Consider the following 57,671-nt stretch of genomic DNA (forward strand, 5'->3'; position numbering starts at 1 on the left):
TAATGAACTTCGCTCGATTTCTAAGCGGGTGCAAATGTAATACTATTTTTGATTCTGAAAAGAATTTTATAAAATAAATTTAAAAAAAATTCTGCCGAAATTATATCCCAAAATCAATAAAATAAACCTAAACTTGCGGGGCGCAAAAATACAACCTTTTTTTAAATAATAAACAAAAAAATATAACGAAAATTAAAAATGATTTAAAGAACTGTAAATGTAAAATTTATACAAAATAAGCATCAATATAATTAAGACTAAAACTATAATATTTCTAAAATTTAAATTAAAAACTGGTATTTAATTTTTCAATTTAACCGACACAATAAAAAATTGTAAGCTATTAGGTTTATAAAAATTATAAATGCCTGATAAATATCAGTATACATCAAAATTAAAACCACCACGATGAAAAAAAGAACAATTACTTCAATGTGAATTCATATTATAGTTTATACGAGCAATTCTCATTTTAAAACACTAAAGCTAAATTTATAGTAATTCTCACAAAAAATTTAGTTTGTCAAACAAAAGATTGAATACTATTTATTTAAGCCAAGTGAACTCAAAACACTTAGATTTAACTCAATTCTAGTCAATTTTAAACTAAGGGACATTTTTTAAAAAAACTTATACATAACAAAACAAAAAGTAACTTATTAAACAAAATAAATTTTAGAAGGCAGGTATTAATTGAAAAATATTAGGTTTCTTTTATTTTAAATACAATTCAAATGACTCTGTTTTTTTATACTTATAATCATTAACAATCTTAAATTGTCGGGCATAGTTAATAAAAACAAAACTCTATACATACAAAAATAAAAGAGAATATGGGAACTGATTCAACGTAAAAAGAAGAATAATAAAGTGACTGATTTTTAGAAGAATAGGCAATCAATAAAAATAAAAAAAAACTAAATACAATTGAGAAAATCATATTAGATTCAAAAAAATAAAAAGATAAAATTGTTATAAATATTAATAAAATTCCAGCCAAAATTTTTGCATTAAGGATTCCTAAGATTTGAGGTAAGGTTTGTAATTTGACTAAATCGTATTTCAAATCTCTAATTTCGAAAGGTATCATTAATACAACGACCATCAAAAATTGTTGTAAGAACATATATATATAATCTAACTCAAAGTTTACTTGATACTCAATTATAGGTAAAAAAACACATGTTATAGACCACACCATAGCGATAATATAAATTTTCACTAATGGTAGATTCCGAAGGTTTTTAGCTTTAGAAAAAACTGGAAATGCGTAAATAAAATTTATTATTGATAGAGATATTAAAAGCATAATACTCATTAATCGAAGCTGCACAAGAAAATAAATTGTAAACACAAATGAAATTGCAGAAAAAATCTGAATAGCTCTTAATTGTTTTGTTAAGCTACGATGATGTAATTTAGCTATTCCTGCATATTTCACAAAATTGTAACCAGATATTGTTGCAAAAAAAACACAAAAAATTAAATTTAAATTGACTGTTAATCCTATCTCATAAATCCGCAATAGCATAAATGAAACCACAGCAAGTGCGACATGAAGGCTAGAATGTATATAAAACCGAAATATAAGTTTTACTAATTTCATATCGCAAAACTAGTCCTTTTAAAAAAGTAGTTAACAAATGGTTGAAAAACTTCTTTTTAGAAAGTAATTATTTAACAAAAGTTTCCTTCACAAAAAGTTATTTTTGCACAAACACTAAGCTAAAATTCATGAACACAAACTTATTTGCTTCACGTCATATTGGCGTTAGACCAGATGAGCTTCGAGAAATGCTTGATTCAATAGATGCTGAATCTATAGGTCAGTTAATTTTTGAAACCATTCCAAACGATATTCAGTTAGACCGAGAATTAAACTTACCTCCCGCCCTTAACGAATATGAGTTTGCAAATCATATTCAATTATTAGCGCAAAAAAACAAAATTTACAAATCTTATATAGGTCTTGGCTATCATGAAGCTATCGTGCCTGCTGTTATACAACGCAATGTATTAGAGAACCCAGGTTGGTATACGGCATACACTCCATATCAGGCAGAAATTGCCCAAGGACGATTAGAAGCTTTGCTTAACTTCCAAACCATGATAAGCGACCTTACGCAAATGGAGTTAGCTAATGCTTCTTTGTTAGATGAAGCCACAGCTGCAGCAGAAGCGATGAGTTTACTTTTTGCCGTACGGAGTAAAGCAAAGAAAAAAGCAAAAGCCAACAAATTTTTTGTTTCAAACGAAGTTTTGCCACAAACTTTAGCTCTACTACAAACTCGCTCCACTCCTATTGATATAGAAATTGTAATAGGAAACCATGAAGAGTTCGATTTCTCAGAAGGTTTTTTTGGCGCTCTTGTTCAATATCCAGGAAAGACAGGAAAAGTTTTTGACTATGAAAATTTCACAAAAAAAGCAATTGAAAATGAAATAAAAGTTGCTGTTGGTGCGGACATAATGAGTTTGGTAAAACTAGAAGCTCCTGGTAATTGGGGAGTAGATGTTGTTTATGGTACAACCCAACGTTTCGGAATACCGCTAGGTTATGGTGGTCCACATGCTGCTTATTTTGCAACTAAAGAAGATTACAAAAGAAATATTCCTGGTAGAATTATTGGCGTAACACGCGATTTAGATGGAAACCGTTCTTTACGAATGGCATTACAAACTAGAGAACAGCATATAAAGCGTGACCGTGCTACATCCAACATTTGTACAGCACAAGTTTTGCTTGCTGTAATGTCAAGCTTTTATGGGGTTTTTCATGGTCCTAAAGGTTTACAAAACATCGCAAATCAAATTCACCAAAAAGCAGTTAGTCTCGCTAATGAGCTTGAAAAACTGGGTGTTTACCAAGAAAATGAATTATACTTTGATACAATTTCTTTAAAAACAGATGCAACTAAAATCGAAAAAATAGCTTTACAAAAAGAAGTTAATTTTTATTATCCAGACCAAGAAACAGTTTCAATTTCTATTAATGAAACTACATCTATCGAAGATATTAATAAGATTATATCAATTTTTGCTGAAGCGCTTACTATTGAAAATAAGAAGCTTGAGAGCTTACTTCCTGGTATAATTGAAACTACCAACCTTAGCAGAAAAACTGAATTTTTAAACCATGAAGTTTTTAATTCTTTCCATTCTGAAACTGCTTTAATGCGTTACATTAAAAAGTTAGAACGTAAGGATTTAGCATTAAATCATTCTATGATTTCGCTTGGATCCTGTACAATGAAACTTAACGCTGCCTCAGAAATGTTGCCTCTAAGCAACCCTCAATGGGGAAATATTCACCCCTATGTCCCAGTAAATCAAGCAGCTGGATATCACGAAATGTTAAGCGAATTAGAAGATTATCTTACTGAAATTACTGGTTTTTCTGCAACCTCTCTTCAACCAAACTCTGGAGCTCAAGGCGAATATGCAGGCTTAATGGTTATAAAAGCATATCATGAAGCCAATGGTAATACCCATCGAAATATTTGTTTAGTTCCTTCTTCGGCTCACGGTACTAATCCTGCAAGTGCTGTTATGGCTGGAATGAAAGTAGTAGTTGTAAAAGCAACCGACAAAGGGAATATTGATGTTGATGATTTACGTTCTAAAGCTGAAAAGTATAGCGATAATCTTGCAGCTTTAATGGTAACCTATCCATCAACTCATGGTGTTTTTGAATCTTCTATTAAAGAAATTACTAACTTAATACACCAACACGGAGGTCAAGTTTATATGGATGGAGCTAACATGAATGCGCAAGTTGGCTTAACTAGTCCTGGTAAAATTGGCGCTGATGTTTGTCACCTTAATTTACATAAAACTTTTGCAATTCCACATGGTGGTGGTGGACCTGGTGTTGGTCCCATTTGTGTAGCTGAGCAATTGGTTCCTTTTTTACCATCAAATCCATTAATTAAAACAGGTGGAGAAAATGCAATATCGGCTATTTCGGCTGCTCCTTGGGGTTCTGCATTAGTATGTTTAATTTCATATGCATACATTAGAATGCTAGGAGCTGAAGGATTAAAATCTTCTACAGAATATGCTATTTTAAATGCAAATTACATTAAAGCTAGATTAGCAAATTATTATCCAACTCTATACTCTGGAGAACGTGGTCGTGCAGCTCACGAAATGATAATAGACTGTCGGGATTTCAAAAAAAATGGAATTGAAGTAAAAGATATTGCAAAACGATTAATCGACTATGGCTTTCATGCACCTACTGTTTCATTTCCAGTTGCTGGCACTATGATGATTGAACCTACTGAAAGTGAAGGAAAGGCTGAACTAGACCGTTTTTGCGATGCTATGATAGCAATTCGAGAAGAAATTAAGGAATGCACTAAAGATCAGTCTGAAAATTTATTAACCAATGCTCCACATACTCAAGCTATGTTAACTAAAGATGAATGGAGTTTTCCTTACAGCAGAAAACAAGCTGCTTATCCATTAGCCTTTGTAGAAGAAAACAAGTTCTGGCCAAGTACAAGAAGAGTTGATGAAGCCTATGGAGATCGAAATTTAATGTGTACATGTGCACCGATAGAAGACTATATAACAGAGTAGAAATTAAACTTTTCCTGTAATAAACAGCACTATTACAGAAATCGCGATCAATATAAGTATTTCGAGAAGCCCATATTTTAAATACAAAATATGGGCTTCTTTATCTATTAATCTCATTATCCAAATTTAACATATTAAACTTCTGCTTTACATTTAATTCTAGATTTCACATTAATTTTGTAAATTGCGAAAGAATACGATTGAATGAAGACTACACCAATACCAGCAGAAGAAGTTAACCGACTTAAAGCATTGCGCAATCTAAAAATACTAGATACAGCGCCAGAAAAACAATTCGACGAAGTCTCAGAATTAGCTTCTTTAATTTGTGAAACTCCTGTAGCTCTAATTTCATTACTCGACAAAAATAGACAGTGGTTCAAATCTTGTATTGGTTTTTCTACAAATGAAACAGAAAGAGAAATTTCGTTTTGTAATTATACCATTAAAAGTGATCAAGAAATATTCGAAATTTCAGACGCACGTATCGATTCACGCTTTAAAAACAATCCGCTTACATTTGGAGAAAAACCTATTATATTTTATGCAGGGGTTGCCCTTCGAGATGATAATGGTTTTGCACTAGGAACGCTATGTGTTATAGATCATAAACCAAAAACTTTAAACAATAAACAACGAAAAGCTTTAGCTTACTTAGGAAATCAAGTAGTACAATTATTTAATATTCGTTTAAAAAATAACATTTTAAGAGAATCTCAAAAATTACTTAAAGAAAAAAATAACCAACTAAAAAACTTTGCTGGAGTCGTTTCGCACGACATGAAAATGCCTTTAGCAAATATGATTGTAACCATCGATATTTTAAAATCTAAGTATGGAAAAAAAATTGATGAAGCAGGAATAGAATACTTGCGAAACTTAAAACGGTCTGCTTTTAAGCTGAGTGACTATATTAGTAATATTCTAACACATTACGAATCTGATTCTATTACCGATGGAAACCAAATTGAAGTGTTCGAAATTAATACTCTAATTGAAGACATCGTTGAAATGTTAGATGTAACTGAAGATTATGAGTTGCACTATCCTAAAAATGTTAAACTCTCTACTAACCGAGTAGCTTTAGAACAAATTTTACTAAATCTAATTGGTAACTGCTTTAAATACAACGATAAAGAAAAAATTATTATTAGTGTAGAGTGTTACGAAGATGATGGTTATTACAATTTTGTTGTAACCGACAATGGCATTGGCATACCAAAAGAAAAACAGGCTAGTATTTTTAATTTATTTACAACAGCTGCTGACAAAGATAGGCGTGGTAGTAAAGGAAATGGTATCGGCCTTTCCACGGTTAAAAAAATTATTAGAAACCTTGGTGGAGATATTAAAGTCGAATCTAAAGTTGGAATTAAAACAAGTTTTAAATTTTTTATTGAAAAAGAATAATCATTCCTTTGTAATCTACATTTGTAATTTATATGATACAGTTTAAACACCCAGAATATCTGTATTTACTTTTCTTATTGTTGATTCCTATTTTAATTCATTTATTTCAACTCAGAAAATTCACAAAAGTAAATTTTACCAATGTTGCCATCTTAAAAATACTAGAACTCCAATCTAGAAAAAGCAAGAATTTAAAAAAATACATTATTTTAACTTTGCGAATGTTAGCGCTTTCTGCTCTGATTTTAGCTTTTACTCAACCCTATATTCCAGCATCTAAAGAAGCTCTTAACACTCCAAATTATAGCATTTACTTAGATAATTCATTTAGCATGCAAATGCCGAGTAGTAAAGGAAATTTACTTAAACAAGCTCAACAAGAATTGGCTGAAATTATTCCAGAAGATGCTAATATTCATTTTTTTACTAATAATGCTTCTTTTAAAGATTTAAATAGCAATACATTTAAAAATGAATTGTTAAAAACTACTTTCTCGCATCAACAATTAAAACTAGATAATGCAATTAAAAAGGCAGAAATAGATCATAACAATGCTTCAGGTAAACAAAAAATTATTGCAGTATCCGATTTTCAATTAGAAGACGAAGTAGATTACAATAGCTTAATTGAAAAAGAACATGTTTCATTATTACAAATTAAACCTCAACCCAAAATTAATTTTAGCATTGTTAATCTTAAATTAAACGATGAAAGAAACTTATTAGAAATAGAGCTTTCAGCTTCAGAAAATAATAAAGAAGCTTTACAGGTATCTGTATGGAATCAAGAGCAATTACTAGCAAAACAGTTGGTAGAATTTCAAAACACCGCTTCACAAAATATTGAAATTTCTTTGGCTAAGGAACAAATTAATGCAGGGCATGTTGAAATTGAAGATGATGCCCTGCAATACGATAACCGGTTTTATTTTAGTATAAATGCTGCAAAAAAAATAAACGTGCTTAGTATTTATGAAGAAGACGCTTCGTTTTTGAAACGTATATTTCGTAATAATGAATTTAAATTGAATTCGTATTCAATTCAAAATTTAGACTATTCACAAATTGAAAAAGCAAATTTTATTGTTCTCAACGGTCTAAAACACATACCACAACAACTGCAAAAATCACTTCGAGAATTTAGTAATAAAAATCAGTCTTTTGTGGTAATTCCTAATGAAGATGCCAATGTTTCAAATTACAATTCTTTCTTAACATCTTTTAACTTAGGAAGCATAAGCATCAAAAAAACAAATCAGCAAAAAATTACAGGTATCTATTTTGAACATCCTTTGCTTAAAAATGTGTTTACTTCAACAATTAGCAACTTCGAATATCCTTTAACTCGAAGTCATTTTAGTATTCAAACAAAAGCTAAACCTATTATAAGCTATGCTAATCAAGAAGCTTTTTTGGCTAGCTCTGGAAAGAATTATTTATTTGCTTCTAGCTTTAGTACAGAAAACTCAAACTTTGTAAATTCTCCGCTTATTGTACCATTATTGTATAATATGGCAAGAGAAAGTGTTTTAAAGCCTTCCATTTACGATTTTACAAATACAAAAAACTCTTATCAGATTAATGCATCAATTGGCAAAGATGAAGTGTTAAAATTAGTAAAACAAGAAGATGTATTTATTCCGCAACAGCAAAAATATAATCAAAATATAAAATTAACTACGGCCGAACTCAATTTACAAGCTGGCACTTACCAAGTAAAAAATAAAGATTCGGTATACCAATACCTTAGTTTTAATTACCCCCGAACAGAAAGTAATTTAAACTATTTAAATTCAAATAAGCTAAAACAACAATCAAATTTAAATAGTATATCTGGCTTTTTTGAAAATGAAATAGCACTCCAGGAAGTTAATCATTATTGGAAAATCTTAGTTATTTTTGCTTTGTTATTTTTAATTTTAGAAATGTTATCACTTCGGTACCTTAAATAATTATACATGAAAACTCTTATAAAATCTGTAAAAATAATAGATGAAACCAGCCCGTATCATTTAAAGATTAAAGACATTTTTATTGAAAATGGAAAAATTTTACAAATCGAAGATCAATTAAGTACAGATGCTACTAAGATAATTAATGCAGCCGATTTACATATTTCTCCAGCTTGGTTTGATGCAGGTGTTTCATTTGGTGAACCTGGTTTTGAAGAGCGAGAAAATATTGCTAACGGTTTAAAAGTAGCCGAAAAAAGTGGATTTAGCGATATAGCTATTACAGCAAGTAATTCGCCCTGCACAGACTCTAAAAGTGTTTTCGAAAGTTTAAAGGAAAAATCTAGTAAAAGCAAAACTAAAATACATCCTACAGCAACACTTACAAAAGCGTTAAATGGAAAAGATTTAGCCGAATTGTACGACTTATTCCAGGCTGGAGCAAGGGTGTTTTCTGATGATTTACAACCCATTAGAAATCCTAATTTACTCAAGCTTGCTCTTCAGTATACCCAAAGTTTTGGTGGTTGTGTTGCATCTTTTCCATTAGAAAATAAAATTGCTAATAATGCTCAAGTTCACGAAAGTATGAATAGCACAAAATTAGGATTAAAAGGCATGCCTAGCTTAGCTGAAACACTTCAAATAAATAGAGATTTAGCTATACTAGCCTATACAGGTGGAAAGCTACATATTCCATTAGTAAGCACCGCACAAGGAATTGAATTGATTAAAGCGGCAAAAAAGAAAGGTTTACAAGTTTCGTGTAGCGTTGCTGTGCATCATTTATATTTTGATGATGAAAAAATATTAAATTTTGATGCTGACTTTAAAGTTTTTCCACCATTACGAAGTAAAGACGATGTAAAGGCATTGCAAAAAGCTGTAAAAGATGGAGTTGTAGATTTTGTAACGAGCGATCATAGACCGATAAACCAGGAATTAAAAGAAGTAGATTTTGTACTTGCTGCTCATGGAAGTATTGGTTTAGAAAGTGCATTTGGCGCATTAAACAAAATTTTAGGTGTAGAATTAAGTGTTAAAATGCTCACAAACGGAAGAAAAGTTTATGGCTTACCCGAACACAAAATCGATGTAAATACTAAAGGAAAATTTACGCTATTTACCAGCCAAGATCAGTATAAATTCACCTTAAATCATATTTTATCGAAATCTAAAAATTCAATCTTCTTAAATGAAGATTTAAATGGAAAAGTAATCGATTTAATTTAACTTACCTATAAAACAAATGAGCAAACCGCTAAATAAACAAGAAAGAAAAGGAAAAGTTGCTGCGATTGTTGGCTATCTAACAATTTTTGGAAGCATTTTAGCCTTATTTTTAAATAGCGAAGAGAACAAAACCAAATTTGGTAGTTTCCATGTGCGGCAAGGTTTAGGTCTAAACTTAGTATTTATTTTATTTGGAGTAATTTTAAATGGTGTTTTTGAATACTTAAGTGAAACACAAAACCTAATGGTTGCTTCTGCATTTTATTTAGCCTACTTTATACTATGGGTTTATGGTTTTGTAGCCGCTGTTTCTGGACAACAAAAAAGAGTACCTATTCTTGGCAATCTATTTCAAACAACATTTAAATCGCTAACTTAAAATGACGACAAAAAACTTAAGCCTAACACATAATGTAAGACCATCTAGCTTAACCAATAATGCTCCACTCCTACTATTACTTCATGGATATGGTAGCGATGAAAATGACTTGTTTTCGTTTGCTTCAGAATTACCTAAAGAGTACATCATTATATCAGCAAAAGCTCCTTACGCACTTCAGCCATATGGAAACGCTTGGTATGCTATTAATTTTGATACTGCTGGCGATAAGTTTTCAGATACCGAACAAGCAATTACATCTCGAGAGCTAATTATGAAATTTGTAAACGAATTAATTAAAGCTTATCCTATAGATGAAAATAATATAAATTTATTAGGCTTTAGCCAAGGTGCAATATTAAGCTTTGCATGCGCACTATCCTACCCTGAAAAATTCAACAGAATAATTGGTTTAAGTGGTTACATCGATAAAAATATGCTGCTTGCCGGGTACGAGCAAAACGATTTTTCGAAACTTAAAATTTATAATTCACATGGAAGTGTAGATCAGGTTATTCCTGTAGAATGGGCACGAAATAATAAACCAATACTCCAAAGTTTAGAGATTGATTTTATGTATGAAGAATTCCCCGTAGGACATGGAGTTGCACCACAAAATTTTACAAGTTTTAAAAATTGGCTTACCGATTAAATTTACTCTGATGCATCTAATTTGTTATCTATTTTTACAAAAGCTTAGATGGTAGATAATTTCAAAAAAAACTTAAGTTTATTTTACTTCAACATGAATATGGTCATCATGCCTTACTGTACCACAACCATGATAAATTAGCTTTTCATTATTTAAACCTAAACGTGTTTTTAAATGGGGTTCGATAAAAATAGTTTGCACAAAATCTTCTGCTAAAAAGTCATTTAAGAAATTTCGATTTATAATTTCATCAAATTTAAGTTTAGGATTAACAGTTCCTAAAGTAATAAACTTAGTAAAATCATATTGACTGTAACCCGTATTCAAACATTCATTAATTTGGTTAACTTCTCCCTTTAACGGACTTTCAAAAATGCCATATCCACTAAAAGATGGCTTTGCATTGGTTAATTGATTATTTTCTTGGTAAATAAATGAAATATCTATTTTTTTTCCATCATTATGATAGCGGTGTGGTAATAAAGGAAATCCGTCTAAAAATGGAAAATTAGCATCCAAATATACCAATTGAATTCCTGGATTATTCTCAGATAAGTCCTTACCCATATTTTGTAATACTTGATGAAGCTCTTTTGTAACGTAATTACGATTGCTCCAACTATAGAATGAAGAATGTGGTTGTACAAATGCAGTAGACTTAATTTTAACTCTTCCAAATAAAGAAGCTAATTTGGGGACTAAAACATAAGTAGCCACTACATATAAACTTAAAAAAATTAAACTTCTAAACAAGAACGCCTTAGTTTTAAGCTTTGTAGTTACGGCTAGCGTAATTAAATAAATTATTCCCCCTATTTGTGTAATTACAGTTAACAGCAAAAAAAGAGCAATTTTACTTACAAATACAAGAGACTTTACTTTAGAACTCTTTTGTATATGAGTTTGTTGTCTTGTTAATCTTAAACTCCTCATGCGTTGCAAAATAAAAAACATAAATTATAGAAGCTATTATTAAACAAATGTAGCATTAATCGCATAATTATTTAATGAATTCCAAAATATTATCAATGGGCCTGCCTATTACGGCTTTATCACCCTTCACTACAATTGGACGCTCTATAAGCTTAGGATTAGTATGCATGGCATATATAATTTCTGAATCTGATAAATCTTTAGCTTTATAACTTTCTTTCCAAATCTTTTCATTTTTGCGAATTAAATCTATAGGATGTATGTTTAGCATTTGAATCAACTTTTCTAATTCATTAATACTAGGCACATTTTCTAAATATTTGATCACTTCAAAATCAATATTTCGCTCTTCTAGAAGCTGTAAACCTTCTCTAGATTTTTTGCACCTTGGATTATGATAAATTTTTGTTTTCATAAGTTTTCAATGTTAATCATTTTCATTTTTTTGTCCCATCATCATTAAGTAAGCTTTTAAAAAGGCATTGATATCTCCATTCATTACAGCATCTACATTTCCTGTTTCGTGGGTGGTACGCACATCTTTAACTAATTTATAAGGATGCATAACATAATTGCGTATTTGAGAGCCCCATTCTATACTTTTTTTGTTAGCTTCAATCTCTTTTCGAGCAGCTTGCTGTTTTTCTAATTCAATTTGATATAATTGTGACTTAAGCATTTTGATGGCTTTTTCTCTATTTTCTAATTGCGATCGTGTTTCGGAATTATGAATAACAATTCCAGATGGTTCGTGAGATAGAATAACTTTAGTTTCTACTTTATTCACATTTTGACCTCCTGCCCCACTCGAACGAGCAAAATCCCAACTTATATCTGCTGGATTAATATCAATTTCAATCGAATCGTCTGCTAAAGGATAAACATAAACCGACGCAAATGAAGTATGCCTTTTTGCATTACTATCAAATGGAGAAATACGAACCAAACGATGTACCCCATTTTCACCCTTCAACCAACCAAACGCAAATTCGCCATCAATTTCTAAGGTTACTGTTTTTACTCCAGCTACATCTCCTGCTTGGTGGTTTAGTTCTTTAATTTTAAATTTTCTTTTCTCGGCCCACATCATATACATTCGCATCAACATTTCTGCCCAATCGCAACTTTCGGTTCCACCAGCACCCGCAGTAATTTGAAGCACAGCAGAAAGCTGATCGCCTTCATCCGATAACATATTTTTAAATTCTAAGTCTTCAATTGCTTGCATGGCTTTCTCATAGCGTGCCATAACATCGGCTTCTTCAGCTTCATCTTCTTTAAAAAACTCAAACAAAACTTCTAAATCTTCAGTTAAGCTAGAAGCTTCTTCATAATCTTTAACCCATTGTTTTTCTGCATTAATCTTTTGCATTAACAATTGGGCTTCCTGTGGTTTATCCCAAAAATCAGGCGCAAAGGTTTTCTCTTCTTGATTTGCTATTTCAATGCGTTTAGCATCTAAGTCAAAGATACTGGTTTAAGTAAGTTAAGCGTTTTTTTAATGCTTGAAGATGGTCTATGTTTATCATTTTGTTCTTTTTTTATGCAGTAAACAAATGTAATTTATTAAGAAATAAAGTCTGTAATTTTCTAAATATTTTTATAGCTTTAACACAAAAAAAATGCACATAGATTTACGAAGCGATACGGTTACTAAACCAACAAAAGGAATGTTAAAAGCAATAGTTGAAGCCAAAGTTGGAGACGATGTATATAAAGAAGACCCGAGTGTAAATGCCTTGGAAGACTATCTGGCTGATTTTTTCGGAAAAGAATCAGCTTTGTATTTTCCTACCGGAAGTATGGCAAACCAAGCAGCTATAAAATTACATACCAATCCAGCAGAACAGTTAATATGTGACAAGTGGGGACACGTTTATAATTATGAAGGTGGTGGTGTTTCATTTAATTCGGGAGTTTCTTGTAAATTAGTAGACGGCACACGTGGAAAAATTACTCCAGAGTTAGTTGAAGCGGCTATTAACCCTCCAGATTTTTACCATAGTCCAAAAACAAGCCTAGTTTGTGTTGAAAATACTACCAACAAAGGCGGTGGTGCATGCTATGACATAAGCGAATTAAAATCAATTTACGAAGTTTGTAAAAAACATAATTTAGGTTACCACATGGATGGAGCTCGTATTGCCAACGCAATTGTAGCAAAAAAACAAGACCCTAAAGAATTTGGAAAATTGTTTGACACCATTACCATATGTTTATCTAAAGGACTTGGTGCTCCAATGGGAACGGTTTTAATTGGAAATGAAAAAATCATGGAAAATGCCATGCGAGTTCGAAAAGTATTAGGAGGCGGAATGCGGCAAGTTGGATTTATGGCTGCAGCTGGTTTGTACGCACTTAAAAATCAATTTAATCGTTTAAAAGAAGATCACATTAAAGCAACCGAAATAGGCCAAATGCTTACAAGTTTAAAATTCATTAAAAATGTTGAACCTGTAGATACTAATATTGTTATTTTTTATTTAGATGAAGTTATAGATCCTACGCATTTTATGGCTAATTTAAACAAAATGGGAATTAGAATAAGTGACATGGGCGATGGAAAAATGCGAATTGTTACTCATTTAGACTATACTGAGCAAATGCATAACTATTTGTTAGAAAATTTTAATAAAGCAGTAAATTAATTTTTAGATTTTAAATAACTAAACATTTTTCCCATAACAATTACATGTGGAAAGGTAATCGCGGCAATAAATGTAAAAAGCAAACTATAAAATAATTTGGTTTCATAAAAAAAGTAAACAAAAATACCTAAACCAATTACAGATACAAACCAATATATTCCTGCATCCTTAAAGTATTTTTTAAAACCTAAGGTATAGCTAGATTTATATAAAAAATCAATTTGGTCTTTTAATGAAGGTAGGCTATGCCAAAATGTGAAATAAATAGCAAAGCCTAATAGTAAAGGAGTAAACTTAAAAATTAAAGCAAATAATAATAAAATTAAAAATTCTTTAAATAAGGTTTTCAGTTGAAGCCTATTCTTCTTGTAAAAAAATAAACTAAGTATTAAGAGTATTAAAAAGGAAATAAGTGTTAAACTAAAAAACACAAGATTGGTAATTTCAAAATTAGCAATATCTCTTATAACTTGGTTTGTAGCTTCATGTTGAAGCCAAAAAAGCATATTTAAAATACAAAACCCATATAAAAACATAAACAGTTTTTGTGTATTAACATACTTTACACCACTAAAAATCTTTGCCCAATGCTGTTCTCCAAAATGATAGGCACTAAACAAAATAAAAAAAACAAGCGCATAGAACGGAATAAAATAAAACATAATAATAGCCAAAACAACTATCATTATGTATATGATTTTACTTAATAACCTGTTTTTTTTAGATAAAAATTTTGTTTTTTCAATTAACAAAATATCATTAGCACCATGTAAAATACCTACACTTAAGATTAAAAAAAGTGCTAAAATCGAAGCTTGTTTTAACGTAAACAATTGAGCAATAGCAAAACACACCAAACTAGAACTTATTATGATATTCCTAATATTCAAAATGATTAATTATTATGTTGACAAAATTAATCAAAAATATTTCTTAAAACGATAATTTTATGTTTAATCTTTGCTTATGTTTGTTTGAACAAATCAAAAATTTATAACGCTATGAGTAATTTTATGTATTTATTAGCCGATGTCTCAAAAATCGCGAATGACGATTACGTTGGCTTTACGTTTTTTGTAGGTAGTATGGCTATGATGGCTGCTTCTGCCTTTTTCTTTTTATCGCTGAACCAATTTGATACGAAGTGGAGAACTTCTGTATTGGTTTCAGGTTTAATTACATTTATTGCCGCTGTACACTACTTCTACATGCGTGATTATTGGGATGCAGTTGGAGAATCTCCAACATTTTTCCGTTACGTAGACTGGGTATTAACAGTGCCATTAATGTGTGTTGAGTTTTTCTTAATCTTAAGAGCTGCAGGTGCTAAACAAGCATTAATGTGGAAATTAATTTTCTGGTCAGTGGTAATGTTAGTTACAGGTTACATTGGTGAAGCTGTTGCTCCAGGTGCTTCTTGGCAGTGGGGTCTTGTTTCAGGAATCGCTTATTTTGTAATTGTTTACATGATTTGGTTCGGTGAAGCTAGAAAACTTGCAGAATCTGCTGGTGGAAATGTACTTACTGCTCACAAAATCTTATGTTGGTTTGTGCTTGTTGGTTGGGCTATTTATCCAGTTGGATACATCTTAGGTACTCCAGGAGGATTATTTGGATACGACTTTGGTGTTGATGCAAGCTTCATGGATGTTGTTTACAACATTGGTGATGCCATTAACAAAATTGGATTTGGTTTAGTGGTTTATTCACTAGCTGTTAAATCTACTCCAGCTAAAGCATAACTAATTAATGTTTTAAATTTTAAAGTCACTTCTTGATTGAAGTGACTTTTTTATTTTATGACCATTGTCATTTTAAAATTATACACACTAGTATAATTTTGTTGTTGAATTTTAAATCAACCTTTTATGTTTATAACAAATTTACTTTGGGTTAATTGGACAAATGGTGCCATAATAATGACTGTAGTTTTTGGATTAGTCATCGCTGCTTTGGTGGGCGCGGTGTATTATATGTCTAAAAAGGACAAAAGGTTGAAATAAATTTTCATATAGCAAATAGTTTTTTTTACTCCCTGATTATGTACGCGTAGTTAGGGAGTTTTTATTGCATATCATTTTGCAGTTTCTTCACCAAGTCTTTTTCATTATTAAATATTCTAAACTCACCATCTTTAATATAAGAAATCTGACCCGTTTCTTCACTAACGACCAAGGCTAAGGCGTCGGTTTTTTCGGTAATTCCAATAGCAGCTCGATGCCGCAAACCAAAACGCAACGGAATATTACGGTCGTTAGAAACTGGCAGAATAACACGTGTAGCTGTAATTTTAGCATCTTCTATGACAATGGCGCCATCATGCAAAGGTGAATTTTTATAAAAAATAGATTCTAGAATGGGGATATTAAACTCAATTTGCATTTCGTCTCCAGTATTTTTAACAAAATCTAATTTAGTGTTGCGTTGTAAAACTATTAAAGCTCCTGTTTTTGTGCTTCCCATATTTTGGCAAGCTTCAACTAAATCTTCTAAATAAGCTAAGTCATCTAAACTTTTACTCGAGAAATTTATCTTTTGTAAAAAGCCTTTTTTAGATGAAAAATTAGTAGAACCAATCATTAATAAAAACTTCCGAATTTCTTGCTGGAAAACAACAATTAAAGCGAACATTCCTACTCCGATAAATTGACCTAATACATTGCTAAACATTTCCATGTTTAGCAAAAGTGTAAGTTGCCAAAGTAAATAAATAATTACAATACCAATAAAAATATTGATGGCTGCACTGCCTTTTACAAGCCTGTATATATAAAACAGTAAGAAAGCGACTAAGAGTATATCTAGTATATCGAAAAAGCCTATGTCTAAAAAATCTAATCCCATGGCTTAAAAGTAATGATATTAATTGAACTGAGCCAAAAGTTGAATTACTTCTGAAGCTTCTTTTACATCGTGCACTCGTAAAATATGCGCCCCATTTTGCAATGCAATAGTATTTAAAACACTAGTCCCGTTTAGAGCTTCACTAGGCTTGGTTTCTAGTATTTTATAAATCATAGATTTTCTTGAAATCCCTACTAAAATTGGAGTCTGATGAAACTGAAGCGCATTTAAATACTGAAGCAATTGGTAATTTTGTGCAGTGTTTTTTGCAAATCCAAAACCCGGATCAATTATACAATCATTAATACCATATTGCTTAGCTTGATGCAATTTTTCAGAGAAATAAAAATTAACTTCTTCTATTAAATCTGAATAGGAAGTCATTTTTTTCATGTTTTGTGGTGTTCCCTTCATATGCATCATTATGTAAGGAATTTGCAATTGAGCAACGACTTTCATCATATCTGTATCTAGATTTCCTGCTGAAATATCGTTAATTATAGCTGCTCCTTCGCTTACAGCGGCACTTGCCACACTAGAGCGAAAAGTATCTACCGATATATGTATATCTGGAAAATGTTTGATAATTTCATTTAAAATAGGCAACAATCGCTGTTTTTCTTTTTCCTCCGAAATATGGTCTGCACCTGGACGTGAACTATAAGCACCCACATCTATAAATGTGGCACCATCGGTAAGCATTTTTTCAACTTGTTTTAATACTTCTGTTGGATTTTTATATTTGCCCCCATCGTAAAAAGAATCGGGTGTAAGATTTAAAATACCCATTACTTTTGGGCTAGACAAATCAATTAAATTTCCTTTACAGTTAATATGCATACATCTGGTTTAAGATTGTATCCAGTTGGTAATTTCACTATCCATTGGATTGGTTCTTGGCGAGATTACCTTTTCTAACTCTCCACTCCCGTTTAATAGGTATTTTTGAAAATTCCATTCTACTTCGGAGTCGAGTTTTCCGTTTTGATCTTTCTGCGTTAAAAACTGATAAATTGGATGCATGTCTTTTCCTTTTACCGAAATTTTTTGCATCATCGGAAAATTCACTCCATAATTTCGTTCGCAAAATTGAGCAATCTCTTCATTGCTTCCTGGCTCCTGCCCCATAAAATTATTGGCTGGAAAACCTACAATTACAAAGTTCTGATCTTTATATTCTTCATATAAAGCTTGCAAATCTTTGTATTGCGGAGTTAAACCACATTTAGAAGCCGTATTTACTACCATGATTTTTTTTCCTTTTAAGCTTGAAAAATCGAATGTTTCACCTTCAAGCGCAGTAGTTGTAAATTGATGTATGCTCGTATTCATAGTTTGAGATTTTGATTGTGAATTTGCACTAAGTACAAAAAACACACTTAACAGAAATAATATTATTTTCATGATTTTTTTAGTTCAAATGTAATTAAGCTAGTTATTTAAAAGTTTACACAAGACGAGATTTAGCTTAAGTTTGGCATTTTGTAATTATACATTGAATCTAAAATTCATGATGTCTCCATTTTGAACAATATATTCTTTCCCTTCTACTTTTAGTAATCCAGCTTCTTTTACTTTGGCTTCGCTTCCTAATTTGGTAAAATCTTCATATTTAATAACTTCGGCACGAATAAACCCTTTTTCAAAATCGGAATGAATAACACCTGCGGCTTGTGGTGCAGTTGCTCCTACAGGAACTGTCCAGGCTCTGACTTCTTTTTCGCCTGCCGTAAAATAAGTTTGTTGGTTTAATAAATTATAAGCAGAACGTATCAGTTTAGCTACACCAGCTTCATCTAAACCGATGTCTTCTAAAAATAATTTTCGTTCTTCATAATCTTCTAATTCAGCTATATCTGCTTCAATACCAACTGCTAAAACCAGAACTTCTGCACCTTCATCTGCTACTAGTTTTTTGATTTCTTCAACATAAGCATTTCCATTTACAGCAGCTTCTTCGTCCACATTACAAACATATAAAACAGGTTTATCGGTAATTAACTGCATGGGCTTTACAAACTCTTCTCGTTCTTCATCAACAATTTCTATAGCTCTAACCGATTTTCCTGCTTCTAAGCCTTTCTGTAATTTTTCAAGCACAGCAAATTCTTTTATGGCTTCTTTATTTCCAGTTTTAGCAGCACGTTTGGTTTTTTCTAAGCGTTTCTCTACACTTTCTAAATCTTTTAATTGAAGCTCTATATCGATTGTTTCTTTATCTCGAATAGGATTAATATTTCCATCAACATGAACTATATTATCGTTGTCGAAACAACGTAAAACATGTAAAATCGCATCGGTTTCGCGTATGTTGCCCAAAAACTGATTACCTAAACCTTCGCCTTTACTCGCTCCTTTTACTAATCCTGCAATGTCTACAATTTCTACCGTTGCTGGTAATACGCGCTGTGGATTAACTAAGTCGGCTAATTTTTGAAGTCGCGGGTCTGGTACATTAATTACCCCAACATTGGGCTCGATTGTACAAAATGGAAAGTTTGCGCTTTGTGCTTTTGCGTTAGATAAAGAGTTAAACAAGGTCGATTTGCCTACATTGGGAAGTCCTACAATTCCTGCTTTCATATAAATAATTTATAAGGTATATAATCTATTTCAAATTTTCGCAAAGGTAATATTTTATGCGCTACCACAATTAATTTGAAGGAATAGCCCATAAATTATTTAGCCTATTTGAAGTTTTTATGTAAGATAAAATAATTAATGTACCAAAACACTTGACAAGGCCTACTTCCAAGTTGTATATTTGCTGCTTCTTAAATAAAACACCTACAGATGAAATTATCTCAATTTGAATTTGAATTACCCGAAGAATTACTTGCCGATAGACCTGCCGAAAATCGGGACGAATCTAGATTAATGGTTATAAATCGAAAAGATGAAACTATAGAACACAAGCAGTTTAAAGATTTAATTCACTATTTTGATGAGAAGGATGTAATGGTGTTTAATAATACAAAAGTTTTTCCTGCTCGTTTATATGGGAACAAAGAAAAAACTGGTGCCCGAATTGAAGTATTTTTATTACGAGAATTAAATCCCGAAACTAGACTCTGGGATGTGTTGGTTGATCCAGCTAGAAAAATAAGAATTGGTAATAAACTCTATTTTGGAGAAGATGAAAGTTTAGTTGCCGAAGTTATAGATAATACTACATCACGAGGAAGAACTTTGCGATTTTTATATGATGGATCGTATACTGAATTCAGAAAAAAATTAACCGAATTAGGTGAAACACCACTTCCAAAATATATTTCGAGACCTGTTGAACCTGAAGACGAAGAGCGCTACCAAACCATTTATGCTAAAAATGAAGGTGCCGTTGCCGCTCCAACTGCTGGTTTACATTTTTCTAAACATTTAATGAAGCGTCTTGAAATTAAAGGAGTTGATTTTGCCGAAGTAACTTTACATATTGGTCTTGGTACATTTAATCCTGTAGAAGTTGAAGATTTATCGAAGCACAAAATGGATAGTGAACAAATCTCTATTAAGGAAGATGCAACTAAAGTGGTTAATAAAGCTTTAAAAGAAAAAAGAAAAATTTGTGCCGTAGGTACTACAGTAATGAGAACGCTAGAAAGTGCCGTAAACGCTAATTTAACTTTACACGAATACGAAGGTTGGACCAACAAATTTATACATCCTCCTTACGATTTTAGTATTGCTAATTGTATGGTGACCAATTTCCACATGCCAAAATCAACTTTATTAATGATGATTTCTGCTTTTGTTGGTCACGATTTAATGGAAAAAGCATATAAAGAAGCTATTAAGGAAAAGTACAGGTTTTATAGCTACGGAGATGCAATGTTAATTTTGTAACTTTTTATAGTTTATTACAATAAAAACTGCTCTCCTTAAGAGCAGTTTTTTTGTTTATTCCCCATAGATTAAAAACTTCATTTATATTTGAAGTATGCTAAAACAGTTGAAAAAAATAATTACAGCTTCACCTTTATTAAAGGTTACATCCTTCAATTCGGTGAGTGTAATTATTAAAATGATAACTGGATTAGGTGTATCGAAATTAACCGCTTACTTTTTAGGGCCACAGGGAATTGCATTGATAGGAAATTTCAGAAATTTTTTAAACATTGCTCATAACTTTTCGGCTGGAGGCTTAGAACGAGCAGTTGTAAAATACACCGCAGAAACCGAAAATATTCAAAAACAACAAAAAACCTTCATTTCGACTTTGCTGGGTATTGGTTTTGGAGTTTGTGCACTTGTTGGAATACTCATATTTAGCTTTGCTAAACCCATCAACAAACTACTTTTTTTTGAAAAGGATTTTGTTGCTGTAATTCAATTACTAGCTTTTATTTTGCCTTTACATGTTTTACATGTTTATGTTTTAGCTATGATGAAAGCTTTTGAAAAGTTTAATGATATTATTCGCATACATATTATAGGTCATCTTTTAAATTTAATGGTTTTTGCATTTTTAGTCTATTACTTTAATTTACAAGGAGCCTTATTTACGCTAATCATTATTCCTTCTGTTTTAGTGTTTTTTAGTTTATATTATTTTAGAGAAAAATGGTCGATTTTTAAATTGTTTTCTTGGAAATATATCGAAAAAAAGATGCTGAATAATTTTGGCCATTATGCCTTAATGGCTTTAATATCTAGTATTAGCTTTCCTTTGGTATTTTTAGGTATTCGAAGTCTTTTAATAACTGAATTATCTGAAGAAGCTGCGGGCTTTTGGGAAGCTGTAAACCGAATTTCGTCCTACTACCTAATGTTTGTTCTTTCTATTTTAAATCTTTTTATTTTACCAAAGTTAATTAAAGCAAAAAGCAATAAGGATTTTAAACGGATTGTATTTAATTTTTACAAACAAATTATACCTGTGTACCTTCTGGGATTAATTTTGGTTTACTTTATTAGAAAACCACTGATCCTACTTGTTTTTACTGAAGAATTTTTGCCAGCAGAAAACCTTTTTTTATACCAAATATTAGGCGATTTTTTTAGAATAATTACACTGGTTATGGTTTATCAATTTCACGCTAAACGCATGACTTTAATCTTTATTCTTACCGATTTATTTTTAGCCATAATGCTATTTGCAAGTTCATTTTTCATGATTAAAAAAATTGGCCTAGAAGGAGCTGTAATAGCACATTTTATTACTTACATAGCTTACTTTTTAGTAATTCTATCTTATTTTAGAAAAATATTTCTGTTTCCCTTATTTAGGAAAAGTGCTTAATAATTGATGCCACTTTAATGCAATTTCTTTTTCTGAAAAGGCTTCAACTGATGTTTGAGTATTTTTTTTACAAAAGCTATATAATTCATTATCAAAACACATTTCATCTAAAGCACAAGCGAAGTCTGAAATTGAACGCTTTTTTACCAGCAAACCGTTTTTTCTATGCTGGATAACCTCTGAAGGACCTGATGTAAAATCTAAAGAAACCACAGGAGTTCCCATAGCTAAAGATTCTATTAAAACCATCGGAAAACCTTCATATTTGCTGGTTAAACTTACCAATTTGGATTTTTTTATAATAGAAAAAGGTTTTTTTTGATAAGGCAAGAAATGTATTGATGCAGCACAATTTAACTGGCTAGCATAAGTCTCTAATTCATCTTTATCTGGACCATTACCCATAATGAGTAAAGCAATATTGTTAGTTGATAAGTTTGAAGCAGCATAGGCATCGATAAGAAAACGAATATCTTTTGATTGATTTTCGATTCGTCCATAAAACAAAATAAATTGATTTAATTCTAAAACTTGCGCGGGCAAAGGAGTTGTTTCGTGTTGCCAAACATCTGCATATGCGTTTGGAATATAACTCGATTCTTCAATTCCTTGTGATGTAAGTAAATTTTCAAATATAAATTTCGAGACTCCAACGGTATGAAAATTAGATTGGTATATTTTAATAATTTTAGATAAGGGCTTAGCAAAATAAGTTGAACGTTTACTATTATGAACTACATAAATACGCTGTATATTTTTGTATAAATATTTTGCATAAAAAACTTCGCGATAATAATTGTTTTTTGGTCTGTGGTCTATTACCAAATCAATTTTTTGATCTTCAAGGTATTTTTTAAATTTTTCAAAACGCTTAAATCGAGCTAAAGGATGGTTTGCGTTTTCTTTGTCTGCTCCTAAATTATACAATAAACCACTAAATTTGTAATCAATTAAATTAGTTAAAATCGCCACGTGAACTTCATAGCCTAAATTTGATAACAAACCCGATAAAACTGCTGCTGAACGTTCTGCTCCACCTTTAGCTAATGAAACACTAACAATACAGATTTTTGGGAGTGGAGAGTTCATTTTTTTAAATTACTTTTGAAATCAAATGTAGTTATAAATTTTAGAAAAAATTTTAAATTTTGAGCAAGCTTCTGGTAGGTTTTTTAAATCCAAAATATAAGTTTACAAACTGGTCTTATTTAATATGGTGGTGGATTCCTATCTGGTCTGCATTTTTTATTGAAGTAAGTACTAACCAATTTGAAAGTTATCGATTTCTAAACTTAATTGAAAATCATTTTTTTGCAATTATATGTTTAATTACAGCATTGCTTCTTAAACCCATAGTTTTTAAACAGCGCTTAAAACATGTGTTTTTTAGTTTATTTGTGTTTTTTACATTTGCTGAAACACTCTATTTTTATTGGTTTAGCACAAATTTTTCTGCATCTTCCATATTTGTTTTGTTTGAAACAAATGTTGCCGAAGCCAGTGAATTTTTAAGTTTTTACATCAATCCGTTTAGTGTTATTTATGCCAGTTTAACTTTAGCATATATTGCAATATACTGGATTTTTCAAACCAAAAATAAAGTAGAATTAAAACCAGTACTAAGTACTTTTTGGTTAATTATTTGTTTGATTATTAGTTTGTTTTTTATTCGAATTACCAAACTCATCGATCAGAACTTTCCTTATTTAGTAGTTCGCGGAGTTCATGTATACCAAGAAGAGCAGGAAGCTCTTGCTAATTTACATATTGATAAACCAAAAGGTAGTTTTACTAATGTAACTTCTGCAAGTAAGCAACCTAGGACTTTTGTGCTTATTATTGGCGAATCTACTACTAAACATAACTTAGAACTGTATGGCTATCCTAGACCAACTAATCCAAAACTGAGCAAAAGAAAAGAACAATTACATGTTTTTGAAGATGTAATCAGTACCAATGCTTTTACAATTGGAGCCTTAAAAACAGCTCTAAGTTTACATAATTTTGAAGCTAAAAACGAGTCTACTATTGTTCAACTTTTTAACCAAGCTGATTTTGAAACACATTGGATTTCTAATCAACGCCCAATTGGTCCTTACGAAAGTATAGTTACCAAAATTTCTAGAGCTTCAAATTTTTATACCTTCACAAATACCGCTTTAGCAGGTAAAAAAACTCCTATAGATGAAGTACTTCTGCCTTACTTAAAAACAACTTTAAAACGAAATACTAAAGACAAATTTATTGTACTGCATATTTTAGGAACGCATTTACAATATAAAGATCGGTATCCGTCAAGATTTGAAAAATTTAATAATGAAGCACCTAATTTAAAGTACGTTCATGCAGAAGCAATTCAAAAAAGAAATGAATACGATAATGCTGTTCTATACAACGATTTTTTAATTGATGAAGTTATTAAACAAGTTGAACAAGAAAATGGAGAAAGTTATGTTTTGTATTTTGCAGATCATGGCGAAGAAGTGTTTTTAAATCAAGATTTTGCTGGACATAACGACGATAATCCTTCGCCAAGTATGTTTGAAGTTCCTTTTATTTTGTGGACTAATAAAAACTTTCAAAAAAGCTTTCAAAGTACAATTGATACTAGTAGAGCCTATTCCTTAAATAATTTTATTCATTCTCTAGCCGAACTATCTGATATTCAATTTGACGAATTTGAACCTGAGAAAAGTATTTTTTCTAAAGACTTTAAAATTGAAAGTCGGTTTATAAAACAAAAAATTGATTTTAAAAGTTTTAAAAGTTCTTTTGAAAAAGAGAACTGATTTTTTGTTAATTATAAATTAGACGGAAAGAAATCTGTTACAGATTTAAGATATTTACAAAAAAATAAAAAATGATTGAATTTGTGTATGCAGGCGTTGGTATAGTTTTGTTATTAACTCTTTTATTTATTTTTAGAAACAAACTAAACCAAAACAAAAAAATCAACTACATTTTAGTAATTGCTTTTATTTTCATATTTCTCGGCATTTTCTTTAACGATAAACCTGCTATTGGTTACACTTTTCTAGCCTTGGGAGCAAGTATAGCTATCATTGAACGAATTCGATCAAGGAGAAAGTCTTAATGTATTTAGTGTAGGTGATGATGCTTTTTAGCTAAGTCTAAAATTTTTGAATGATCGAAAGCTAAGTCGTTTGTATTTACTCGATCAAGTTTAAACCATTTCGCTAAAGCAGCATCGTCTCGAGCTACAGCCTCTACTTTTTTATTTATTAAACAAGTAAAGGCAATGCTTATTGTTCTACTTCTAGGATCGCGATGAATATCATCAAAAATATTTAAAAACTCAAATTGATTAAGCTTAATATGTAAATTAGTTTCTTCTTTTAATTCACGTTGATAAGCCTTGACTAATTTTTCATTAACTCCAACAAAACCACCAGGAAATGCCCATTTATGTTTAAAAGGTTCATTTTTACGTTGAATTAATAACACATAAACTTCGTTATTTTATTTTGCAAAAATCATAGCATCGGTTGCAATATTAATTTTTGATATCATGAAATACAATCTAATAAAATCAAAAAGGCATCCAAATTAGATGCCTTTTAATTGTTTTCTGAAATTAAAATTATAAATCTTTAGCAGATTATTTAACTTCCTCCACAGCTTCACCTGCTTCTTCTGAAGCTTCTTCCATAGCTTCTTCCATAGCTTCACCTCCTTCTTCTGCAGCTTCTTCTGCAGCTTCTTCCATAGCTTCACCTCCTTCTGATTCTTCTTCAGTCATTTCTTCTACTTCTACTTCAACTTCTTCAGCTGCTTCATCTGTAGCTTCTTCTACGCCTTCAGTGGCTTCTTCTACGCCATCTTCAACTTTGTCGCTTGGCTTCTTGTCTTCACAGCTAGATACAGCTACAAGTAAGAAAGCAGCAAATAATAAACTTAATACTTTTTTCATGATTTTTGTTATTTGATTAATCCTGCCAAATATAAAATAAAAAAGCAGAGCTAACTAAAACTCTGCTTTTTATTTAAAGATTTACACAATTTTATGTATTCTATTGTATAATTAAAGATAATTCTTAACTTCTTCGAAGTCTACCCTTCGACAGGCTCAGGACAGACTACTTGACTTCTTCGAAGTCTACGTCTTCTACGTCGTCTTTTCCTGAATCTCCAGATGTTGCATCGCCTTCTGGTTGTCCTTGTGCTCCACCTTGTTGTGCTTCGGCTTGTGCCTTATACATTTCTTCAGAAACTTTTTTCCATTCTTCGTTTAACTTTTCTAAAGCAGGAGTTACTTGTTCAACTTCGCCAGTGGCATGTGCTGTTTTCAATTCTGCTAAAGCATCTTCGATTGGTTTTTTCTTATCATCAGATAATTTATCACCAAATTCTTTTAACTGACTATCAGTTTGGAAGATCATAGCATCTGCTTCATTCAGCTTATCTACTTTTTCTTTCGCTTTTTTATCAGCGTCTGCATTAGCTTCAGCTTCTTTCTTCATTTTTTCAATTTCTTCTTCTGTTAATCCAGAAGAAGCTTCAATACGAATATCTTGCGATTTCCCTGTTGCTTTATCCGTTGCACCTACTTTAATAATACCATTCGCATCAATATCAAATGTAACTTCAATTTGCGGAGTTCCGCGTTTTGCTGGTGGAATACCATCTAAATGAAAACGACCAATGGTTTTGTTATCGGTTGCCATGGAACGTTCACCTTGTAGTACATGAATTTCAACACTTGGCTGATTGTCTTGTGCTGTCGAGAATACCTGCGATTTTTTAGTTGGAATCGTGGTATTAGCTTCAATCAATTTAGTCATTACACCACCCATAGTTTCAATACCTAAAGAAAGTGGAGTAACATCTAATAAAAGTACGTCTTTTACATCTCCAGTTAAAACACCACCTTGAATTCCAGCTCCAATTGCTACAACTTCATCTGGGTTTACTCCTTTACTTGGGGCTTTACCAAAGAAATCTTCTACAGCTTTTTGTACAGCTGGAATACGTGTAGAACCACCTACCAAAATTACTTGGTCGATATCACTTTTACTTAAATCTGCTGCTTTTAAAGCTTTTTCACAAGGAAGGATGGTACGCTTCACAATTTCAGCAATTAATTGCTCAAATTTAGAACGCGATAGAGTTCGTACCAAGTGTTTTGGTCCTGAAGAAGTTGCTGTTACATAAGGCAAATTAATCTCTGTACTTGCTGAAGAAGACAGTTCAATTTTTGCTTTTTCTGCAGCTTCTTTTAAACGTTGCAATGCCATAGCATCTTTACGTAAATCGATATCTTCATCTTTAATAAATTCTTCTGCTAACCAATCAATAATAGTTTCATCAACATCATCTCCACCTAAGTGTGTGTCTCCGTCAGTAGAAAGTACTTCAAAAACACCATCTCCCAGTTCTAAGATGGAAACATCGTGTGTACCACCACCAAAATCGAATACTACAATTTTTTGGTCGGTATCTTTTTTATCTAAACCATAAGCCAAAGATGCTGCTGTAGGTTCGTTAATAATTCTTCTAACTTTTAGGCCAGCAATTTCTCCAGCTTCCTTAGTAGCCTGACGTTGAGAATCGTTAAAATATGCTGGTACAGTAATTACTGCTTCAGTTACATCCTGCCCTAAGTAATCTTCTGCTGTTTTCTTCATTTTTTGAAGAATCATTGCAGAAAGTTCTTGAGGAGAGTATAATCTATCGTCAATTTTTACTCTTGGTGTATCATTTTCACCTTTTTCAATTTTATAAGCTGAACGTTCAATTTCTTTAGAAGAGTCTGAAAATTTATTCCCCATAAAACGCTTAATCGAAGCAATGGTTTTTTCTGGGTTGGTTACAGCTTGTCGCTTTGCTGGGTCGCCAACTTTAATTTCTCCACCTTCAACAAAAGCAATTACTGATGGTGTTGTTCTTTTTCCTTCTGAATTAGGAATTACCACAGGCTCGTTACCTTCCATAACAGATACACACGAGTTGGTAGTACCTAAATCAATTCCTATAATCTTACTCATAATGATTTATTTTCGTTTATTAATTTCATTTTCAACAACAAAAAGTCAATCTTTATGCCAAGTAAAAGTATATGACAGCATGACATATTCCTATGTCAATATGAAGTTTTTAAAACGCTTATTTACCTTTTGTGGCAAGACGTTTTAATATAGCCCATTGTTTTAGAGCAGTACGGCCTTCTACAGCGGGATAACCCAATACTGTTTTTCCTGCTTCAACATTGCCTGTTACACCTGATCCTGCTCCAACTGTTGCACCATCGCCAATTGTAGTGTGGTCTTTAATGGACGCACTACCGCCAATTACAACACCATTACCTAAAGTAACCGAACCTGCTAAACCACTGTTGCCAGCCATGATGCAGAACATTCCTAATTTGCAGTTATGCCCAATTTGAACTAAATTATCAATTTTACATCCATCACCTAAAATAGTAGAAGAAAATTTAGCTCGATCAATGCATGAGTTTGCACCAATTTCAACATAATTACCAATTACTACATTCCCAATTTGTGGGACTTTAATTAGTCCTTTTTCGGGGTGGGGTTCAAAACCAAATCCATCAGCTCCAATACTTGCATTGGGATGTATAATACAATGTGTACCAATTTTAGTACGTTCTCTAATGACTACACCCGACCAGATTTGTGTAGACTTTCCTACATACGAATGATCTAAAATAGTTACGTTAGGATAAATTGTTACTCCATCTTCTAATTTTACATTAGGACCAATATAAGCTCCTGCACCAATTTTAACCGAGTCTCCAATGCTCGATGTTTCGTCAATTATAGCAGTTGGGTGAATATCAGTATCAAATTGTGGTAGTGGTGGTGCAAAAAGATGCAGTGCTTCTATCATACCAAAATTAGCATTTTCAACTCTTATAAAAGCTTTGCCCTCGCCAGGTTCTAATTGACTTGTTGCATTTATTATTGCTGCACTTGCAGCAGAATCTGACCATTCTTTTTCAAACTTGTTGTGACCTATAAACGTAAGTTGAGCTTCTTTTGCTTCATGTAATTGTGCTAAGGAGTGAATTACAATGTGTTTATCACCGATAACTTCTCCATTTAATTTAGATGCTAAATCTGCAACTGTAAATTTTATCATTTTAGAAATTTTGCCCTAAATAACTAATAATTTTTCATTTTAAGAGTCTCTTAGACTAATTATTTGATAATTATCAGTGTAACATCGATTTTTAATATTGAATAATTAGATAGTTTTTTAGCTTGTTTGCAATACAGTAATTTTGTTTTATACGGTAAAATAATTTCTTTTGAAATCTTTCTTCATATTAATCTTAAGTCTATTTAGCATTTTCATTTCTGCCCAAGACAAAGAAATAACTAGCAACGAACAGTTTTGGATGGGATATATGACGAGTGGAAAGATTTCTGAAAAATACTCGCTTTGGAATGATTTTCATTATGTCCCCAATGGTTTTTTTGTGGCCAGAACTGGTTTAACTCGCTTTTTTCATAAAAACTTAAACCTAACAGCAGGTTATGCATATTTAAACGTACCAACTATAAATGAAGGTGTTGAGTTAAAAAGAAACGAACACCGCCCATGGATGCAAATGGTAGCTAACCATAAAGTAAGTCCTAAATTACAAATGATTAATCGAATTCGTTACGATATGCGTTTTCGACAAGATTTTGCTGATGGCGAACTTTTAGATAGCTTTACATTTAATCATCGACTACGAATGCTAATAAGCATGCGTTTTCCTTTAATTGGAAAAGAGTTTATTGGTGGAACACCCTTTGTGAATTTAAGTAATGAAGTTTTAGTTAATTTTGGAAAAAATGTTGAAAACAACTACTTAGATCAAAACCGAACTTGGTTAACTTTTGGTTTACGACTAGATGCCATGAGTTTACAGGTAGGTTATATGCATCGGTTTGTTCAGCTCACACAAAATCAACAATTTGTTAGAAATCATACACTTGTGGTTTGGATTACCCACAACTTCGATTTCAGAAAAAAGAACAAAATAAATCCAAAAGAAGAGCTTTTTTACCGACAACCTTAATTAAAATATGTGAATGATATAATAGATAATTTAAGAATTGTCTAATCAAAATTAAAAAAAATCTCTCATATTTGCCATATTCATAATTAAAGGCTTTTTTAATGAAGAAAGTAGAATGCATTAGCGTATTCGATATGCTTAAAATAGGTGTTGGTCCTTCTAGTTCGCACACTCTTGGACCTTGGCGAGCTTCACAACGTTGGATCGAAGAATTGAAAGATGAAGGTGTTTTTGAAGAAATTCAAAAAATCGAAATTCATTTATATGGTTCGCTTTCGTTAACGGGTAAAGGTCATGCTACCGATATTGCCGCTGTGCTTGGACTTTCAGGTTTTGATCCTGTAAGCATGGATACCTTAACAATTGATGATGAAATAGATTTTATAAAAGCAAAATCAGAATTGTATCTCGACCAAAAATTATTTATTCAGTTTAACTTCGAAAACGATATCGTTTTTCATAAGCATTTTTTAGATTTTCATCCCAACGGAATAATGTACAAAGCCATTACTAAAAATACTAAGGTTATCGAATCTTATTTTTATTCCATTGGCGGAGGTTTTGTTGTAAAAGAAGAACGAGAAAATGCAAAACAAAACATAGAAGATTTTAAGCAATTTCCTTTTTCAATTGAAAACGCAGCTCAGCTTGAGGCTTTTTGCGAAAAAGAGCAAAAAAGCATTGCCGAAATTGTTTTAGAAAATGAACGTTCACTGCGAACTGACCAAGAAATTGATGTTGGGTTAAAAGCGATTTGGGATGTTATGCTAGAATCGATGTATTTAGGTTGCCACACCGAAGGTACTTTACCGGGTGGATTAAATGTAACAAGGAGAGCAACGAGTACGAACCAAAAACTTTTAGCTGAAAATTTTGAACAATATGAAACTAAAGAAGAATGGCTTGAAACCATCCGTAAAACTGAAGTTCGCTTTCGACAAATTTTGCAATGGGTTAGTTGTTTTGCTATTTCTGTAAATGAAGTAAATGCTTCGCTTGGACGTGTAGTAACTTCACCCACCAATGGAAGTTCTGGAACGATGCCAGCTGTATTGATGTATTATTTGTGTATCGAAAATCACCAAGCTGGATTTAACGAAATAAAGCGTTTTATGTTAGTAGCTGGAGAAATTGGTTCTTTGTTTAAAAAAGGAGCAACCATCTCTGCTGCAATGGGCGGTTGCCAAGCAGAAATTGGTGTTTCGTCTGCTATGGCTGCTGGTGCTTTATGCGATTTAATGGGTGGAACTACTGCTCAAGTTTTAATGGCAAGTGAAATTGCTATGGAACACCATTTAGGTTTAACTTGCGACCCAATTGCTGGTTTGGTTCAAATTCCTTGTATAGAACGCAATGCCATGGGTGCCATAAAAGCAATTAATGCTGCAGAAATTGCAATTGAAAGCGATGCTACCAAAGCTAAAATTCCACTTGACAAAGTAATTAATACCATGTGGGAAACGGCCAAAGATATGAGTTCTCGTTATAAAGAAACTTCAGAAGGTGGTCTTGCTGTGCAGGTTATGATGAGTGATTGCTAGTTTTAAAACTTATTTTTTATTTATAATTGCTTGAAGTAAAACTTTGCCTATTGCATTGAAAAATGCTTTATACGTAGACATTTAAGGAATAGTGAAATTCTTCATGAATTATATTTAATTATTTTAAAAACAATTTAATTTAAAGAGACATCTGATTAATAGCTCATTTAAAGTAAATAACTTATAATGAAATAGATCATTATAAATGTTGAAATAAAAAAACCACGCTATATCAAGCGTGGTTTTTTTTATTTAATTTAATACTATATAATTAGTCTTTTTGATTTTTAAATTCTTCAAATTCAGATTCAGTTTCTTCAGCAGGCCAAGAATTATTTGACAAGTCTACATCGGCAGTTTCTAGGTCTGGGTCAACTGTAATTTTCACAATACGTTGACTAGATGTAACTGCTTTACTTATTTCAGCATCGTTTTTACGCCAAACTTGTGCAGGATAAGTTACTTTTTTTGAAGTGCCATCTTCGTAAGTATATTCAACAATAACTGGCATTACTAAACCACCAGGTTTATTAAAAGTAATTTCATAAAAATACTTAGGCACATCTAGATCAATACGTTCTTTTTCAGTGAAATTATCCATAATGAATTCGTTTAAAGATGGTGCATTTTCCAAAACATCTTTTTCGAGCATTTTATCGTCAAATTCATCTGAGCCTACTTCTACAACATACACAGCATCAGCGGTACGAGGATCGTTCTCGGGATCGGTAATTCCATATCTAGCTAAAAGTTCTTTTCCAGCTGTAGTAGGGGTGTTTGTAGGTATGTATTCTTTAACTTCTTTTACACCAATATCTACATAATCTGTAGTATAAAACCAACCTCTAAAATACCAATCTAAATCTATTGCTGAAGCATCATCCATGGTTCTGAAAAAATCTTCTGGAGTTGGGTGTTTAAACATCCAACGCTGAGCAAAAGTTTTGAAAGCGTAATCAAACAATTCGTGTCCCATTACAGTTTCTCTTAGTATATTTAATGCAGTAGCAGGTTTTCCGTAGGCATTGTTTCCTAATTGATAAACTTGTTCTGGATTTGTCATAATAGGAGAAATATAATTCTGATCTCCTTTCATATAATTTACAATTTTAGTTGGTTCGCCTCGTCTAGATGGATATGCGTCTAAACCAGCTAAAGCATCAGGGTGTTTTTTACCAAATTCCTGTTCTGCTAAATATTGCATAAACGTATTTAAACCTTCGTCCATCCAACCCCATTGGCGTTCGTCGCTGTTTACAATCATTGGAAAATAATTGTGTCCAACTTCGTGTATAATTACACTAATCATTCCGTATTTAACTCGATCTGAGTATGTACCATCGGTACTTGGTCTACCATAATTCCAACAAATCATCGGATATTCCATACCTTGATTTTTAGCATGCACTGATATTGCTTTATGGTAAGGATATTGAAAAGTAAAATCGCTATAAGTTTCTAAAGTACTAGCTACTGCATAAGTAGACCATTCTTCCCAAAGTGGATTTCCTTCTTTAGGGTAAAGCGAAATTGCCATCACTTCTTTATCGCCTACTTTTACATTCATTGCGTCATAAATAAACTTTCTAGAAGTAGCAAAAGCAAAGTCACGAACCATATCTGCTTTCCATTCCCAAGTTTGAGTTTTTTTAGCAAATCCTTTTTCAGCTGCTTCAGCTTCTTCTTGGGTTACAATAATCACCGGCTTATCGAAAGATTTTTTTGCTTCTTCATAACGACTCATCATTTCCTTAGTGAAAACTTTTTTACGATTTTGCAATTCGCCTGTCGCTTCCATTACATGATCTTTGGGTACAGTAATACTAACTTCGTAATTTCCAAAAGGAAGTGCCCATTCGCCATTTCCCCAAAATTGATAGTTTTGCCAACCTTCTACATCATTATAAACCGCCATTCTTGGAAAAAATTGAGCAATTACATAAGCATTATTTCCATCTTCTTCAAAATGCTCATATCCAGAACGTGCACGATTAGTAACATGATTATTTACTAGATAGTTCCATTCTATATCAAAGGTAAAGCTCTCACCCGGCATTAATGCTTGCGGAATATCAATACGCATCATAGTCCAATTAATTTTATGCGGTAATGGCTGTCCATCTTTCGTTAATGATGTAATTTTAAAACCGCCGTCGAATTCTTCATTCATATAAGATTCAGTAAAGTTATCAACTGGCATCACTGGTGAAAATCCACTCCCGTTTTTTTCTTTTGAAGGACTCCCTTTTTCTCGAATATTTTGGTCTAGTTGCATCCATAAATATTCTAAATTATTCGGAGAATTGTTGGTATAGGTTACAGTGGCTTTACCATTTAAACGTTGGTTTTCGTCGTTTAAAACAATATCCATTTTATAATCAGCTGTGTTTTGATAGTACTCATGTCCTGGAGCTCCAGCTGCTGTTCGGTATGAGTTGGGTGTAGAAAACTGATCGTAAAGTTGTCTAAATTTATTTTCGTTGGTGTGCCCTTGTTGTTGTTCATCTTCCTGAGCTAGTAAGCCTAAGGGAAGCAGGAATAAACTGGAAACGAAAATGCACTTCAATAATTTTTTCATGTTAAATAATTTTGGTTGCTAAAATAAGGGTTTTTTATAAGCTTAGACAAACTCTTAAAACATAAATGTATGTGAAGATTTATCTAGGGTTAAAACACTACTTTTTGTTTTGTTTTCATGGGTTAAATGCACCAAGTTTTTTTGATCTTCGAATAAATCGGTTAATATCAGATTTTCGACTGAAATTTGATTAAATGCTGAAATATTTTCTGCTTCAATATATAAGTAAACCCGATCATCTTCATAGCGTTTTCCAATAAATTTCAAATTAATTTCTTGATTTGGAATGCTTAGACTAAATTTTTGATTAATGTATTTTTTAATCCATTTTTCTACGTTATCACTTTCATTATCGGGCAACAAAACTACTGGAACACCGAATCTTTTAGTTAAGACATCTTCAAGGTCGTCTGCAAAAACTCTACTTATAATCTGTAAGCTTGTTGTATTTTCATTGTACTCAATGTCAGTAACACTCACATAAAATTTATGTGTTGAAAAATTAAAATTTATAAGTAAGAGTATACTAGTTAGTAGGAGTTTCATTGGCTTTTATAATTTTGTAAGCATCTGCTTTTAAGCTCAGGTAATTTATAATTTCTAAATCATCATTATTTCTAACAAAAGACTTTAGTGCTTCATCTTCAACACAAAAATAAATAAAGTCTTCGATGTATTTTTCTTCAATTTTTAAATCGATTAGAAAAAAGTCTCTAGGCAAACGTTCTTGTATGTCTTGTTTTAAGATGTCTATTTTACTCCATTCATTCAACATTCTCAGCTTTTTAATTCTGCCATTTATAGAATTTAGTATATAATCTACTGAAGTACTCGTAGCTGTATACAGTTTTCGTTCAGTTTGTGTTCGTTTTTTTTGTGGCGGTATTAATCCGGCTGCTTTGTAATCGAAGACGTAAGCTGGCATGTGCTGAGCATCTTCGATTAGGTTTCCAGTTAGCCCGTAAGGATTAATAACTACTTCTTGCAGTAAATTATTTTTTTCTATTAAATAGACTTCTAAAAATTCACTTTTTATAGCTTCTTCTGTAATTTGAATGCCCAACTTTTCGAATTGAACGGCACTAAAAATTAAACTATCATTTAATTGAACTTCGATAACGAAATCTCCTTTTTTATTGCTTATGCTACCTGTTTTTTGAGTAAGGTTAATAATGTTTACAAAAGCAACTTCGGTGCTGTCTGCATTTATTTTTCCTTTAAGCTCTATTTTTTGAGCATTAATTGCGAAACAAAAGCAAAATAAGCAATAAGTAAGAGCTAGTTGACTCATATGCTAAAGAATAATAATTTAATACTTATCGAGATTTAAACTCATCACTCTTACAAACTAAAAACTGAATAAAATCTAACTGGTTTTCTTTTTTTAGCAATTCATTATCGAAGGCTTGGTCTTGAATAAAAAATATAAATTCATTAATACGATTTTGCTCTATATTTAAGTATTCATTAAAAAAATCATCATCATACATTTTTCGTACCGTCACATCTAAATTATTTGGTAATTTGTCTTCATTTTTACCCACATTTTTAAAAATTTTTCTAAAAATATTAGCCACATCTAAACCGTATTCTATAAATTGGTCGCTTGTAATAGCTTTTTTTTCAGTGGTTTGCCTATCCTGGGTATACTCACCTTCCATAGTTCGAATTGCTTTTTTAGCATCTTTATCAAGATTAATATTGTCTTGAGTGTTTACTTTTTGTGCATCTACTTCAATATTACCCGTTAAGTCGTAAGGTTTTATTACTACTTCTTCTAAGGTATTATTAGCTTCATTTAGCGTAATAGTCATTTTTTTTTGATCAAAAATCACTTCATTAATAACAATTTCAAAATCTTGATATTGAACGGCAGAAAAGCTAAGCTCATCTCCTACGGCCACAAAAATATTAAAGGCACCAATTTCGTCTGTAATAGTCCCTGCCTTAGTGTTTTTGTTGACTACATTTATGTTAGAAGCATCATCTTTTAATGGAACATTTACCTTACCTTGTATGTAAACTCGGTCTACTAATTGAGATGACATACAAAAAGGGATAAATAGAAGAATAAAAAAAAAGTTTTTCATAATGTTAAATGTCTTTAAATATCGTACAATATAAATAAATTGAACCTAGTTTACAAAACATCAACAAGAATATAATAAAACATTATGTATGCTATTAAAATCAAATTATAAGTGCTTAATTGCCAGCACATCTACATTACATCAAGAAGATTACCTAGAATATTTATTGCCAACTTTAATCGATTTTTTTAAAGACACAAACAAGATCTTATTTATTCCCTATGCTCGTCCTGGTGGCCTATCTCACGATGAATATACGGCTAAGGCTAATTCTGCGTTGGCAAGTATTGGCAAAACTTGCATAGGCATACATACATTTACAAATCCAATAGAAGCGGTTTACAATGCTAAAGGAATTTTTACTGGTGGTGGAAATTCATTTGTATTGCTCCAGCAACTTTATAAGTACAATTTACTAGATGCTTTAAAAAAAAGCATTGAAACTGGAACAGCCTATTTAGGTACAAGTGCAGGGAGCAATATCTGTGGGTTAAGTATAAAAACAACTAACGATATGCCTATTGTTTATCCTCCGAGCTTTAATGCTTTAGGAATATTGCCCTTTTTAATAAACCCACATTATTTAGATACCAAACCCGATTTAAAACACATGGGCGAAAGCCGAGAAACTCGTATAAAAGAATTTTTAACTTACAATAATGAAGTAGTTTTAGGTTTAAGGGAAGGAAGTTGGCTAGCTATGGAAAAAGAAAAAATACATTTACGGGGAAAATTAAGCGCTCGACTATTTTATAAAAATACAATTGAAGAATTAGCAAGTGGTGTTGAATTAAATCAATTATTAAACGAATTGAAGATTTAATGGACTATAAAAAAATTGTACAAGAACTAGAATTAAAAATGAATACATTTTCAAAAACAGGAGATGTTGCAAGTTATATACCCGAATTAAAAAAGGTAGATCCCACTAAATTTGGTTTTCATTTAGCGTGCTTAGATGGAAAAGAATATGGTTTTGGGAATCATAAAGAATTATTTTCCATACAGAGTATATCTAAAGTATATACCTTAGCATTAGCCAAGGAAATATTAGGAAAAGATTTGTGGAAACGTGTTCAAGTTGAACCATCGGGGAATGCTTATAACTCGCTAACTCAATTGGAAAATGAAAATGGAATTCCTAGAAATCCGTTTATTAATGCTGGATCGATTGTAATTGCAGATTGTTTGCTCAGTGTACTCGAAAATCCGAAAGACGATTTATTGAAGTTTGTAAGAAGAATAAGCCATGATGAAAGCATTAACTACAATCTAAAGGTAGCTGAATCTGAAAAAGCAAGTGGATCTAGAAATGTAGCACTTATTTATTATATGAAGTCTTTAGGTAATATTAAAAACAAACCTGAAGATGTATTGGATTTTTATTATCATCAATGTTCACTGAGTATGTCTTGTCAACAATTAGCAAATTCGTTTAAATTATTTGCCAATCATGGTAAATTAACCGAAACTAGCGAACATGTATTTAACCAACAAAGTGTTAAAAGAATAAATTCCATTATGCTTACTTGTGGTTTTTATGATGAAGCTGGAGAATTTAGCTACAAGGTAGGATTACCAGGAAAATCTGGAGTTGGTGGTGGAATTATAGCGTTATTACCCGAACATTACGCGGTATCGGTTTGGAGTCCAAGATTAAATAAAAAAGGAAATTTTAGCTTGGGTATGAAAACATTAGAAGTATTTACCAGCTTAACAGGATTATCTATTTTCTAATGTATTTATGAATACCATACATTAGTGTTCAATTAAAATAAATAAAACTGTTTCTAAATTAAGTCTAGTTAAGCTTATGTTGTTATCTTTTAAAATTCACTTTGCTTTTAAGCATTTCACTTCATCTAAACTAGATACTTTCTTTATTGTATGGTTTATCTAATTATTAGAAAATCTCGTCTCTTTTTTATTACAGCGACTTCTGCTGAGTTGGCCAGTCCTTATCAAGTAGATGGGCCGTAGTATTTGTGCTAAGCTTGCCTAAAAAAAAGATTTAATATCTTTTGTCGGACAACAGTGATTTTTAAATTTAAAAAAAGCTGTTTCAATATTGAAACAGCTTTTTTTGTTTAGAGAGGAATATTTCCATGTTTTCGCTTTGGTCTTAGTACCTCTTTATTTTTAAGCATATTAAATGCTTTTATTAACTTCCGTCTAGTTTCTTTTGGTAAGATAACTTCATCAACAAATCCACGTTGAGCCGCTTTATATGGGTTTGCGAAAGTCTCTGCATATTCGGCTTCTTTTTCGAGCAACTTTTCTTCAGGATTAGCTGCTTGACTAATTTCTTTCCTAAAAATAATTTCTGAAGCTCCTTTGGCTCCCATTACAGCAATCTCTGCATTTGGCCAGGCAAAATTTAAATCTGCACCAATGTGTTTAGAGTTCATTACATCGTAAGCTCCACCATATGCTTTGCGCGTAATTACTGTAATTCTGGGTACAGTAGCTTCACTTAAAGCGTAAAGCAATTTTGCTCCATGTAAAATAATACCATTCCATTCTTGGTCTGTACCTGGTAAGAAGCCAGGAACATCTACTAAAACTAATAAAGGAATATTAAATGCATCGCAAAAACGCACAAAGCGAGCAGCTTTTTTAGATGCATCTACATCTAAAACACCAGCTAAACTCATCGGTTGGTTAGCTACAATTCCTACACTTTTACCTCCTATTCTAGAAAAACCAACAAGTATGTTGTCTGCATAATCCTTATGTACTTCATAAAAACTATCTGCATCGATAATACCATTGATCACCTCGTGCATATCGTAAGGTTTGTTGGCATTTTCTGGAATAATATTTTCTAATTCTTCTCTAAATTCTTCATCCAAATCAATTTTTAAATCGCTTGGTTTTTCTTGGTTGTTTTGCGGTATATAACTTAGGAGTTTTTTTATTTGCATTAAACAATCAATATCATTTTGTGCTGTAAAATGTGTAACACCAGACTTGGTTGAATGCGCACTTGCTCCACCCAATTCTTCTGAGCTCACTTCTTCGTTAGTTACTGTTTTTACAACATTTGGTCCTGTTACAAACATATAACTTGTGTCTTGTACCATGATGGTAAAATCGGTCATTGCTGGAGAATACACTGCGCCACCAGCGCAAGGTCCCATAATTGCTGAAATTTGTGGCACTACTCCACTAGCTTGTACATTTCGATAAAAAATATCGGCATAACCACCAAGCGACCTTACACCTTCCTGAATTCGAGCACCACCAGAATCGTTTAATCCAATTATGGGTGCACCTACCTGAACAGCTTTATCCATTATTTTACAGATTTTTTCGGCATGTGTTTCTGAAAGTGCTCCTCCAAAAACGGTAAAATCTTGTGCATAAACGTAGACTAATCTTTCGTTTACAGTTCCATAACCAGTAACTACACCATCTCCATAAAATTGCTGACTTTGCATATTAAAATCAGTTGTTCGGTGAGTAACCAGCATTCCCATCTCTTCAAATGATCCTTCATCTAGAAAATAAGCGATGCGTTCTCTTGCTGTTAATTTCTTTTTTTTGTGCTGCTTTTCTATTCTAATTTGGCCACCACCCAATTTAGCTTCTTTTATTTTGGATTGTAAATTTTCTATAGCTTTACTCATGATTTCAATTTTTGGTATTACACCTTAGGAATACGAAGTTTTTGTTGTTCTTTTTGATATTGCTTAATAGCTACTAGTGCAGCTATTTTGGCTTCTTGTTTACGTTCTTCATCAAGTATTGCTGGAGTATAATATTTTTTCACAAAATGCGTATCAAAATTACCACTTACAAAAGCTTCATGTTTGCAAACAAATTTCCCAAAAGGAAGTGTAGTTTCTATTCCTTTTATTTCATATTGATTAATAGCTTCAATCATGCGTTGTATGGCTTGATTTCTGTCTTCTCCATAAGTAACCAATTTGGCTAACATCGGGTCGTAATAAATCGGTACTTCCATACCTTCTTCGAAACCATCATCTATTCGTATTCCTTTGCCAGCGGGCGGTCTATATCGCTCAAGTAAACCAACACTAGGCAAGAAATCTTCTAATGGGTTTTCTGCATAAACGCGCAATTCTAATGCATGGCCTTTTATACTTAAATCTTCTTGTTTAATTTGTAGTTCTTCACCTCTAGCAATTTTTATTTGTTGTTCTACCAAGTCTACTCCAGCTATTAATTCGGTTACTGGGTGTTCCACTTGAAGACGCGTATTCATTTCTAAAAAATAGAAATTTTTATTTTCGTCCATTAAAAACTCAACGGTTCCTGCACCCACATAATCGCAAGCTTTAGCTACTCTTACAGCTGCTTCGCCCATTTCTCTTCGAAGTTTGTCGTCTAAGATTACCGATGGAGCTTCTTCTACTACTTTTTGGTGCCTTCTTTGCACACTGCATTCTCGCTCAAATAAATGGATGGTATTACCATGGGTATCGGCCAACACTTGTACTTCGATGTGTCGTGGAGAGCCAACATATTTCTCTATAAAAACAGCACCATTTCCGAAAGCAGATTTAGCTTCACTGATGGCTCTTTTCATTTGTTCTTCGAGTTGATCTTCTTTTTCTACAACACGCATACCTTTGCCTCCGCCGCCTGCAGATGCTTTAATTAGAATTGGAAACCCAATATCTTTTGCTATTGTCTTTGCCTTTTCTACATCGGTTATTGCTTCATCTATTCCTGGAACCATGGGAATTTGGTAAGATTTCACCGCATCTTTGGCAGCTAACTTATCACCCATAACTCGAATAGCATGCGATTTTGGACCGATAAAAATCAAATTATTTTGTTCTATTTGTTCAGCAAATTCAGCATTTTCACTTAAAAAACCATATCCAGGATGTATAGCATCTACCTGTAAGGACTTACAAATTTCTATAATTTTATCTGCTCTTAAATACGATTTGCTAGAAGCTGCTTTACCAACGCAAACTGCTTCGTCAGCAAATTTTACGTGTGGTGCATTTCGGTCTACTTCAGAAAAGATAGCTACAGATTGAATGCCCATTTTTCGAATACTCTTCATTACCCGTAAGGCAATTTCACCACGATTGGCTACTAATATTTTTTTTATGTTTGGCATAATTATTCCATTTCAATTAACAATTCATTTTTAGCAACGGTATTTGCATTAACTACAGGTATTTTTTTAATTACAGCATCTCTAGGAGCTGTAATTGCATTTTCCATTTTCATAGCTTCAAGAATTAGTAAGGTTTCTCCTTCCTTTACCGCTTGCCCTTCTTTTACATTAATATCTAGAATTAATCCTGGCATTGGTGCTTTAATTTCATTTACTTGTGATGCAGAAGCTAAAGACAATCCCATTTCTTTAATTAATACATCTAAATCGTTTGAGATTTGAACATGATAAATATTAGAGTTAACCTTTATTTGATAGGATTGCTCGTTAAAATTTTGCTGAACTAAAGATAGGTTTAAGGATTTGTTTTCATGTAAAACATGGATAGATTCTGTGGTAGTAGACAAACTATCTAATTGGTCTACTTCTTCTTGGGTAAACTCAAAGTCGAATTCGTTATTAACTTTGGCTTTATAGATTTTATTCATATCATTTATTTAGCATGGTAAATATAATTATTCTAAAATTGACTAAATAGGAATACCTTAAATTTATGTGCCTTTAATTATTTGATTTTTTAGCTCTTGATCTATGCAATTTTCAGATAACCAAATACTAAATAATGCTTGTTTAAAATCGATTCCTAAAATACGTCCTAAGTATCTGTCGTTTAAATAAAATTTTGTTTGACCTGAAGGAAGATAAACTAAATCTACCACATCATTTTTTTCAATTTCTCCTTCAATTTTATCTACGATGTTTTCTACTTTGTTTTTATATTTTGTGTAATTATTTTGCTGAGATTTTTTAAAACCACGTTCTATTGCCATTTTTAGTCTGCTTTTAGACACCAAGCTTGTTTTCATATACAATCGCAAAACCATAGTTTCATTGGAATGGATAAGCTGCTGCGCGTTGTGGTTGCTTTCATTTATAAATATAGAAACTAAATACACATCAATCCAGAGTATTTTTCTGGCAGCGGCTCCATACAGTGGAAGAGATTTATGCGAATCAATTGTTAGAGATTTTGGAATTTTGGTACCCGATATATTAATCTGAGCATTTGTTTTCACAAAAAAACAACTTACAATCAATAGGGTAAATATGAGTTTTATTTTCATGTAATGATAAGTTAGTTTTTAGGAATTCTCCTTAATTTATAAATAGAAGCATTCAATTCGAACCCTAATAATAAAATATTAGAGTTAAGCCAGATATAAAATAGCAGAATTAAAAGTGCTCCAATTGAGCCATAGAGTTTATTATAGCTTGCAAAATTTTCAATATAAATGGAAAATAAAACCGTAGTAACAATAATTAAGATAGTTGTAAATAATGCCCCTGCAGAGAAAAATTTACTTTTTCTACTTTCTCTTGTTCCAAAATAGTAAACAACATTTAAACCAATGTATAGCATTCCTATTAAAACCGCATACCTGCCAATTCTAATCCAATAAATTTCGTCTATAAATACACCTAAATCTTTAAAATCTTCAATTAAATAGGTTAGGTATATCGTAATAATCACAGTAAATAAAAGTAAAATAGCAATAATTATAGCTACAACCATAGCTACTAAATATTGTCTGAAAATTGACCGATTTAGTTTAGTGTGATAGGAAAATTCGAAACTAGTTAAAATAGCATTTACACCATTAGACATTAAAAATATAGACAATATAAACACAAACGAAAGTAAACCAGCTCTTGGATTGTTGGCAATATCGTAAAATATTTCATTAAAAAAACCTGAAGTTTGTGGAGGCAACAACTCGTCTATAAACGAAAGCAACTCCTGCTGAAAATCTTCAATAAAAGTAACAAAAGGAATTAAGTTTAACACAAAAAGTAAAAACGGAAAAATGGCTATAAAAAAACTAAATGCTATGGAACTGGCTCGGGTAGAAAATGTTCCTTTTATAATTCCAAATACATAGATTTTTAGCAATCGATAAAAAGATAGGCCTTCGGTACCAGGAACTTTTAACTTCTTCCCCCATATGGCAAAATATTTTACCACAGGAATTTGAATAATTGTTCTGTCGAATTGATCGCTCATTAACTTTTCTTTATACAGCTTTTAAACTTAAGTCTACATTATAAACCGAATGTGTTAAAGCACCACTAGAAATAAAATCTACTCCACAATCTGCATATTGTTTTGCTGTAGATAAGGTTATACCACCACTCGATTCGGTTTGGCATACATCTCCAATTAACTGAACTGCTTTTTGGGTATCTGCAAAAGAAAAATTATCAATTAAAATACGATGAATGCATTTATGTTGAATAATTTGCTGGATTTCTTGAAGGTTTCTTGCTTCAACTATTATTTTTAAGTCTAATTTATTTTTAGTTAAATAGGATTGTGTTTTCTCAATTGCCTGATGTATTCCACCTGCAAAATCAATGTGATTGTCTTTTAACATAATCATATCGTACAAAGCAAATCTGTGGTTTACTCCCCCACCTATTTTTACAGCCCATTTTTCTAGGGCACGAAAACCTGGTGTAGTTTTACGGGTATCTAAAATTTTAGTTTTCGTATTTTTTAACACCTGTGTAAATTCATTGGTTTTTGTAGCTATGGCACTCATACGTTGCATGGCATTTAAAACTAAGCGTTCACCTTTTAATATGGTTTGACTCGTACTTTTTATGTAAAAAGCAATATCTCCTCGGTTAAGCCAATCGCCATCTTTGGCTTTAAATTCTATTTGTGATTTAGGATCTAAAAACTGGAATACTTGTTTGGCAAATTCTAAGCCTGCAATAACACAATCTTCTTTTACTAATAATTTAGCTTCACCTTTTGCATTTTTAGGAATACAGGCCAAAGACGAGTGATCTCCTTCTCCAACATCTTCTCGTAAAGCATTGGTAATTATTAAGTCTATTTCTTTTTGAAAATGTGCTTCGCTGATCATGTATTCCCTATTTTTGTCATTAACAAAGTTAAGGCTATTTTTAAAGATGACCATTACCCTAATTTGTATTGGAAAAACAAACGACAAGGCACTGAAAACCTTGGTGCAAGATTATGAAAAACGAATTTTGCACTTTATTAAATTTAAAGTTGAAGTTATTCCTGATTTAAAAAACAGGAAAAAATTGAGCGAAGAAGAGCAAAAGATAGAAGAAGGAAAATTAATTTTAGCTAAATTGAAGGCTTCCGATTTTTTAGTTCTGTTAGACGAAAATGGAAAAGAATTTAATTCTGTAGCGTATGCTAAATGGATGCAAAAGCAACTTAACAAAGGCTTAAAAAATTTAGTGTTTGTCATCGGCGGACCTTATGGCTTTTCGGAAGCAATTTACCAGGCTTCAAAAAGTAAAATCGCTCTATCGCAAATGACGTTTTCACATCAAATGGTTAGGTTGTTTTTTACCGAACAAACTTATCGAGCTTTTAGTATTTTAAATAATTTACCTTACCACCATCAATAAAATTAAAATTCATGAAAGAAAAATCAATTCAAGATTGGATTTATGTAATTTTACAATTTATATTCTTTCTCCTTTATCTTCAAGACTTCACTATACTAAGCTGGGAGATTTCTAAGGATGCAAAAATATTGTTTCAATTAATAGCTGGTATGGGATTGTTATTTTCCATTCTAGCAGTTTTAAGTATAAATACTTTAGTTTCTCCTTTTCCTTCACCTAAAAAGGAAATGCAGTTACAAACCAAAGGAGTTTTTGCATTTGCAAGGCATCCTATTTACACTGGTATTTTAATTTTATTTTACGCTTGGGGAATTGCGCAAGCTTCAACTTATAAAATATCAATTGCACTATTTTTTAATCTATTTATTTATTGTAAAGCAAGATATGAAGAGCAATTGCTTCGAGAAAAGTTTCCAGACTATAAAGAATACGCTTTAAAAACAGGAATGTTTTTTCCTAAATTATTTAAATAAACTTTAATCTTTGTAGAATTAAACTTGGTAACTAAGGTTACATTCATAAGGAGTTGGTTAATTACATTTGCAAAGTGAATAAATATGTAGAAATTTTTATAGAATCGTTTACTGGATATTTTAATTATTTAGTCAACGAAATTTCTAATCCGTGTTGGACCAATTATTTTTATTGGTTAATCGGGCTATCTGGGTTGGTTTGGATTTTCGAAATTATTCAACCTTGGCGTAAAAACCAAAAGATTTTTAGAAAAGGTTTTTGGTTAGATAGCTTTTATATTTTCTTTAATTTTTTCTTGTTTTCATTAATTGGATACAATGCCATCTCCAATATTGGAGTTGAGCTCTTCAATGATTTTTTAAGTTTATTTGAAATTGAGAATATAGCTGCTATACAAATCGATCAACTTCCTACTTGGTTACAATTTCTTATTTTGTTTGTTGTAGCCGATTTTATACAATGGAATGTGCACCGAATGCTTCATAAAGTTCCATGGTTATGGAAATTTCACAAAGTACATCATTCAGTAAAAGAAATGAGTTTTAACGCCCATTTTCGCTTTCATTTTATGGAAACTATTTTTTACAAAACAGCCCAATACATTCCTATAGCTATGATTGGTTTTGGTATTCAAGAATTCTTTATTGTACACATGTTTACTGTGTTTGTTGGGCATTTAAACCATGCTAATTTAAATTGGAATTACGGTCCGCTGAAATACATTTTCAACAATCCAAAAATGCACATCTGGCATCATGCTAGAGAATTACCCAAACACAAACCCTATGGAATGAATTTTGGAATTAGCTTAAGTATTTGGGATTATTTATTCAACACAGCGTACATTCCTCACAACGGCAAAGATATTCACCTTGGTTTTGAAGGTGATGAAAATTATCCTGAAGACTTTATAAATCAAATAAAGGCTCCCTTTCAATCAAAATAAAACGATTTGGCATGTTTATTGAAATATTTTAGTAAACATAATATCATGAAGTATATACTTTTAATTTTCTTTTTGGGATATTCCATCTCAAACTATAGCCAAAGAAATGGGTTTAAAAACCAAACACCAGAACAATTAGCTCAACAAAGAGTTGAACGATTAGACCGAGAATTACAGTTGAATCAGCGACAAAAAAAAGAACTTAATCTATTTTTTATCGAACAAGCTAAAGCTGGGAAGTCTATGGCAGCTGAACAAAAGCAAAAGAGAAAAAAAGTTCGTAAAATGAAGGCAGAAAGAATGAAAAAAAGAGAAAAAGCCAAAAACGAACAGATGAAAACACGAGCTGATATAAACTCTCTTAAGCAAGATACAGCAGATAAAATGAAAGCAACCTTATCTGCAGAACAATATGAAAAATGGATTGCATTGAAGGAAAATCTTGAAGATGAGCTAAAAGCAAAACGCTTAAAACAACTAAAAAAGAGAAGAAATCGTATAGAAAAGAAAGAAAAACAAATTGAACGTTAAAAATCTTTTTTATACCATACAAACAAAGCCAATTTTTATAAATTGGCTTTGTTGTTTTAGGCCCAATTACAGTAAGTACAACTTAAATTTGTTGAAGTATATTTAAATTGATTATCAATAAAACTAATAATATTTGTCTTTAGCTAGCAGATTACAACATCAATTTTGGAAATAATTTTTAAGCTGAAACTATTACAATACGAATTTCATAAAAAGTTTACCGAATCTATAAATTATCATTAAGCTTTCGTATTTTAGCGAGCACTATTTTATCAAATTTTAAATTTTACCCATGGACATTAAATTCAATAAAAATGAAGATCATAATAAACTTTTAGTATCCGATTTAAATCATCGGTTAAAGAAAGTTTATTTAGGTGGTGGCGAAAAAAAAACTGAAAAACACCATGCTAAAGGAAAAATGACAGCCCGAGAGCGAATTGATTTTTTATTGGATGACCCAAAAAATGCTATCGAAATTGCTGCTTTTGCGGGTGATGAAATGTATAAAGAACACGGTGGTTGCCCAAGTGGTGGCGTTATAGTTAAAATAGGAGATGTTTCTGGTAAAAAAGTTATTGTTGTTGCCAACGATGCCACAGTAAAAGCTGGTGCTTGGTTTCCAATAACTGGAAAAAAGAATTTGCGTGCGCAAGAAATTTCAATAGAAAACAAGCTCCCTATAATTTATTTAGTAGACAGTGCTGGAGTTTACTTACCTATGCAAGATGAAATCTTTCCAGATAAAGAACATTTTGGTAGAATTTTCAGAAATAATGCGATTATGAGTAGCATAGGTATTACTCAAATTGCAGCTGTAATGGGTAGTTGTGTTGCTGGCGGAGCTTACTTACCTATTATGAGTGACGAAGCTTTAATTGTTGAAAAAACAGGAAGTATATTTTTAGCTGGTAGTTATTTAGTAAAAGCGGCAATTGGCGAAAGCGTTGATAATGAAACTTTAGGTGGTGCAACCACCCATTGCGAAATTAGTGGTGTAACTGATTATAAAGCCAAAGACGATAAAGATGCTTTGACTAAAATTAGAAACATCATGGATAAAATTGGCAACTTTACAAAGGCTGGTTTTAATCGAAAAAAAGCGGCTAAACCTAAATTAGACCCAAAAGAGATATTTGGAATTTTACCAGCTAAACGCAGCGACCAATACGATATGATGGAAATTATTCATCGATTAATAGACCAATCTGAATTTGAAGAATACAAAGCTGGTTATGGTAAAACTATAGTAACAGGCTACGCTCGGATTGATGGCTGGGCTGTTGGTATCGTTGCTAATCAACGTAAAATTGTAAAAACTAAAAAAGGTGAAATGCAATTTGGTGGTGTTATTTATTCAGACTCTGCCGATAAAGCAACGCGCTTTATTTCAAACTGCAATCAAAAGAAAATTCCATTGGTATTTTTACAGGATGTTACTGGTTTTATGGTAGGCAGTAAAAGCGAACATGGTGGTATTATAAAAGATGGTGCTAAAATGGTAAATGCAGTAAGTAATTCGGTTGTTCCCAAATTTACAATCATTGTAGGTAATTCCTACGGAGCAGGGAATTATGCCATGTGTGGTAAAGCATACGACCCTAGATTAATTGCAGCATGGCCTTCTGCAGAATTAGCAGTAATGAGTGGCAATTCGGCTGCAAAAGTTTTACTACAAATAGAAACAGCTCGACTTAAAGCAAAAGGAGAAAAAATTACCGAAGCAGTAGAAAAGGAACTTTTCGACCGCATTAAAAAAGGCTATGATGAACAAACTAGCCCATATTATGCGGCTGCACGAATTTGGACTGATGCGGTTATTAATCCATTAGATACTAGAAAATGGATTTCAATGGGAATTGAAGTGGCAAATCACGCTCCTATTTCAAAAGATTTTAATCTAGGTATAATTCAAACTTAATAAGTTACTAACTAGATACTTTGAATTTATAGAATTTATTCAATAGATTAACATTTATTAGATTTTTGATGTAAATTTTAGTTTACATTTGTAATGCTAACTAAATTACAACAAAAATGTTAAATAGCATTTATCGTTGGTTCAAAAATCTAACTAACAGCGATCAAAAAGGCTACGATTATAATTCCATCTATTATAAGTATCATGACTTTAGTTTGTTTGATGAATTTTACAGAAACCAAAAAAAATACGTAGAAACTGAATCTATTAACCTGTTTACAGATCATGTAAATTTCAACTTTAGATCAAAAGAAATACAGGAGCGTTTTGGTAAACCAATAACTCGAGTTAATCTATCTGAAAGTTCCGATTTTGAAATTCATTTGTATAAGCTTATTGAAAAAAATGAAAAACAAAAAATACTTTTTCATTTTTTTAAAGACCGACTAGTCTTAATTTCTAGAATTTTCCCTTACGCACAACAGGATCGTGTACTAACTTATCAAAATGAAATTATTGAACAAGCACAACACCCTAAAATGACTGAAGTTGCTGATAAAAAATGTTTGAAGGGAAAGGATGGTAATTTTATTTTTCTTATTCATGATGTTGAATATACCGAACATTATTTTATGCCCGACCCAGAGTTTAAATCCTTTGTAAAATCTGAAATCAAGGCATTTAAAAATAAAAAATAAATCTTCAGTTCAGGAAGTATTTAATTTGAACTTACTTAATTTATATTTGCTTGTTGAAGCACTTACCTTTGCATAAACTTAGAGCAAAAATGCCAACAAAAATACTGACTACTTCTAAAAATATTGAGATTTTATTTGAAGACAACCACTTACTTGTTATTAATAAACGTGCTGGTGATATAGTACAAGGCGATAAAACTGGAGATTTACCCTTAAATGAAATTATAAAAGAGTTTATAAAAAACAGAGATCAAAAACCTGGAAATGTGTATTTAGGTGTTGTACATCGTTTAGATCGACCTACTACAGGAGTTATTCTGTTTGCAAAAACATCTAAGGCACTGTCCAGATTAAATAAGGCTTTTGCAAACAAACATCCACAAAAAACCTATTGGGCTTTAGTAAAAAATAAGCCTAAATTAAATACCGCAGAACTAATACACTACTTAAAACGGAAACCGAAACAAAATAAATCGTACGCCAATACTAATGAAGTTCCTAATAGCAAAAAGGCTATTTTAAACTACAAGTTAATTAAGAGCTTAAATTCTTATCACTTACTCGAAATTAACCTGCAAACAGGTAGACATCACCAAATTCGAAGTCAGTTGTCAAAAATTGGTTGTCCTATAAAAGGAGATTTAAAATATGGTTTCGATAGAAGCAATCCAGATGCTAGCATTCATTTACATGCTAGGAAAATTGAATTTACACATCCTGTAACAAAAGAAAAACTTTCCATAATTGCACCTACTCCAAAACAAGATTCGTTATGGAAAGCTTGTAACTAATAAGTTATAAAATACATTTAACTTTTTTGGTAGATATCTAAAAGTCGAGCGGTAGATGCATCGTGCTTGCTATAATCTTTTGTTTTAAAATCGTCTAAAATAGCATTGGCAAGTTGTTTGCCTAGTTCTACACCCCATTGATCGTAACTGTAAATATTCCAAATTACACCTTGAACAAATATTTTATGTTCATACATGGCAATTAACATTCCTAAACTACGTGGAGATAATTTTTTACCTAAAATTGTTGTAGTTGGTCTATTTCCTTCAAATACTTTAAACGGAAGTAAAGCTAAAATTTGATTTTGAGTTTTACCTTGGGCTTTGAGTTCCTGAGTAACTTCTTCAATAGATTTTCCTTTTAATAAAGCTTCAGTTTGAGCAAAAAAGTTAGCCATTAATAAGTCGTGATGCTTTTCATTTCCATGCAAAGAATTTTTAAATCCTATAAAATCGGCTGGGATTAATTTGGTTCCTTGATGCATGAGTTGAAAAAACGCATGTTGCGAATTTGTTCCAGGCTCTCCCCAAACTATAGAACCTGTTTGGTAGTTTACATTTTTACCAAAACGATCTACGCTTTTTCCGTTGCTTTCCATACTAGCCTGCTGCAAATAAGAAGCTAATTTTTGAAGATATTGCGTATAAGGAATAATTGCTTCGCTTTCTGCTTCATAAAAATTAGTATACCAAATACCAATTAATGCAATAATTGTTGGAATGTTTTCGCTAAAATCGGTAGTCTTAAAATGCTCATCCATGGCTTCGGCTCCTTCTAAAAGTGCCTTAAAGTTTTTGAACCCAACAGCACAGGCTATAGAAAGACCAGCCGCACTCCATAACGAAAAGCGACCGCCAACCCAGTCCCACATCGGAAAAATATTTTCTGAAGCAATTCCGAATTCGTTGGCTTTATGAACATTTGCAGAAACTGCAGCAAAATGTTTATGAATTTGATCTTGTGTAGTATGTTTTAAGAACCAACTTCGTATTGTATTGGCATTATTAAGTGTTTCTTGTGTAGTAAAAGATTTAGAAACAACTAAGCATAAAGTAGTTTCAGGATTTAAATGTTTTATACTTTCAAGCACATGGTCGCCATCAACATTGGAAACAAAATGAGTGTTGATTTGCGTATGATAATACTTCAATGCATCTACCACCATGTTAGGGCCTAAATCTGAACCACCAATACCTATATTTACAACATCGGTTATAGGCTTACCTGAATATCCTTTCCAATTACCATGGTGTAAAGCATCTGAAAATTTTTCAATTTGTTGTAAGGTTTGCATTACCGAAGTGTAAACTGGCTTACCATCAATCTTAATATTTGATTTTTTGTCGAAATTTCTTAGTGCTGTATGAAGAACTGCACGTTCTTCAGTTTTGTTGATTGGTGTTCCTTCAAAATAATCTTGAATTGCTTTTTGCAAACCTGCTTCTTTAGCTAATTCAATTAAAGTATCTAAAGTTTTTTTAGAAATTCGATGTTTTGAAAAATCTACTAAAAGCTCGTCAAATTGAACTGAAAAATCATCAACCCGATTGGGTTCATTTTTAAAATGATGTAAGATGGTATTACTTTTCTCTTTTTCAAATAGCGATTTTAGTTTATTCCAAGCTGTTAATTTGGTAGGGTTTATTGAAGCTAAAGCCATTAATTTGTTTTTATGCGTTAGTTGAATTAGGAAGAACATTTTTTCGGTAATGTTCAATTAAACCATCGATGGGTCTTCTAATAATATTACCTATTTCGAGATGGTATCGTTTAGCAACATCACGAATAATATCTTCTGAAAAGAAAGCTATGGATCCGATAAAATGTACAGGAACACTTTGAGCTTGTTTATAACACATTACACGGCGTTCTATAAATTTCTCCATTCCTTCATAAATTAATTTATAAAAGTAACCATTGCGTTCTTCTGCTGTAAAAATAAATTCTGCAAACGAAGCTAAGTAAGTGTTTGGATTTTCTTCTTTATACACATTGTGTTTTATGGTATCTGCGTTTAAGTCATATCGTTTAGCAAACTCTCGACTCATATCATCTCCCATAAATTTATAGTAATAATCTCTAATTAAGCGTTTGCCAAAATAATTGCCACTGGCTTCATCCATTAAGACATAGCCTAAAGATTCTACTTCCATATGTACTTGTTCGCCATCAAAAAAACACGAGTTAGAACCTGTTCCTAAGATGCAAACAATTCCGGGTTCTGTAGTTGCAGCAAATGCAGCAGCCATCATATCTTCTTCAACATTAACTTTAGCATCAACAAAAAAGTCTTGTAGGATTAACTTTAAATTTTGCTTAGGTGTAGGAGTACCACAGCCAGCTCCATAAAAATCTACGCGTTTAATTTTATGAATGTGCGATTTTAGATCTTCACTAGCTTCAATTCTTTCTTTTAATACATGTGGTTTAAAAACCGCTGGATTTAAACCTTTCGTTCGGGTTTTAAAGGCTACTTCACCTTTATCGTCTAAAAGTATCCAGTCGCACTTGGTCGACCCACCATCAGCAATGATTATCATAAGAATAATTTTAAATTAAAAATAAAAAAGCTTATTCCTTAGATTGAAATAAGCTTTTTGTAAAAAATTTACTTACAACTTAGCAATATGAACTGCCAAATCTACAAGTTTACTTGAATAACCATACTCATTATCGTACCAAGCTACTAGTTTAAAGAAATTATCGTTTAAGGCAATACCTGCGTTAGCGTCGAAGTTTGAAGTCGCTTTTTCTGAAACGAAATCTTGCGAAACCACTTCATCTTCATAATAAGCTAAAATCCCTTTCATTGGTCCTTCAGCTGCTGCTTTCATTGCTTTTTTAACTTCATCATAAGTAGCAGATTTTTCAGTTCTAACCGTTAAATCTACCACAGAAACATTGGCTGTTGGAACACGAAATGCCATACCTGTTAATTTACCATCTACTTCTTTTAAAACTTTGCCAACAGCAACAGCAGCGCCTGTACTTGCTGGTATAATATTATTGATTGAGCTTCTACCTAAGCGGAAATTTTTAGGTGAAGGAGAATCAACGGTGTATTGAGTTGAGGTAGCAGCGTGAATGGTTGTCATTAAACCTTCAATAATACCGAAATTATCGTTTATTACTTTAGTCATCGGTGCTAAACAGTTGGTTGTACATGAAGCATTTGAAACTACAGTATCTTCTGGTTTAGCATCTTTTTCATTCACACCCATTACAAACATTGGTGCGGTCTTAGACGGTGCAGAGATAACTACTTTTTTAGCACCAGCTTTTAAGTGTGCAGATGCATTATCTTTTTCTTTAAAAATTCCCGTACAGTCAAGAATTACTTCTGCTCCAACTTCGTCCCATTTTAAATCTGAAGGATTTTTCTCTGCTGAAATTCGGATTGTATTTCCATTTACAACTAAATCTCCATCTTTTACATCAACATCTCCGTTAAATCTTCCATGAACTGAATCGTACTTCAACAAATAAGCCAAGTGATCTACTTCTAGTAAATCGTTTATAGCAACAACTTCTGTATGTTCGTTTTCAATGGCTATTCTAAAGGCAAGTCTACCAATTCGACCAAAGCCATTAATTCCTAATTTCGTTTTCATAAATTTAAATTTTAATAATTATTAAATGGACATGATGTCCGCTACTCGTATTAATTTTTCGTCAATTTTCTTCTCTCCGTTAATGGCAATTTCGAATGGAACTTGCACAACTTCTTTATGGTTAACACCGATCATAATATGGCTTTTACCTTCCATTAATGCATCTACTGCTCCAACGCCTAAACGGCTGGCTAAAACTCGGTCGTAACAACTCGGCGAGCCACCACGTTGAATGTGGCCTAAAACTGTTACTTTAACTTCGTATTCAGTTAGGTTAACTTGAATAAAATCTGCTAGTTTAGTAATATTTTTACCAATTTGGTCGCCTTCGGCAACTACAATAATACTAGAAGTCTTACCAGAATTTCTACTTCGTTTTAAAGAATCTAAAAGACGCTCGGTACCCATATCTTCTTCAGGAATGAGAATTTCTTCAGCACCAGCTCCAATTCCACTATTTAGTGCAATATCGCCAGCATCTCGCCCCATAACTTCAACTAAAAATAACCGATCGTGTGAAGATGCAGTATCTCTAATTTTATCGATAGCTTCTACAACGGTGTTTAATGCTGTATCGTAACCTATTGTAAAATCAGTTCCGTTTATGTCGTTATCGATTGTACCTGGAATACCAACTACAGGAAAGTTAAATTCTTCTCCAAATATGCGGGCACCTGTAAAAGTACCGTCTCCACCAATTACAACTAGGGCGTCAATATGATTAGCTAATAAATTTTGGTAAGCTTTATCTCTTCCAGCTTTATCCATGAATTCTTTAGAACGAGCAGATTTAAGAAATGTTCCCCCTCGGTTAATGGTGTTTTTTACTGACCTGGCATTAAGCTCGATAAACGAATTGTCAATTAAACCTTGATAACCTCGGTAAACACCGAAACAACTTAAATTGTGGTATGCACTTGCCCTTACAACAGAGCGAATGGCTGCATTCATACCTGGAGAATCTCCACCAGATGTTAAAACAGCAATTTTTTGTATTTTATTCATATATCAAAAATATTATAAATGAACATTAAAACCTAATTTAGGGATAGACTAAAACGTTTTCGGTTAATAATTATTATGAAATTGTTAAAATGATATAAGAATTATCACTCATTCTTTTCAAAATCTCAATTTTAATTATGTTTATTAAAATTATATAAAAAAAGTGAAATTCTACTTCATTGAATTATTTCAATTTTCTTGAACTTAAGTTAGTCCTGGTATGTTTGGCATTCCTTCTTTAGCTACAGCAGAAATTTCTGCATCGTTTATTTCTGTAGCTCTCTGTATTGCTTTGTTTATATGAACAATTAAATAATCTTCTAATTGTTCCTTATCTTTTAAAAGCTCGTCTGCAACTTCAATTTTTTTAATATTTCGGTTAGCAGAAATTTCAATTTTCAACAATTCATCCTCAGAAGCTTGTTTTATAAATACAGAATCCAAACGTTTTTTTGTTTCTTCTACTTTTTGTTGGGCTTGCTTTACTTTTTGCATCATCCCCATCATATCTCCAAACATATTTTTAGTATAAAGTGATAAAAAAACTGCTGAGTTTTTCTCAGCAGTTATTAAAAATTATTTTCTAACGTGTCCGTTTCCAAACACATAATACTTATTAGTGACTAATTGCTTTAAGCCTAAGGGGCCACGATGGTGTAACTTATCGGTTGAAATGGCTAACTCTGCTCCAACTCCCATTTGACCTCCATCGGTAAAACGCGTAGATGCATTATGATACACTGCTGCGCTATCAATCTGTTCCATGAACAGTTTGGCTTTTTCTGCATCTTCTGTCATAATACAACTAGAATGCTTGCCAGAGTAAGTATTGATTTTTTCCATGGCAGCTTCTTGCGAAGAAGTTGAAGCTAGAACTATTTTCATAGCTAAAAATTCTTCGTACCAAACTTGTTCTTCGCCGATTTTGTTTTGGTTTTTCAATACTTCAGAAACTTTCCCATCGGTTAATAATTCGACTTTTGAGTTTTGTAGTACGTTGGCAAGCTCACGGACTTTCTCGTGAAAGTTTGGTATGTTTTCATCAATTAAAACTTTGTCTAATGCATTACAACCTGAAATTTTATCGGTTTTTGCATTTACAATAACTTCAACCGACTTCTTCCAGTCTGCATCTTTCGCAACGTATAAAAAGTTATTTCCACGACCGCTTATTAAGACTGCACATTTAGCATATTGCTTCACAAAATCGATTAAACGTTCTCCACCACGGGGCACGATTAAATCTAATTTTTGTGAAGGATTCATTAAAAAGGATTGGGTTTCTTGACGATTCATTTGCATCAGTGTAATCCAATCTTTATCTAATCCGTTTTCAGCTAAAGCTTTATGCCAACATTCTACTAGCTTAATATTGCTTTCGTTTGCTTCTTTACCACCTTTTAGTAGTATTTTATTATTGGCTTTAAAGGCTAAAACTGCAGCTTCAATCGTTACATCTGGTCTAGATTCGTAAATAATTAAAATTGTTCCAAAAGGATCAGTTTTATTAATAATGTTTAAACCCGAATCTAGGGTAATATTCGAAATTTCATTACCAACAGGATCTTCTTGATTACGAACTTCTTTTATAGCTTGAATCATTCCTGTTACTTTGGCTTCATCTACTACCAAACGGTCGTAAAGTGCTTGGTCATCTCGGATAAAAGCATTTAAATCTTTTTGATTGGCTTCAATTATACGTTCTTTTTCATTTTCAATAATTTTCATCATTGAATCTAAAACTGCATTTTTCTTTTCAGTACTTAATAATTGCATGTAAAATTTAATTTTATTCGTTAATAAATTCGGTTCCTTTTCGTTTACCGTTTACTATGTCTATAATAATATCTTCTTCTTTACCGTTGGCTATGTAAGTTGGAATGCCTTTAGATGCGGTTAATTTTGCAATTTTCAATTTAGACTCCATTCCGCCTCGGCCTTCTCCTTCTGCTTTTTCATTTTCTTGCACATATTTTTCTACGTTTTCGTCAACATTTACCTGATGTAAAAGTTCAGAATTATCATCGTCTGGATGCCCGGTATACAATCCATCGATATCGGTTAACATAATCATCATATCTGCTCCCACTAGCTCAGCTACCAAACTTGCTAATTCGTCATTATCGGAGAACATCGACATAGACAGAGAAACAGCGTCGTCTTCATTGGCTACAGGAATTATACCTTCTTGTAGTAAACCTTCATAACAATTAATCATGTTTTCTCGATATTTCCCAGGAGCAAAATCTCTTTTTGTGGCTAAAACTTGTGCACAACGCATACCGAAATCGTGAAACATGGTGTAGTAATGCCGCATCATTCTTGGTTGACCGACAGAAGAATAAATTTGTCTTCGAGTGGTCGAATCTTCTGCGCTACAAGCTCCTAAAACTTCTTTACCAGCAATTGCAGAACCTGAAGAAACTAATACGGTTATGATATCACGTTCATACAAATAAGCAATTTGTCGAACTAAATTTTTAAGGATTGGAACTACAATTCTATTATTTAAGTTGGTCATTACATTAGTACCAACTTTTACTACTATTCTTTTTTTATGCATAACTATTTAAAAGTATATATTTATTCTTCGCCTAATTCTACCGCTCTGTTAAACGCAGCAAATGCAGCTTCTTTTATTAATTCTTCTACATTATTTTCATCCATAGAATCTAAGGCTGCACGTGTGGTTCCGCCTTTAGATGCAACTCTGTCCATCCAAGTAGTAGGCGTTAAATCGGATTCTTTAAACAACTTAATTGCTCCTTCGAAAGTTGTACTCACCAAAACTTTAGAATCATTATCAGAAAAGCCCATTTTTTTTGCAGCTTCTAACATGGACTGCATAAAATAAAAGACATAAGCAGGACCACTACCAGAAATTCCTGTTGATTTATTAATAAATTCTTCGTTTTTAACACGAATAGACTCTCCTGTTGTGTCTAAAAGATTGCGAATCATAAGTAACTCAACTCTCGAAATTTCTTTAGATTCTGTATACGAAGTAACACCACG

The 57,671-nt window shown here is 32.1% G+C and carries 55 protein-coding genes (1 of these 55 running past the window's edge); 23 read left to right on the forward strand and 32 right to left on the reverse strand.

Features of this window, described 5'->3' with window-relative positions; genetic code table 11:
- Positions 1–790 precede the first annotated feature (790 nt).
- A complete protein-coding gene (locus tag IEV63_RS04705; RefSeq protein WP_188405640.1) occupies positions 791–1,606 on the reverse strand; it encodes a UbiA prenyltransferase family protein in 816 nt (271 codons plus the stop codon).
- Positions 1,607–1,734: 128 nt separating this feature from the next.
- Between IEV63_RS04705 and gcvP the strand changes: the two genes are divergently transcribed.
- From gcvP to IEV63_RS04735, 6 genes are all read left to right on the forward strand, one after another.
- Positions 1,735–4,584, forward strand: a complete 2,850-nt coding sequence (gene gcvP, locus IEV63_RS04710; RefSeq protein ID WP_188405641.1) for an aminomethyl-transferring glycine dehydrogenase — start codon at positions 1,735–1,737, stop codon at positions 4,582–4,584.
- Positions 4,585–4,788: 204 nt separating this feature from the next.
- On the forward strand, positions 4,789–5,994 hold the full coding sequence (locus IEV63_RS04715) for a sensor histidine kinase (protein ID WP_188405642.1): 1,206 nt from the start codon (positions 4,789–4,791) through the stop codon (positions 5,992–5,994).
- Between the two features lie 32 nt (positions 5,995–6,026).
- Positions 6,027–7,946 (forward strand): BatA domain-containing protein, encoded by a 1,920-nt coding sequence (locus IEV63_RS04720; protein WP_188405643.1) that lies wholly within the window; start codon positions 6,027–6,029, stop codon positions 7,944–7,946.
- Positions 7,947–7,952: 6 nt separating this feature from the next.
- A complete protein-coding gene (locus tag IEV63_RS04725) occupies positions 7,953–9,179 on the forward strand; it encodes a dihydroorotase (RefSeq protein ID WP_188405644.1) in 1,227 nt (408 codons plus the stop codon).
- A 16-nt stretch (positions 9,180–9,195) separates the two neighbouring features.
- Positions 9,196–9,558, forward strand: coding sequence for a hypothetical protein (locus IEV63_RS04730; protein WP_188405645.1), 363 nt, complete (start codon positions 9,196–9,198; stop codon positions 9,556–9,558).
- Between the two features lies 1 nt (position 9,559).
- The gene (locus tag IEV63_RS04735) at positions 9,560–10,210 is read left to right on the forward strand and encodes an alpha/beta hydrolase (RefSeq protein ID WP_188405646.1); all 651 of its coding nucleotides are present in this window, start codon (positions 9,560–9,562) and stop codon (positions 10,208–10,210) included.
- Between the two features lie 78 nt (positions 10,211–10,288).
- Here IEV63_RS04735 and IEV63_RS04740 read toward each other — a convergent pair whose 3' ends face one another.
- From IEV63_RS04740 to prfB, 3 genes are all read right to left on the reverse strand, one after another.
- The gene (locus IEV63_RS04740) at positions 10,289–11,050 is read right to left on the reverse strand and encodes a hypothetical protein (RefSeq protein WP_229737179.1); all 762 of its coding nucleotides are present in this window, start codon (positions 11,048–11,050) and stop codon (positions 10,289–10,291) included.
- Positions 11,051–11,210: 160 nt separating this feature from the next.
- Entirely contained in the window at positions 11,211–11,558 is a 348-nt protein-coding gene (arsC, locus tag IEV63_RS04745; protein WP_188405647.1) for an arsenate reductase (glutaredoxin), read from the reverse strand.
- 12 nt (positions 11,559–11,570) lie between these two features.
- Positions 11,571–12,672 (reverse strand): peptide chain release factor 2 gene (gene prfB / locus IEV63_RS04750; protein ID WP_188405648.1). Its coding sequence is split into 2 segments (ribosomal slippage): positions 11,571–12,608 and positions 12,610–12,672, totalling 1,101 coding nucleotides; the frame shifts between segments, so codons are not numbered across the junction.
- A 93-nt stretch (positions 12,673–12,765) separates the two neighbouring features.
- Between prfB and IEV63_RS04755 the strand changes: the two genes are divergently transcribed.
- Positions 12,766–13,791: a threonine aldolase family protein gene (locus IEV63_RS04755; RefSeq protein WP_188405649.1), complete on the forward strand. Its 1,026-nt coding sequence runs from the start codon at positions 12,766–12,768 to the stop codon at positions 13,789–13,791.
- On the opposite strand, the gene IEV63_RS04760 is transcribed toward IEV63_RS04755, so the two are convergent.
- Positions 13,788–14,645: a Brp/Blh family beta-carotene 15,15'-dioxygenase gene (locus IEV63_RS04760; protein ID WP_229737188.1), complete on the reverse strand. Its 858-nt coding sequence runs from the start codon at positions 14,643–14,645 to the stop codon at positions 13,788–13,790. The genes IEV63_RS04755 and IEV63_RS04760 overlap by 4 nt on opposite strands.
- Positions 14,646–14,792: 147 nt before the next feature.
- Here IEV63_RS04760 and IEV63_RS04765 point away from each other — a divergent pair, with 147 nt between their 5' ends.
- Positions 14,793–15,533: a bacteriorhodopsin-like gene (locus tag IEV63_RS04765; RefSeq protein WP_188405651.1), complete on the forward strand. Its 741-nt coding sequence runs from the start codon at positions 14,793–14,795 to the stop codon at positions 15,531–15,533.
- A gap of 322 nt (positions 15,534–15,855) precedes the next feature.
- Here the strand turns inward: IEV63_RS04765 and cdaA are convergent, their stop codons facing one another.
- The 4 genes from cdaA to ychF all read right to left on the reverse strand — a co-directional run bounded on the left by cdaA (position 15,856) and on the right by ychF (position 19,218).
- Complete coding sequence (gene cdaA / locus IEV63_RS04770; RefSeq protein WP_188405652.1) at positions 15,856–16,635, reverse strand: diadenylate cyclase CdaA; 780 nt, start codon at positions 16,633–16,635, stop codon at positions 15,856–15,858.
- Positions 16,636–16,653: 18 nt separating this feature from the next.
- Positions 16,654–17,475, reverse strand: a complete 822-nt coding sequence (folP, locus tag IEV63_RS04775; RefSeq protein WP_188405653.1) for a dihydropteroate synthase — start codon at positions 17,473–17,475, stop codon at positions 16,654–16,656.
- Positions 17,476–17,484: 9 nt separating this feature from the next.
- A complete protein-coding gene (locus tag IEV63_RS04780) occupies positions 17,485–18,039 on the reverse strand; it encodes a glutathione peroxidase (RefSeq protein WP_188405654.1) in 555 nt (184 codons plus the stop codon).
- A gap of 84 nt (positions 18,040–18,123) precedes the next feature.
- The gene (gene ychF / locus IEV63_RS04785) at positions 18,124–19,218 is read right to left on the reverse strand and encodes a redox-regulated ATPase YchF (protein WP_188405655.1); all 1,095 of its coding nucleotides are present in this window, start codon (positions 19,216–19,218) and stop codon (positions 18,124–18,126) included.
- 210 nt (positions 19,219–19,428) lie between these two features.
- Between ychF and queA the strand changes: the two genes are divergently transcribed.
- Together queA and IEV63_RS04795 are read left to right on the forward strand one after the other, a co-directional pair.
- Positions 19,429–20,478: a tRNA preQ1(34) S-adenosylmethionine ribosyltransferase-isomerase QueA gene (queA, locus tag IEV63_RS04790; RefSeq protein WP_188405656.1), complete on the forward strand. Its 1,050-nt coding sequence runs from the start codon at positions 19,429–19,431 to the stop codon at positions 20,476–20,478.
- Between the two features lie 106 nt (positions 20,479–20,584).
- Positions 20,585–21,874: an O-antigen translocase gene (locus IEV63_RS04795; protein WP_229737180.1), complete on the forward strand. Its 1,290-nt coding sequence runs from the start codon at positions 20,585–20,587 to the stop codon at positions 21,872–21,874.
- Here IEV63_RS04795 and IEV63_RS04800 read toward each other — a convergent pair.
- Positions 21,854–22,963, reverse strand: a complete 1,110-nt coding sequence (locus IEV63_RS04800) for a glycosyltransferase (RefSeq protein ID WP_188405658.1) — start codon at positions 22,961–22,963, stop codon at positions 21,854–21,856. The genes IEV63_RS04795 and IEV63_RS04800 overlap by 21 nt on opposite strands.
- A 59-nt stretch (positions 22,964–23,022) precedes the next feature.
- Here IEV63_RS04800 and IEV63_RS04805 point away from each other — a divergent pair, with 59 nt between their 5' ends.
- Together IEV63_RS04805 and IEV63_RS04810 are read left to right on the forward strand one after the other, a co-directional pair.
- Positions 23,023–24,663 (forward strand): sulfatase-like hydrolase/transferase, encoded by a 1,641-nt coding sequence (locus IEV63_RS04805; protein ID WP_188405659.1) that lies wholly within the window; start codon positions 23,023–23,025, stop codon positions 24,661–24,663.
- A gap of 71 nt (positions 24,664–24,734) precedes the next feature.
- A complete protein-coding gene (locus IEV63_RS04810) occupies positions 24,735–24,968 on the forward strand; it encodes a hypothetical protein (protein ID WP_188405660.1) in 234 nt (77 codons plus the stop codon).
- A 5-nt stretch (positions 24,969–24,973) separates the two neighbouring features.
- On the opposite strand, the gene IEV63_RS04815 is transcribed toward IEV63_RS04810, so the two are convergent.
- The 4 genes from IEV63_RS04815 to lpxD all read right to left on the reverse strand — a co-directional run bounded on the left by IEV63_RS04815 (position 24,974) and on the right by lpxD (position 28,993).
- Positions 24,974–25,339 carry an NUDIX domain-containing protein gene (locus tag IEV63_RS04815; RefSeq protein ID WP_229737181.1) on the reverse strand — a complete coding sequence of 122 codons (366 nt, stop codon included), beginning with the start codon at positions 25,337–25,339 and terminating at the stop codon, positions 24,974–24,976.
- Between the two features lie 154 nt (positions 25,340–25,493).
- Positions 25,494–25,805, reverse strand: a complete 312-nt coding sequence (locus IEV63_RS04820; protein WP_188405661.1) for a hypothetical protein — start codon at positions 25,803–25,805, stop codon at positions 25,494–25,496.
- Positions 25,806–25,971: 166 nt separating this feature from the next.
- Positions 25,972–27,879, reverse strand: a complete 1,908-nt coding sequence (gene dnaK / locus IEV63_RS04825; RefSeq protein ID WP_188405662.1) for a molecular chaperone DnaK — start codon at positions 27,877–27,879, stop codon at positions 25,972–25,974.
- A gap of 118 nt (positions 27,880–27,997) precedes the next feature.
- A complete protein-coding gene (lpxD, locus tag IEV63_RS04830; RefSeq protein ID WP_188405663.1) occupies positions 27,998–28,993 on the reverse strand; it encodes a UDP-3-O-(3-hydroxymyristoyl)glucosamine N-acyltransferase in 996 nt (331 codons plus the stop codon).
- A 169-nt stretch (positions 28,994–29,162) separates the two neighbouring features.
- Between lpxD and IEV63_RS04835 the strand changes: the two genes are divergently transcribed.
- Both IEV63_RS04835 and IEV63_RS04840 read left to right on the forward strand, forming a co-directional pair.
- Complete coding sequence (locus IEV63_RS04835; RefSeq protein WP_188405664.1) at positions 29,163–29,921, forward strand: DUF2490 domain-containing protein; 759 nt, start codon at positions 29,163–29,165, stop codon at positions 29,919–29,921.
- 101 nt (positions 29,922–30,022) lie between these two features.
- Positions 30,023–31,462, forward strand: a complete 1,440-nt coding sequence (locus tag IEV63_RS04840; protein WP_188405665.1) for an L-serine ammonia-lyase — start codon at positions 30,023–30,025, stop codon at positions 31,460–31,462.
- A 271-nt stretch (positions 31,463–31,733) separates the two neighbouring features.
- Here the strand turns inward: IEV63_RS04840 and IEV63_RS04845 are convergent, their stop codons facing one another.
- From IEV63_RS04845 to IEV63_RS04860, 4 genes are read right to left on the reverse strand one after another with little or no spacing between them, the layout of a single operon-like run.
- Positions 31,734–34,040 (reverse strand): M1 family metallopeptidase, encoded by a 2,307-nt coding sequence (locus IEV63_RS04845; protein WP_188405666.1) that lies wholly within the window; start codon positions 34,038–34,040, stop codon positions 31,734–31,736.
- A 54-nt stretch (positions 34,041–34,094) separates the two neighbouring features.
- On the reverse strand, positions 34,095–34,586 hold the full coding sequence (locus tag IEV63_RS04850) for a DUF6702 family protein (protein ID WP_308419932.1): 492 nt from the start codon (positions 34,584–34,586) through the stop codon (positions 34,095–34,097).
- A complete protein-coding gene (locus IEV63_RS04855; protein ID WP_188405668.1) occupies positions 34,567–35,331 on the reverse strand; it encodes a BamP family beta-assembly machinery protein in 765 nt (254 codons plus the stop codon). The genes IEV63_RS04850 and IEV63_RS04855 overlap by 20 nt, the downstream gene beginning before the upstream one ends.
- 25 nt (positions 35,332–35,356) lie before the next feature.
- A complete protein-coding gene (locus IEV63_RS04860; RefSeq protein ID WP_188405669.1) occupies positions 35,357–36,088 on the reverse strand; it encodes a BamP family beta-assembly machinery protein in 732 nt (243 codons plus the stop codon).
- Between the two features lie 130 nt (positions 36,089–36,218).
- On the opposite strand from IEV63_RS04860, the gene pepE reads away from it, so the two are divergent.
- Both pepE and IEV63_RS04870 read left to right on the forward strand, forming a co-directional pair.
- The gene (gene pepE, locus IEV63_RS04865; protein WP_188405670.1) at positions 36,219–36,953 is read left to right on the forward strand and encodes a dipeptidase PepE; all 735 of its coding nucleotides are present in this window, start codon (positions 36,219–36,221) and stop codon (positions 36,951–36,953) included.
- The gene (locus tag IEV63_RS04870) at positions 36,953–37,867 is read left to right on the forward strand and encodes a glutaminase (RefSeq protein WP_188405671.1); all 915 of its coding nucleotides are present in this window, start codon (positions 36,953–36,955) and stop codon (positions 37,865–37,867) included. Before pepE ends, IEV63_RS04870 begins: the two co-directional genes overlap by 1 nt.
- Before the next feature lie 350 nt (positions 37,868–38,217).
- Here IEV63_RS04870 and IEV63_RS04875 read toward each other — a convergent pair whose 3' ends face one another.
- The 6 genes from IEV63_RS04875 to nadC all read right to left on the reverse strand — a co-directional run bounded on the left by IEV63_RS04875 (position 38,218) and on the right by nadC (position 44,158).
- Complete coding sequence (locus tag IEV63_RS04875) at positions 38,218–39,759, reverse strand: acyl-CoA carboxylase subunit beta (RefSeq protein ID WP_188405672.1); 1,542 nt, start codon at positions 39,757–39,759, stop codon at positions 38,218–38,220.
- 17 nt (positions 39,760–39,776) lie between these two features.
- Positions 39,777–41,219: an acetyl-CoA carboxylase biotin carboxylase subunit gene (gene accC / locus IEV63_RS04880; RefSeq protein WP_188405815.1), complete on the reverse strand. Its 1,443-nt coding sequence runs from the start codon at positions 41,217–41,219 to the stop codon at positions 39,777–39,779.
- A gap of 11 nt (positions 41,220–41,230) precedes the next feature.
- Positions 41,231–41,716 carry a biotin/lipoyl-containing protein gene (locus tag IEV63_RS04885; RefSeq protein ID WP_188405673.1) on the reverse strand — a complete coding sequence of 162 codons (486 nt, stop codon included), beginning with the start codon at positions 41,714–41,716 and terminating at the stop codon, positions 41,231–41,233.
- 63 nt (positions 41,717–41,779) lie between these two features.
- On the reverse strand, positions 41,780–42,352 hold the full coding sequence (locus tag IEV63_RS04890; protein WP_188405674.1) for a chalcone isomerase family protein: 573 nt from the start codon (positions 42,350–42,352) through the stop codon (positions 41,780–41,782).
- 11 nt (positions 42,353–42,363) lie between these two features.
- A complete protein-coding gene (locus IEV63_RS04895) occupies positions 42,364–43,290 on the reverse strand; it encodes a YihY/virulence factor BrkB family protein (RefSeq protein WP_188405675.1) in 927 nt (308 codons plus the stop codon).
- 10 nt (positions 43,291–43,300) lie between these two features.
- Entirely contained in the window at positions 43,301–44,158 is an 858-nt protein-coding gene (gene nadC, locus IEV63_RS04900; protein WP_188405676.1) for a carboxylating nicotinate-nucleotide diphosphorylase, read from the reverse strand.
- A 46-nt stretch (positions 44,159–44,204) separates the two neighbouring features.
- Here nadC and rlmH point away from each other — a divergent pair, with 46 nt between their 5' ends.
- The 7 genes from rlmH to IEV63_RS04935 all read left to right on the forward strand — a co-directional run bounded on the left by rlmH (position 44,205) and on the right by IEV63_RS04935 (position 50,039).
- Positions 44,205–44,678 (forward strand): 23S rRNA (pseudouridine(1915)-N(3))-methyltransferase RlmH, encoded by a 474-nt coding sequence (gene rlmH / locus IEV63_RS04905; RefSeq protein ID WP_188405677.1) that lies wholly within the window; start codon positions 44,205–44,207, stop codon positions 44,676–44,678.
- 11 nt (positions 44,679–44,689) lie between these two features.
- The gene (locus IEV63_RS04910) at positions 44,690–45,151 is read left to right on the forward strand and encodes a methyltransferase family protein (RefSeq protein ID WP_188405678.1); all 462 of its coding nucleotides are present in this window, start codon (positions 44,690–44,692) and stop codon (positions 45,149–45,151) included.
- 74 nt (positions 45,152–45,225) lie between these two features.
- Positions 45,226–46,098 (forward strand): sterol desaturase family protein, encoded by an 873-nt coding sequence (locus IEV63_RS04915; protein WP_188405679.1) that lies wholly within the window; start codon positions 45,226–45,228, stop codon positions 46,096–46,098.
- A gap of 45 nt (positions 46,099–46,143) precedes the next feature.
- Positions 46,144–46,629, forward strand: a complete 486-nt coding sequence (locus tag IEV63_RS04920) for a DUF4890 domain-containing protein (RefSeq protein ID WP_188405680.1) — start codon at positions 46,144–46,146, stop codon at positions 46,627–46,629.
- 292 nt (positions 46,630–46,921) lie between these two features.
- Positions 46,922–48,550, forward strand: a complete 1,629-nt coding sequence (locus IEV63_RS04925) for an acyl-CoA carboxylase subunit beta (RefSeq protein WP_188405681.1) — start codon at positions 46,922–46,924, stop codon at positions 48,548–48,550.
- A gap of 116 nt (positions 48,551–48,666) precedes the next feature.
- Positions 48,667–49,248, forward strand: coding sequence for a hypothetical protein (locus tag IEV63_RS04930; RefSeq protein WP_188405682.1), 582 nt, complete (start codon positions 48,667–48,669; stop codon positions 49,246–49,248).
- A gap of 89 nt (positions 49,249–49,337) precedes the next feature.
- Positions 49,338–50,039: an RluA family pseudouridine synthase gene (locus IEV63_RS04935; RefSeq protein ID WP_188405683.1), complete on the forward strand. Its 702-nt coding sequence runs from the start codon at positions 49,338–49,340 to the stop codon at positions 50,037–50,039.
- 17 nt (positions 50,040–50,056) lie between these two features.
- On the opposite strand, the gene pgi is transcribed toward IEV63_RS04935, so the two are convergent.
- From pgi to proC, 8 genes are all read right to left on the reverse strand, one after another.
- Entirely contained in the window at positions 50,057–51,700 is a 1,644-nt protein-coding gene (gene pgi / locus IEV63_RS04940; protein WP_188405684.1) for a glucose-6-phosphate isomerase, read from the reverse strand.
- A gap of 10 nt (positions 51,701–51,710) precedes the next feature.
- Positions 51,711–52,580, reverse strand: a complete 870-nt coding sequence (locus IEV63_RS04945) for a BadF/BadG/BcrA/BcrD ATPase family protein (protein WP_188405685.1) — start codon at positions 52,578–52,580, stop codon at positions 51,711–51,713.
- A gap of 72 nt (positions 52,581–52,652) precedes the next feature.
- Positions 52,653–53,651, reverse strand: coding sequence for a type I glyceraldehyde-3-phosphate dehydrogenase (gap, locus tag IEV63_RS04950; RefSeq protein WP_188405686.1), 999 nt, complete (start codon positions 53,649–53,651; stop codon positions 52,653–52,655).
- Positions 53,652–53,672: 21 nt separating this feature from the next.
- A complete protein-coding gene (gene pfkA / locus IEV63_RS04955) occupies positions 53,673–54,656 on the reverse strand; it encodes a 6-phosphofructokinase (RefSeq protein WP_188405687.1) in 984 nt (327 codons plus the stop codon).
- A gap of 204 nt (positions 54,657–54,860) precedes the next feature.
- Positions 54,861–55,175, reverse strand: coding sequence for a YbaB/EbfC family nucleoid-associated protein (locus tag IEV63_RS04960; RefSeq protein WP_188405688.1), 315 nt, complete (start codon positions 55,173–55,175; stop codon positions 54,861–54,863).
- A 57-nt stretch (positions 55,176–55,232) separates the two neighbouring features.
- Positions 55,233–56,432 carry a glutamate-5-semialdehyde dehydrogenase gene (locus IEV63_RS04965; RefSeq protein WP_188405689.1) on the reverse strand — a complete coding sequence of 400 codons (1,200 nt, stop codon included), beginning with the start codon at positions 56,430–56,432 and terminating at the stop codon, positions 55,233–55,235.
- 13 nt (positions 56,433–56,445) lie between these two features.
- A complete protein-coding gene (gene proB, locus IEV63_RS04970; protein WP_188405690.1) occupies positions 56,446–57,219 on the reverse strand; it encodes a glutamate 5-kinase in 774 nt (257 codons plus the stop codon).
- A gap of 20 nt (positions 57,220–57,239) precedes the next feature.
- A protein-coding gene (proC, locus tag IEV63_RS04975) for a pyrroline-5-carboxylate reductase (protein WP_188405691.1) crosses the window boundary here: on the reverse strand, positions 57,240–57,671 show its 3' portion. 372 nt of this gene lie beyond the right edge of the window; only the last 432 of its 804 coding nucleotides appear in the window; the start codon falls outside the window, past its right edge — the gene reads right to left on this strand; it ends in the stop codon at positions 57,240–57,242.

Source organism: Psychroflexus salis, from assembly GCF_014640175.1.
Lineage (GTDB): Bacteria > Bacteroidota > Bacteroidia > Flavobacteriales > Flavobacteriaceae > Psychroflexus > Psychroflexus salis.

Excerpts from the sequence above, each read along its gene's own strand:
- gcvP (WP_188405641.1), top strand. The coding sequence starts at position 1,735 with ATGAACACAAACTTATTTGCTTCACGTCATATTGGCGTTAGACCAGAT.
- gap (WP_188405686.1), bottom strand. The coding sequence starts at position 53,651 with ATGAAAACGAAATTAGGAATTAATGGCTTTGGTCGAATTGGTAGACTT.
- IEV63_RS04945 (WP_188405685.1), bottom strand. The coding sequence starts at position 52,580 with ATGATAATCATTGCTGATGGTGGGTCGACCAAGTGCGACTGGATACTT.
- IEV63_RS04850 (WP_308419932.1), bottom strand. The coding sequence starts at position 34,586 with ATGAAACTCCTACTAACTAGTATACTCTTACTTATAAATTTTAATTTT.
- IEV63_RS04820 (WP_188405661.1), bottom strand. The coding sequence starts at position 25,805 with ATGAAAAAAGTATTAAGTTTATTATTTGCTGCTTTCTTACTTGTAGCT.
- arsC (WP_188405647.1), bottom strand. The coding sequence starts at position 11,558 with ATGAAAACAAAAATTTATCATAATCCAAGGTGCAAAAAATCTAGAGAA.
- IEV63_RS04810 (WP_188405660.1), top strand. The coding sequence starts at position 24,735 with ATGATTGAATTTGTGTATGCAGGCGTTGGTATAGTTTTGTTATTAACT.
- IEV63_RS04930 (WP_188405682.1), top strand. The coding sequence starts at position 48,667 with ATGTTAAATAGCATTTATCGTTGGTTCAAAAATCTAACTAACAGCGAT.
- IEV63_RS04890 (WP_188405674.1), bottom strand. The coding sequence starts at position 42,352 with ATGAAAATAAAACTCATATTTACCCTATTGATTGTAAGTTGTTTTTTT.
- IEV63_RS04705 (WP_188405640.1), bottom strand. The coding sequence starts at position 1,606 with ATGAAATTAGTAAAACTTATATTTCGGTTTTATATACATTCTAGCCTT.
- IEV63_RS04735 (WP_188405646.1), top strand. The coding sequence starts at position 9,560 with ATGACGACAAAAAACTTAAGCCTAACACATAATGTAAGACCATCTAGC.
- IEV63_RS04895 (WP_188405675.1), bottom strand. The coding sequence starts at position 43,290 with ATGAGCGATCAATTCGACAGAACAATTATTCAAATTCCTGTGGTAAAA.
- ychF (WP_188405655.1), bottom strand. The coding sequence starts at position 19,218 with ATGAAAGCAGGAATTGTAGGACTTCCCAATGTAGGCAAATCGACCTTG.
- IEV63_RS04765 (WP_188405651.1), top strand. The coding sequence starts at position 14,793 with ATGAGTAATTTTATGTATTTATTAGCCGATGTCTCAAAAATCGCGAAT.
- IEV63_RS04965 (WP_188405689.1), bottom strand. The coding sequence starts at position 56,432 with ATGCAATTATTAAGTACTGAAAAGAAAAATGCAGTTTTAGATTCAATG.
- folP (WP_188405653.1), bottom strand. The coding sequence starts at position 17,475 with ATGCATATTAACTGTAAAGGAAATTTAATTGATTTGTCTAGCCCAAAA.
- IEV63_RS04935 (WP_188405683.1), top strand. The coding sequence starts at position 49,338 with ATGCCAACAAAAATACTGACTACTTCTAAAAATATTGAGATTTTATTT.
- IEV63_RS04860 (WP_188405669.1), bottom strand. The coding sequence starts at position 36,088 with ATGTCATCTCAATTAGTAGACCGAGTTTACATACAAGGTAAGGTAAAT.
- pfkA (WP_188405687.1), bottom strand. The coding sequence starts at position 54,656 with ATGAATAAAATACAAAAAATTGCTGTTTTAACATCTGGTGGAGATTCT.
- IEV63_RS04730 (WP_188405645.1), top strand. The coding sequence starts at position 9,196 with ATGAGCAAACCGCTAAATAAACAAGAAAGAAAAGGAAAAGTTGCTGCG.
- cdaA (WP_188405652.1), bottom strand. The coding sequence starts at position 16,635 with ATGGGATTAGATTTTTTAGACATAGGCTTTTTCGATATACTAGATATA.
- IEV63_RS04845 (WP_188405666.1), bottom strand. The coding sequence starts at position 34,040 with ATGAAAAAATTATTGAAGTGCATTTTCGTTTCCAGTTTATTCCTGCTT.
- nadC (WP_188405676.1), bottom strand. The coding sequence starts at position 44,158 with ATGATCAGCGAAGCACATTTTCAAAAAGAAATAGACTTAATAATTACC.
- lpxD (WP_188405663.1), bottom strand. The coding sequence starts at position 28,993 with ATGATAAAATTTACAGTTGCAGATTTAGCATCTAAATTAAATGGAGAA.
- rlmH (WP_188405677.1), top strand. The coding sequence starts at position 44,205 with ATGACCATTACCCTAATTTGTATTGGAAAAACAAACGACAAGGCACTG.
- pepE (WP_188405670.1), top strand. The coding sequence starts at position 36,219 with ATGCTATTAAAATCAAATTATAAGTGCTTAATTGCCAGCACATCTACA.
- IEV63_RS04840 (WP_188405665.1), top strand. The coding sequence starts at position 30,023 with ATGAAGAAAGTAGAATGCATTAGCGTATTCGATATGCTTAAAATAGGT.
- IEV63_RS04800 (WP_188405658.1), bottom strand. The coding sequence starts at position 22,963 with ATGAACTCTCCACTCCCAAAAATCTGTATTGTTAGTGTTTCATTAGCT.
- IEV63_RS04925 (WP_188405681.1), top strand. The coding sequence starts at position 46,922 with ATGGACATTAAATTCAATAAAAATGAAGATCATAATAAACTTTTAGTA.
- IEV63_RS04960 (WP_188405688.1), bottom strand. The coding sequence starts at position 55,175 with ATGTTTGGAGATATGATGGGGATGATGCAAAAAGTAAAGCAAGCCCAA.
- IEV63_RS04910 (WP_188405678.1), top strand. The coding sequence starts at position 44,690 with ATGAAAGAAAAATCAATTCAAGATTGGATTTATGTAATTTTACAATTT.
- queA (WP_188405656.1), top strand. The coding sequence starts at position 19,429 with ATGAAATTATCTCAATTTGAATTTGAATTACCCGAAGAATTACTTGCC.
- IEV63_RS04780 (WP_188405654.1), bottom strand. The coding sequence starts at position 18,039 with ATGAAAATAATATTATTTCTGTTAAGTGTGTTTTTTGTACTTAGTGCA.
- IEV63_RS04755 (WP_188405649.1), top strand. The coding sequence starts at position 12,766 with ATGCACATAGATTTACGAAGCGATACGGTTACTAAACCAACAAAAGGA.
- dnaK (WP_188405662.1), bottom strand. The coding sequence starts at position 27,879 with ATGAGTAAGATTATAGGAATTGATTTAGGTACTACCAACTCGTGTGTA.
- IEV63_RS04885 (WP_188405673.1), bottom strand. The coding sequence starts at position 41,716 with ATGAATAAAATCTATAAAGCCAAAGTTAATAACGAATTCGACTTTGAG.
- IEV63_RS04920 (WP_188405680.1), top strand. The coding sequence starts at position 46,144 with ATGAAGTATATACTTTTAATTTTCTTTTTGGGATATTCCATCTCAAAC.
- proB (WP_188405690.1), bottom strand. The coding sequence starts at position 57,219 with ATGCATAAAAAAAGAATAGTAGTAAAAGTTGGTACTAATGTAATGACC.
- IEV63_RS04855 (WP_188405668.1), bottom strand. The coding sequence starts at position 35,331 with ATGAGTCAACTAGCTCTTACTTATTGCTTATTTTGCTTTTGTTTCGCA.
- IEV63_RS04715 (WP_188405642.1), top strand. The coding sequence starts at position 4,789 with ATGAAGACTACACCAATACCAGCAGAAGAAGTTAACCGACTTAAAGCA.
- IEV63_RS04875 (WP_188405672.1), bottom strand. The coding sequence starts at position 39,759 with ATGAGTAAAGCTATAGAAAATTTACAATCCAAAATAAAAGAAGCTAAA.
- IEV63_RS04725 (WP_188405644.1), top strand. The coding sequence starts at position 7,953 with ATGAAAACTCTTATAAAATCTGTAAAAATAATAGATGAAACCAGCCCG.
- pgi (WP_188405684.1), bottom strand. The coding sequence starts at position 51,700 with ATGGCTTTAGCTTCAATAAACCCTACCAAATTAACAGCTTGGAATAAA.
- IEV63_RS04870 (WP_188405671.1), top strand. The coding sequence starts at position 36,953 with ATGGACTATAAAAAAATTGTACAAGAACTAGAATTAAAAATGAATACA.
- IEV63_RS04720 (WP_188405643.1), top strand. The coding sequence starts at position 6,027 with ATGATACAGTTTAAACACCCAGAATATCTGTATTTACTTTTCTTATTG.